A 56,511-nucleotide genomic window follows, 5' to 3' on the forward strand; every position below is an offset into this window, starting at 1 on the left:
GTACGTCTCCTTCGAACTGTTCGTGCGCCCCGCGATCCGCACGCTCATGGGCCTCCAGGACGTCCACCGGCCCCGCACCACCGCGACGCTCACCGCGGACAAGGCGCTGACCTCGCCCAAGGGCCGCAGACAGTTCCTGCGCGGGACGTACGCCGGCGGCGAGGTGCGGCCGGTCGGCGGCGCCGGATCCCATCTGATCGCCGCCCTCGCGCACGCCGACGCGCTGATCGTGGTCCCCGAGGACGTCGAGAGCGTCGAGCCCGGCACCGAGGTCGAGGTGGTCCTGCTCGGCTGAGCACCGCTGCTTGGGGGTACCGTGTCGCGCACAGCAGGCCCGTGCGCCGCACCGCGACGGGCCAGGACCGGGAGCGCCACACCAGCATGACTGAGCCTTCCCGGGGGGAGACCCCCGGAGCCCCTGAGCAGGACCGACCCATCCAGGACCGACTCACGCACATCGACGAGGCGGGCGCGGCCCGCATGGTCGACGTGTCGGAGAAGGACGTGACCGCGCGCACCGCCCGCGCCAGCGGACGCGTCCTCGTCTCACCCCGCGTGATCGAGCTGCTGCGCGGCGAGGGGGTACCGAAGGGCGACGCCCTCGCCACCGCGCGCATCGCCGGCATCATGGGCGCCAAGCGCACCCCCGATCTCATCCCGCTGTGCCACCCGCTCGCGGTGTCCGGTGTGAAACTGGACCTGTCGGTCGCGGACGACGCGGTGGAGATCCACGCCACCGTGAAGACGACGGACCGCACGGGCGTCGAGATGGAGGCCCTCACCGCGGTCTCCGTCGCCGCGCTCACCGTGATCGACATGGTGAAGGCGGTCGACAAGGGAGCGGTCATCACGGACGTACGGGTCGAGGAGAAGACGGGCGGCAAGTCGGGCGACTGGAGCCGGGCATGACGTATCGCGCTCTTGTGGTCACCGCCTCCAACCGGGCCGCCGCCGGGGTCTACGAGGACAAGGGCGGTCCGCTGATCGCCGACGGCCTCAAGCGCTTCGGCTTCGACGTCGAGGGACCGCAGGTCGTGCCCGACGGAGACCCCGTGGAGGCCGCCCTGCGCGCCGGTGCCGACGCCGGGTACGACGTCATCGTGACCACGGGCGGCACCGGCATCTCGCCGACCGACCGCACACCCGAGGCGACCCGTGCGGTGATCGACCACGAGGTGCCGGGCATCGCGGAGGCGATCAGGGCGTTCGGACGGGACAAGGTGCCGACGGCGGCGCTGTCCCGGGGGCTCGCCGGAGTCGCCGGGCGCACGCTGATCATCAACCTGCCCGGCTCCAGCGGCGGGGTGAAGGACGGCCTGGCCGTCCTGGAACCGCTCCTGACGCACGCCGTCGACCAGATCCGCGGCGGTGACCACCCCAGACCGAGCAGCGGGGGTGCGAGCTGAACAGCCCATCCTGGCCCGTCGTGCTGCGGGACGGCGACGTCGTCCTGAGGCCGATAAAGATGCGCGACCAACGGGCCTGGCGCGAGGTCAACCGGCGCAACCGCGACTGGCTGCGCCCCTGGGAGGCGACGATTCCGCCGCCGACGCCCAGCGGGCCGATCGCACACCGGCCGACCTACCGCCAGATGGTCCGGCATCTGCGGTCCGAGGCGAACGCGGGCCGGATGCTGCCGTTCGTCATCGAGTACCAGGGGCGGCTGGTCGGGCAGTTGACGGTCGCCGGGATCACCTGGGGCTCGATGTGCTCGGGGCACGTCGGTTACTGGGTGGACGAGGCGGTGGCGGGTCGCGGGGTGATGCCGACCGCCGTGGCGCTCGTCGTGGACCACTGTTTCCGGACCGTCGGTCTGCACCGCATCGAGGTCTGCATTCGCCCCGAGAACGCGCCCAGCCGCCGGGTCGTGGAGAAACTCGGATTCCGCGAGGAGGGGCTGCGTCCGCGTTATCTCCACATCGACGGAGCCTGGCGGGACCATCTCGTCTTCGCGCTCACGGCGGAAGAGGTGCCGGAAGGGTTGCTCGGCCGCTGGCACCGGGCACGCCCTCAGCAGACGCCGCGCACGAACCCGCAGAACACCCAGGGGAATCCCGCGTAGCGCGGAAGTCGTCCCGGCAGCCGCTCCGGAAATTGAATAAGTGTTCGAAATTGATGCCGGATGACCGGCTCGGGGCATTAAATTCGCTCCCTCGGTGGGCTGCTGATCGCATCGGTCACAAAAAAAGTTCGAAATATCAGCCAGATCGTGCGACACACCGGCTCAATTGGCAGATGGCCTCACGCAAACCCCTCTACCGTGTGAGGCGTGAGCAGCAGCGGCCTCATCTACGCAGTCATTGTCGGGGCCTGGGCCGCCTACCTGGTGCCGATGTGGCTCCGTAGGCAGGACGAGCTGAACGAGGCCCGTCCGACGGAACGCTTCAGCACAGCCATCCGGTTGCTGTCCGGACGGGCGGGGATGGAGCGCCGGTACGCCAAGGACCTGCGCGCGCGTTCCACCGACGAGGGGGAGCCCAGCGCCGTGGACCCGGGCGACGTCACCGAGTCGGTGGACGTCCGGGCCTTCGCCGTGCCTCCGACCCGTCCGCAGACCCAGGTGACGGTCCAGGCACAGGCGCCGGGACGCCCGGATTCGGTGCCGGAACAGGCGTCCAGACCGGCACCCGAACGCGGCACCGCATCCGCGCCCGAACCGGGCCCCGGCTCGGCACGCAAGGCACGGGCGCGCGTGCCCGCCGCCCGGCGCTCGCCCTCGGAGGAGGCGGCCGCGGCACGCGCCCGGCGCTCCAAGGTGCTCGCGCGGCGCAGGCGCACCACCGTCGTCCTCTTCCTCGCCTTCACCCTCGGCGCGGTCGTCGCCGCGGTCGGCGGGCTCGCGTTCCTGTGGGCGCCCGGCATCCCGGCGGTGCTGCTCAGCGGGTACATCGCGTACCTGCGTTCCCAGGAGCGCCGCCGCTTCGCCTACCAGATGGACCGGCGGCAGGCCGAGGCCGCCGCGCAGCGGCTGCGCGAGCACGCCCGCCAGTCCCGCAGGCGGGGCGCCGCCGACGCCGGTGACGGCATCGACGAGCCCGACGAGAGGCCTGAATCAGGCACCGACACCGGGCTGTCCGCTCTCGCCGCGGACCGGCGTGCCCTCGTCGAGCAGACCGACCACGCCGAGTGGGTCGACCAGCAGCGCGAGCGGCAGCGGCGGCCCGGGCACGGGGACAGCTGGGACCCGGTCCCGGTGCCGTTGCCGACGTACGTGACCGCGCCGGTCGCTCCGCGAGCCACCTCCGACGTGGATCTCGGGGCGCCGGACGCCTGGAGCTCCGCCCGGTCGAGCTCCGTCGCGCGGGACCGCGACGCGGGCGCCGACGCCGGGGACGGTGCCCCACGGGGCGCGGAGCCGGCGGACGCGGCGCGCGACGAGGAGAAGCCCGACGGGGACGGCCGCAGCGACGCCCGCCGGGCCGCTTCCGCCCGCCGGGCCCGCGAGCGGGGCCGTACGCCACTGTTCGATCAGTACGAGGACGGCGACCGGCCGCGAGCGGCGAACGAGTAGCCGGCCGGCCCCGTGGCGGGCCGGGCGGCCCTCACGGCCACCTCGGCCGACCAGGGAACGGATTTCCAAGCAGGCCGATCGGGGTGCTAAAGTTTCACTCGTTGCAAGGGCCTGTGGCGCAGTCCGGTAGCGCACCTCGTTCGCATCGAGGGGGCCAGGGGTTCAAATCCCCTCAGGTCCACAGCAACGACTTTCCAAGGGAACTTGGGGAGTTGGCGAGATCCCGTCCGATCGGTTGATCGGGCGGGATCTTTCGTTGTGCCCAAGGGGCGGCGGCATGAGGGGGAGTGTGGAGAAGGTCACCGCGGAGTTACCCTCCCGGCGTGCGGCGCCCCTGCGGACAGCGGCCTTCCGGAGGTACGTGACCGCCAGTCTGATCTCCGCCACCGGATCGGCGATGGCGCCCCTCGCACTCGCGTACTCCGTGATCGACCAGGGCGGAGGAGCCCGGGCCCTCGGTGTGGTGCTCGCCACGAACACCGTTCCGATCGTCGTCTTCCTCCTCGTCGGCGGAGTGCTCGCGGACCGTGTGTCCCGGAGCCGGCTGCTCTTCCTCGGCAATCTGCTGGCGGCCGCCGCCCAAGGGGCGCTCGCGGTCACCGTCGCCACCGGCCACGCCACGACCGCCTCCATCGCGGTCTGCGGTTTCGTCTCGGGAACGGCGGTCGCCTTCACCGTGCCCGCCGCTCACGGAGCCGTCGCCCAGATCGTGCCCGCGGAGCAGTTGCAGCAGGCCAACGCCCTGCTCAGGCTGCCGGACAACGCGGTCAAGGTGCTCGGACCGGCCGTCGGCGGAGTCGTCGTCGCGGTCAGCGGCCCGGCCTGGGCGCTGGCCTGGGACGCGCTCACCTTCGCCGTCGCCGCCGTGCTGCTGCTCGGGCTGCGCCTGGACGCGCCCGTCGCCGTCACCAGTGCGCTGAGCGATCTGCGCGAGGGATGGTCCGGCTTGTGGTCGCGGACCTGGCTGTGGACCTATACGGCGGCCGGAACCGTCCTCGTCGCCGCCTGGCTGGCCGGGTTCCAGCTGCTCGGGCCCGTCGTCGCGGCGGAGCGGTACGCGGGGGCGCGTGACTGGGGGCTGGTGCAGGGCGCGTTCGCGGCGGGGCTGCTGGCCGGGACGGTGGTGTGCCTGCGCTGGCGGCCGTACCGGCTGCTCACGGTGGCCGTCGTGGCCTGCCTGCCGCTCGCCGGGCCGCTGCTCGCCCTGGGATACGGACTGCCGCTGCCCTGGGTGCTGTTGGCCGCGCTGCTCGCGGGCATCGCGCTGGACGTCTCGGTCGTCGCGTGGACCTCCGCCTTCCAACAGCACGTGCCGAAGGACGAGTTGGGGCGCATGAGCGCGTTCAACGGCGTGGGGGAGCGGCTGGCGATCCCCCTCGGCTATCTGCTGACCGCGCTCGCGGCCGGCACGTGGGACAACCGGACGGTGCTGGTGGCCTGCGCCGGTCTGGTCGTCGTCGCCGCCGTCCTCAACCTCTGTGTGCGGGACGTGTATCGCATCAACGCTGTGCGGAACTGACCGCTCACAGCGCCTTGGCGTAACACAGGCTCAGCTCGTGGAAGCGGTAGTAGCCGAACTTCTCGCACGGCTCGTACCCACTGGACGTGTACAGCGCCACCGCCTCCGGCTGCTTGGACCCGGTCTCCAGCACCATGCGCCTGCGGCCCGCCGCCCGCGCGTCCTCCTCCAGCGCGGCCAGAACGCGTCGGGCCAGGCCCCGCCCGCGCATCTGCTCGATCACGTACATGCGCTTGATCTCGGCGTCCCCGTCCCGGTTGCCCTCGCCGTTCTCGTCCTGTGTGCGCCAGCCGCCGGAGGCGACGGGGGTGCCGAGCTCGTCGTACGCGATCAGGTACAGGCCGTTCGGCGGCTCGAAGTCCGCCGGGTCCATGGGTGTGGCATCGCCGCCGTCGCCGTAGCGGACGCCGTACTCGGCCTGGACCTGGTCGTTGAGCTTGACGGCGTCGGGGTGGTCGAAGGAGATGCGACGTATATGCATGCTGGATACCGTATATCAATTCAAGATCAAGAGCTTCCAGAATCGGACAACGTCCAGTGTGCCGGTATCGTGCCCGGGTGCTCACTGTGACCTCTGTGAATGTGAACGGGCTGCGCGCCGCCGCGAAGAAGGGCTTCGTTGAGTGGCTCGCCGGTACGGAAGCCGATGTGCTGTGCCTGCAGGAGGTGCGCGCGGAGCCGCAGCAGCTGCCCGAGCACGTCCGCACGCCCCACGGCTGGCACGTCGTGCACGCGCCCGCCGCCGCCAAGGGCCGGGCCGGCGTCTCCCTCTACAGCCGCCGTGAGCCCGACCGCATCCAGGTCGGCTTCGGGTCGAGTGAGTTCGACGACAGCGGGCGTTACGTCGAGGCCGACCTGCCCGGTGTGACGGTCGCCTCCCTCTACCTCCCCTCCGGCGAGGTCGGCACCGAGCGGCAGGACGAGAAGGTCCGCTTCATGGGCGAGTTCCTCGCCTACCTCAAGGACCTGCGCGAACGCGCCGCCGCCGACGGCCGCGAGGTCCTCGTCTGCGGCGACTGGAACATCGCCCACCAGCAGGCGGACCTGAAGAACTGGCGTGGCAACACCAAGAACTCGGGCTTCCTCCCGGAGGAGCGGGAGTGGCTCACGCAGGTGTTCGAGCCGACCGCCGGTGGTTACGTCGATGTCCTACGAGCGCTGCATCCGGACGTCGAGGGGCCGTACTCGTGGTGGTCGTACCGCGGGCGGGCGTTCGACAACGACACGGGATGGCGCATCGACTACCACGTGGCGACGCCCGGGCTCGCCACCAAGGCCCTCAAGGGGTACGTCGAGCGCGCGGCGACGCATGCGGAGCGGTGGTCGGATCATGCGCCGGTGACGGTGGTGTACGGCCACTGAGCGGTCCACGACTGCGAGAGTGTCGCAGTGTGTCGCCGGTCGGCTGCCGCGTCGTCGTGGCTGGTCGCGCCCGCGCGGCGGTAGCCGCACATCAAACAGAGCCCCGCGCCCCTGGGGCGTCACTGCTTGCGTAGGCGGCGGTCCAAAGCCAGTGACAGTTCCGCCTCCACCACGCTCCGGGCCAGCGGGCGCAAGCGGTGGAGGTCGTCCTCGCCGGCGTGGCGCAGCACCAGCTCGGCGAACATCTCTGCCAGGTCGTCCACGTGTTGGCGGACGCGTTTGCCGGCCGCCAGGACGTCCGCGAGCGGGATGCCTTCGCGGACCAGGGCCGAGGAGACGTCCAGCAGGCGGCGGCTGATGTGGACGATCTCGTCGCCGTCGGTGCCGAGGTAGCCGAGTTCCAGGGCGGCGGCGAGGTTCTCCGGGGTGACCTGGCCCTCGAAGCGGGCGGCGAGTTCCTCGGGGGTGAGGCGGACGGGCTCTTCCTCCGAGGGGGGCTCCACGCCCAGCAGGTCGGCGACGTCGCGGCCGTGGTCGAGGGCCTCGGCCAGTTCCGCGATGCCGGTGAGGGTGTGGCCGCGCTCCAGCAGGGCCGCGATGGTGCGCAGGCGGGCCAGGTGATGGTCGTCGTACCAGGCGATACGGCCCTCGCGGCGGGGCGGCGGGATCAGCTTGCGTTCCCGGTAGAAGCGCAGGGTGCGCACCGTGATGCCGGCCAGACGGGCCAGCTCTTCCATGCGGTACTCACGCTTCTCGGTCACTCCGGAACCTTAATTCGTACCGGCGGTAACTTTCCTCGCTCGACCCCTACCGGTCGGTACGGACCTCCTCTACTCTCCCCATTACGCCAGTGTTCACTGGCACGGTTCCAGGTTCCGGGTGAAGCATGGAGGCACAGGCATGGCCGAACGCGAACATGTGCGGGTCGCGGTGGTCGGGTCCGGGTTCGGTGGGCTGGGGGCCGCCGTACGGCTGCGACGCGAGGGCGTCACCGACTTCGTCGTCCTGGAGCGGGCCGGCAGCGTCGGCGGCACCTGGCGGGACAACAGCTATCCCGGATGCGCCTGCGATGTGCCGTCCCATCTGTACTCGTTCTCCTTCGCGCCCAATCCCGACTGGCCGCGCACCTTCTCCGGGCAGGAGCACATCCGCGCCTACCTGGAACACGTCGCGGACGTCTTCCGGCTGCGTCCCCACATCCGCTTCGACTCGGAGGTGAAGCGGATGACCTGGAACGGCGAGCGGGTGTGCTGGGACATCGAGACGGCGAGCGGGGAGCTCTCGGCCGACATCGTCGTCTCGGCCACCGGGCCGCTGTCCGACCCGAAGATCCCCGGCATCCCGGGGCTGGACTCCTTCCCCGGCAAGGTCTTCCACTCCGCCCGCTGGGACCACGACTACGACCTGCGCGGCAAGCGCGTCGCCATGGTCGGCACCGGCGCCTCCGCCATCCAGATCGTGCCGGCCGTCCAGCCCGAGGTGGAGCGGCTCACGCTCTTCCAGCGCACGCCAGCGTGGGTCATGCCCCGCATGGACCGGGCGATCAGCGGCGCCGAGCGCGCCCTGCACCGGGCCCTGCCCTTCACCGCACAGCTGCGCCGCGGACTGCTCTGGGGCATCCGGGAGTTGCAGGTCCAGGCGTTCACCAAGCATCCCAACGAGCTGGGGCTCGTAGAGCAGCTGGCCAAGCGGAACATGGGCCGGTCCATCAAGGACCCCGCCCTGCGCGCCAAGCTCACTCCCGACTACCGCATCGGCTGCAAGCGGATCCTGCTGAGCAGCGAGTACTACCCGGCGCTCGCCCAGCCCAATGTGGACCTCGTCGCCAGCGGTCTGAGCGAGGTCCACGGCTCCACGCTGGTCGCGGCCGACGGCAGTGAGGCCGAGGTCGACGCGATCATCTTCGGCACCGGGTTCCATGTCACCGACATGCCCATCGCCGAGCGGGTCGTGGGCGCGGAGGGGAAGACTCTCGCCGAGGTGTGGAAGGGCGGGATGGAGGCCCTGAGGGGTGCCTCGGCGGCCGGGTTCCCGAACTGGATGTCCATCATCGGGCCCAACACGGGGCTCGGGAACTCGTCCATGATCCTCATGATCGAGTCCCAGCTGAACTACATGGCCGACTTCGTACGGCAGTTGACCGTCCTGGGCGGTCGCGTGGCCCTCGACGCACGGCCGAGCGCCGTGGCCGCCTGGAACCGGCGGGTGCAGGAGCGCATGAAGCGGACGGTGTGGAACACCGGCGGCTGCACGAGTTGGTACCTCGACGCGAACGGCCGTAACACCACCATCTGGCCCGGTACGACATCCGAGTTCCGGCGGGCCACGCGGCGGGTGGATCTCGGCGAGTACGCCGTCGTCCGGTCGTCCGTCGAGAAAACCAAGCAAGCCAAGGAAGCCAAGGAAGCCAAGAAGGACAAGAAAGACAAGGGAGACATGGAAAGTGTCGAGGTGACCGCGTGAGCCGTCTGATGCACGTGACGTCCGGGCCGTACGCCCCGCCCACCCCCACCCGCGAGCTCACCGCCGTCTCCGCCGACGGCGCCCGGCTGCACATAGAGGTGCACGGCCCCGAGGACGCGCCGGCCGTCGTCCTCGCACACGGCTGGACCTGCTCGACCGCCTTCTGGGCGGCGCAGATACGGGACCTCGCCGCCGACCACCGGGTCATCGCCTACGACCAGCGCGGCCACGGACGCAGCCCGGCGAGCCCGGCCTGCAGCGCCGACGCGCTCGCCGACGACCTCGAAGCCGTACTGAAGGAGACCCTCGCGTCCGGCGAGAAGGCCGTGATCGTCGGGCACTCCATGGGCGGCATGACGGTGATGGCCGCCGCCGCGCGCCCGGGGTTCCGGGAGCACGCGGCCGCCGTCCTGCTGTGCAGCACGGGCGCCGCGCGGCTGGTCGCCGAGTCCACGGTCGTACCCCTGCGTCCCGGGCGGCTGCGGACCTGGCTGACCAAGCACATCCTCGGGTCGCGCGCGCCGCTCGGGCCGGTCACGCCGGTCGCCCGGGCGATCCTCAAGTACGCGACCATGGGCCCCGGTTCGGCCCCGCACATGGTCGAGGCGTGCGCGCGGATCGTGCACGCGTGTCCGCGCAAGGTGCGGTACGCCTGGTCGCAGGTGCTCGACCTGCTCGATCTCGACCACGGCGTACGGGAGTTGGCGGCGCCGACCGCGGTCATCGTCGGCACGGCCGACCGGCTGACCCCGCCCGTGCACGCCCGCTCGCTGGCCGCCGCGCTGCCGAACTGCCTCGGCGTCACCGAACTGCCCGGCCTCGGGCACATGACGCCGGTCGAGGCGCCCGAGCTGGTGACCGGGCGGATACGGGAACTCGTCACGACGTACGCGCAGAACGATCGGGCGTACCCGCAGGCCGACACGTACACGCAGGTCAAGGAGGGCGCATGAGCAGGGTGAGCCTCGAAGGACAGGTCGCCGTCGTCACGGGGGCGGCGCGGGGCGTCGGTGAGCTGCTCGCCCGCAAGCTCTCCGCGCGGGGGGCGAGCGTGGCGCTCGTCGGGCTGGAGCCGGACGAGCTCAAGCAGGTCTCCGAACGGCTGCACGGCGACAGCGACCACTGGTACGCCGACGTGACGGACCACGAGGCGATGGCCCGGGTGGCGCGCGAGGTGAAGGAGCGGTTCGGGAAGGTCGACATCGTGGTGGCGAATGCCGGTGTCGCCACCGGTGGGCCCTTCGTCGACTCCGATCCGGAGGCGTGGCGGCGGGTCATCGAGGTCAACCTCATCGGATCGGCCGTGACGGCGCGGGCGTTTCTGCCGGTGCTGATGGAGAGCCGGGGGTATCTGCTGCAGATCGCCTCGCTGGCCGCCATCACTCCGGCGCCGATGATGACGGCGTACTGCGCGTCCAAGTCGGGTGTGGAGGCGTACGCGCACAGTCTGCGGGCCGAGGTCGGCTACAAGGGCGTACGGGTGGGCGTCGGGTATCTGTCGTGGACCGACACCGACATGGTGCGCGGGGCCGATCAGGACGACGTGATGCGGGAGTTGAGGAAGCGGCTGCCCTGGCCGTCCAACAAGACGTATCCGCTGGGGCCGGCGGTCGACCGGATCGTGGCCGGGATCGAGCGGCGGTCGAGCCATGTGTACGGGCAGTGGTGGCTGCGCGGGATGCAGGGCGTGCGCGGGTATCTGCCGGGGATCATCGGGACCGTCGGGCAGCGGGAGATGCGGCGGTTCGCGGACCGGCTGGAGGGGATGCGGACGGGGCTGGTCGGGGCGGGGGGCGCCGCCGACGAGCAGGAGCGAACTGGGCGGACTACGGGGAGTAACTGATCGACATGCGTGGTGTAATCGCCCGTGTGAATCTGGTCGAGGCCCCAACGAGGGGCCAATCCCCCACCCAGTACGGGAGTGAACCCACATGGGCATGAAGGACCAGTTCCAGGAGAAGTCCGAGCGACTGCAGGAGCAGGCGCGACAGAAGGCTCAGCAGGCGCGGGAGCGGGGCCGTCAGCGCGACCGTGACGAGGACCCTGAGCGGTCGCCGCTGCGTGAGGACGAGGAGCGCTTCGACCAGGACTACGACCGGTAGTCGTTCGCTCGACAGTAGCTGAGAACGCGGGGTGCCCCCTGTTCGGTGGGTGCCCCGCGTTCAGCGTTTTCGGGTGCCGGCCGGTGGGGGCTGGTCGCGCAGTTCCCCGCGCCCCTCAGGGCGTTGGCGTTGCCCCTTCTTGGTTCCTCGGTGGCAATTGCGGCCTCGAGCGGTCCGGGACGTGTGCGTAGTCCGGGGGCGTTGCCGGGGGGTTTGTCTCCAGTAGCTCCAGGGCCAGTTCCACCGCGTCCGTCAGTTGGGCGTGGCGGCCCTCCGCCCAGTCCAAGGGGGTGCGCAGGACCTCCACGTCCGGAGTCACGCCTTTGTTCTCGATGCTCCAGCCGTACGCGTCGAACCAGGCCGCGTTCATCGGGACCGTGATCACCGTGCCGTCGCCGAGGCGGTGGCGGCCGGTCATGCCGACGACTCCGCCCCAGGTGCGCTGGCCGACGACCGGCCCCAGTTTGAGGAGTTTGAAGGCCGCCGTGATCATGTCGCCGTCGGAGGACGTCGCCTCGTCGGCCAGGGCGACCACCGGTCCCCGCGGGGCATTGGAGGCGTACGACACCGGCTGGGCGTTTCTCGTCAGGTCCCAGCCGAGGATCGTGCGGGTCAGCTTCTCCACGACCAGCTCGCTGATGTGGCCGCCCGCGTTGCCGCGTACGTCGACGATCAGTGCGGGGCGTGACATCTCCATGCGCAGGTCCCGGTTGAACTGGGCCCAGCCCGAGCCGCCCATGTCCGGGATGTGCAGGTAGCCGCAGCGGCCGCCGCTCAACTCCCGTACGACGGCCCGGCGTTTGGCGACCCAGTCCTGGTAGCGCAGGGGGCGTTCGTCGATCAGGGGGACCACCGCGACCCGGCGTGACCTGCCTGCCTCGCCCTCCGCCGGGGTGAAGGTGAGCTCCACCGTCGTACCGCCGGAGCCGGCGAGGAGGGGATAGGGGCCCGCGACCGGGTCCACCGGGCGGCCGTCGACGTGGGTGAGCACCGCGCCTTCCCGGATGCCGGTGCCTGCCAGCGGGGAGCGGGCCTTGGAGTCGGAGGACTCGCCGGGGAGGATGCGTCTGACCATCCAGCCCTCGTCCCTGCGGACGAAGTTGGCGCCGAGCAGGCCCTGCCAGCGCTGGTAGTGGGGCGGGCCCTCGTTGCGGCGGGCGGCGGCGACGTAGGCGTGGGAGGTGCCGAGTTCGCCCAGCACCTCGCGCAGCAGGTCGGCGAACTCGTCGGGGGAGGCCACGCGGTCGACCAGGGGACGGTACTGGGCCAGGACCGCGTCCCAGTCGATGCCGCACATGTCCGGCTCCCAGAAGTACGCCCTGATCAGCCGGCCCGCCTCCTCGTATGCCTGCCGCCACTCCGCGGTCGGATCCACCTCGTGCAGGATGCGGCGCGCGTCGATCCACACGGTGGTGTCGCTGTCGCCGGACTCGGTGGCGGGCACCGCCCGCAGGTCGCCCTCGTCGAGCAGGACGAGGCGGGTGCCGTCGCCGCTGACCGCGAACCAGTCCAGGTGGTCGACGAGTTCGGACTTCTTGGCCTTGCTGATGTTGAAGTGTTCGAGGGTCGGCCGCCCGGTCATGTCGTCCGGGTTGGCGAACGTCTCGCCCAGCGCGCCCGAGATCGGCCAGCGCAGCCAGACCAGTCCGCCGCCCGCGACCGGGTGCAGCGCGGAGTACTTGGAGGCGGCGACCGGGAAGGGGGTGACCCGGTTCTCCAGTCCCTCGATCTCCACGGTCGTCGCACCCCCCTCGCCGCCCTCCTCGTCCTCCACCGGGTCCAGGCCACCGGCGGCCGGGCGGCCCTCCGGGTTCAGGGCGAAGGGGGAGGGGGTCGCGGAGGACAGGGGGACCAGGTAGGGCCGGCAGCCGAGGGGGAAGGAGAGGTCGCCGGTGTGGACGTCGTAGACCGGGTCGAAGCCGCGCCAGGAGAGGAAGGCCAGATAGCGGCCGTCCCGGGTGAACACCGGGTTCTCGTCCTCGAAGCGGCCGTTGGTGACGTCGACGATCAGCCGGTCCTTTATGCGGGCCAGCTTGATCTGGCGCAGGGAGCGGCCGATGCCGGGATGGGACCAGGTCAGCCAAGTGCCGTCCGGCGAGAAGGCCAGGTCCCGCACCGGGCCGTTGATCGACCGGATCAGCTCCGTGACCTCGCCGTTGGAGTCTTCCGTTGCGTCGATGAGGAGCAGCCGTCCGTCGTGCGAGGCGATCGCCAGGCGCTCGCCCTCCGGGTCGGCGACCATCTCCAGGGCACGGCCCAGTTCGCCCGAGGCGAGGCGGCGGGGTTCCCGGTCGCCGGTCGCCCTCGGCAGGTAGGCGATCTCGATCGCGTCCTCGCCCTCCGCGTCCGTCACGTAGGCGACCTGGCCGGACGAGCCGAGCATCTCCGGGAGCCGGATCCGTACGCCGGGCGTGTCGGTGATCGTGCGTGCTGGACCGTCCCGGTGGGTCAGCCAGTAGAGGCTGCCCCGCACGACCACGGCGCTCGCGCGGCCCGTCTCGTCGACGGAGACGCCGTCGACGTGCTGGGCGGCCGGCACCTGGTACGTCCGGCGGCCGGCGCGCGGCCCGCTCAGCCGCACCTCCAGCTTGCGCGGCTTGCTGTCCGCGGCGAGGTCGTCCACGATCCACAGGTCGCCCGCGCACTGGTACACCACCCGGGTGCCGTCACTGGAGGCGTGCCGGGCGTAGAAGGCGTCGTGGTCGGTGTGACGGCGCAGGTCGGAGCCGTCGTAGGCGCACGAGTAGAGGTTGCCGACGCCCTCGTGGTCGGAGAGGAAGGCGATACGGCCGCCGACGAACATGGGGGAGTGCAGGTGGCCGCCGATGTCCGCGAGCAGGCGCTCGCCGTGCAGCCAGAGGCGGCCGGTGGCGCCGCCCCGGTAGCGCTTCCAGGCGGCCGGTTCGTGCGGTGGGGTGCCGGTCAGCAGGAGCGTCTTGCGCTCGCCGTCGAGGTCGGCGACCTGGATGTCGGAGCACGGTCCCCAGGGCAGCTTGCGGCCGGGGTCGCCGCCGAGGCTGACCTTGTAGGCCCAGGTGAAGTGGGAGAAGGGCTCGCCGTGGGAGGCGACGGCGAGGATGATGCCGTCCGGTGTCCAGCCGCACACCTGGGTGTCCGGTGACCCCCAGTGGGTGAGCTGTCTGCCCGGGCCGCCGTCCACCGGGACCAGGTGGATCTCGGGGGTCAGGCTGCGCCAGCTCGTGTACGCGATGTGGCGGCCGTCGGGGGAGAAGCGGGGGTGGCCGATCTTGGTGCGGTCCACGGTGAGCCGCCAGGCACGGCCCGGCCGGTCCAGCGGGGCCAGCCACAGGTCGTCCTCGGCCACGAAGCACAGCAGTTCGCCGCTCAGATGCGGTAGGCGCAGGTAGCTCACGTCCCCATGCTTTGCCCGGGGGCGGATGGGGGCAAGTCGTGCCATAACAGGTCGGCCATCGGAGTGCGGGGCGGTGCGTGACCGCGACCGGGCGACGCGTGACCCACGATCGGGCGGCGCGTGACCCACGATCGGGCGGCGCGTGACCCACGACACGAACGAAACCGTTTCGTTTCGCTAGGGGGTGGGGTACATTCGTCGTGTACGAAACCGTGTCGTTCGGAGCGGGAAGGTGGAGAGGGTCATGACTGAGGTCGCAGCGCCGCGTCGCAGTCGTATCACTCCCGAGCGCGAGGCCGAGTTGTACGAGGCCGTGCTCGACCTGCTCCGAGAGGTCGGCTACGACGCCCTCACCATGGACGCCGTGGCCGCGCGCACCCGGTCCAGCAAGGCGACGCTCTACCGCCAGTGGGGCGGCAAGGCCGAGCTGGTGGTAAAGGCCATCCGGCACACAAAGCCCGGCAAGGACGTCGACGCCGTCGACACCGGGTCGCTCCGCGGCGACTTCCATGCGCTGATGGCGCATGTGGACGACGCCGAGATGGCGCAGAACAGCGCGTTGATGCGTGGGCTCGCCATGGCGATGCACGCGAACCCGGACCTCCACCGGGAGTTCCGGAGCCAGATCGTCGAACCGGAGATCGTGGCGTTCCGCCGTGTGCTGCAGCGCGCCGTCGACCGGGGCGAGGTCCGGCCGGACTGCCCGGCGCTGGACTTCGTGGTGCACATGATGCTCGGCGCGTTCGTCACCTGCACGATCCTCGACGAGCGGCCGCCGACGCGGGCCTTCCTCACCTCGTACATCGACGCCGTGGTCCTCCCCGCCCTCGGCGCACCCGTCAGCTGACGAGTCCCCTCGGCTGACGGTCTCCCCAAGCAAGCCCTCCACCTGACGTATCCGCTCACGTCGTCGGGCTGATCACCCCTGCCCTGGGGCCTGTGTGGCCCCGACCCCACGACTGACCGGGAGACGCCTTCGTGGCCACATTCCTGTACAAACTCGGCAGGCTCGCCTTCAGGCGACGCCATTTCGTCGCCCTGATATGGGTCGCGCTGCTCACCCTCGCCGGTGTGGGCGCGGCGAGCGCGCCCGCCGCGGGGTCCACGTCCTTCTCGATCCCCGGCACCGAGGCGCAGAAGGCCTTCGACCTGCTGGAGCAGCGCTTCCCCGGCATGAGCGCCGACGGCGCCACCGCCCGGGTCGTCTTCAAGGCGCCTCAGGGCGAGAAGATGACGGACGCCGCCAACAAGGCGACCGTCGAGAAGACCGTCGACGAGCTGTCCGACGGCTCCGAGGTGACCTCCGTCGCCGACCCGTACAAGGCGAACGCCGTCAGCAAGGACGGCACGATCGCGTACGCGTCGGTGAGGTACGAGGTCTCCGGCATGGAGCTGAAGGACGCCTCCCGCGAGGCCCTGGAGGATGCCGCGCAGGACGCGCGGGACACCGGGCTGACCGTGGAGGTCGGCGGTGACGCCCTCCAGACGACACCCGAGACCGGCGCCACCGAGATCATCGGCATCGCGGTCGCCGCGGTCGTCCTCGTCATCACCTTCGGCTCCCTGATCGCGGCAGGGCTCCCGCTGCTCACCGCCCTGATCGGCGTGGGCATCGGCATCTCCACGATCACCGCCCTGGCGAACGCGCTGGAGCTGGGCTCCACGACCTCGACGCTGGCCATGATGATCGGCCTCGCGGTCGGCATCGACTACGCCCTGTTCATCGTCTCCCGCTACCGCGCCGAGCTGGCCGAGGGCCGCGACCGCGAGGAGGCGGCCGGCCGGGCCGTCGGCACCGCGGGCTCGGCGGTGGTCTTCGCGGGCCTGACGGTCGTGATCGCGCTGGTCGGCCTGTCGGTCGTCAACATCCCGATGCTGACGAAGATGGGCATCGCGGCGGCCGGCACGGTCGTGATCGCGGTGCTGATCGCCCTGACGATGATCCCGGCCCTGCTCGGGTACGCCGGCAAGAAGGTGCGCCCCGCCGGGAAGAAGAGCCGGTGGATGGGCGGCAACCGGGCCGAGAAGAAGGCGGCCTCCGGCAAGGCCAAGCCGAACATGGGCACGCGCTGGGCGAGCTTCGTCGTACGCCGTCCGATCGCCGTGCTGATGCTGGGCGTCGTGGGCCTGGGCGCGGCCGCCGTCCCCGCGGCCTCCCTGGAACTGGGCCTGCCCGACGACGGCTCGCAGCCGACGTCCACGACCCAGCGCCGTGCGTACGACCTGCTCTCCGACGGCTTCGGGCCGGGCTTCAACGGCCCGCTGATGGTCGTGGTCGACGCGAAGGGCAGCAACGACCCGAACGCCGTGTTCAGCCAGGTCGGCGACGACATCAAGGGCCTGAAGAACGTCGTGACCGTGACCCCGGCGACGCCCAACAAGGCGGGTGACACGGCGACGATCACGGTGATCCCGGACGCCAAGCCGTCGTCGGTGACGACGGAGGACCTCGTGCACGCCATCCGCGACAAGGGCACGGAGGTGAAGGCCGACACGGACGCGAACGTGCTGGTCACCGGCACGACGGCGATGAACATCGACGTGTCCGAGAAACTCAACGACGCGCTGATCCCGTACCTCGCCCTGGTGGTCGGCCTGGCCTTCCTCCTCCTGATCGTCGTCTTCCGCTCGATCCTCGTCCCGCTCAAGGCGGCGCTCGGCTTCCTGCTGAGCGTGATGGCGGCGCTGGGCGCGGTGGTCGCGGTCTTCCAGTGGGGCTGGCTCGCGGGGCTCATGGGCGTGGAGGAGACCGGCCCGGTGATGTCCATGATGCCGATCTTCATGGTGGGCGTGGTCTTCGGTCTGGCGATGGACTACGAGGTGTTCCTCGTGACGCGGATGCGCGAGGCGTACGTCCACGGCGAGAAGCCGAGCCAGGCGGTGGTGACCGGCTTCAAGCACGGCGCGCGGGTCGTCACGGCCGCGGCCGTGATCATGATGGCGGTCTTCGCGGGCTTCATCGGCTCGTCCGAGTCCATGGTCAAGATGATCGGCTTCGGCCTGGCGACCGCGGTCTTCTTCGACGCCTTCATCGTGCGGATGGCCATCGTCCCGGCGGTCCTGGCGCTGCTGGGGAAGCGGGCCTGGTGGCTGCCGAAGTGGCTGGACCGCGCCCTGCCGAACGTGGACGTGGAGGGCGAGGGCCTGCGCACGGCCGCCGAATCCAGGAAGAACGCGGACCCCGACGAGGACCGCGCGCTGGTACGCGTCTGACCGGTCACCATTGAAGAAAGCCGGCCGGTGAGGGCTCCGTGGGGACGGGGTGCCCTCACCGGCTGTCTTCACGGGCGCTCTTCGACGTACGAGAGCGACGTACGAGGGCGACACCGTCTCTCTCCCACCCCGCGACCCGGAGGACCCCGAGTCGCTGCGCCGGGCTGTCGGACGGGCCATGGCACCGTACGACTACAACCGCGAGGACATCCCCCATCCGGACCGGGTGGGGGAGTGGGACTACTGGTTCATCTCCGGCGCCGGGTGCGGGTTCGCCGTCCTTCCGGGACACGAGGACGACCCCCGGCTCGTCCGCCACCACGAGTGGACCGAACCGTCCGAGGACCTGCCCCGGTCGCGGTGCCACGGAGGGCCGCGCGGGCTGCTCGACCTCGACGTCGACCGGGCGGAGGCGGCCCTGGAGGCCGCAGAGCGGTGGGCCGACTGGCGGCGGTTCGCCGACCGCCACGACGGTCCGGACCTGCCGGCCGACACGATGATCGTGCGAGTGCCGGCGCCTCCACCAGGAGCAGGCCCCGACCGGACTCGGCGTCCGGGGCCGTCGGCGTGCGCCGGGGCGGGAGGTCGCCGCGGGGTGCGGGGGACAGCAGCACGCTGAAGTTTCGGATGGGGGAGGTGAGTTCGTTTCCGACTTTGTCTCGTGCTGTCTCGGCTGTCTCGGGGGTTGTACGGGTACGAGTGCGCGTCGGAGGTGGGGCATGAACGAGGTTGCGGACGAGGCGGGTTGGGATGTCGAACCGGGGGACGAGATCGAGCCGGTGGTCCAGGCGGTGGGGCGGCTGCTGAAGGTCTGCCGGGAGGCGGCGGGGATGCGGGCGGCCGAGTTCGGGGAGGTCATGGGCTACGGCGAGGACATGATCCGCAAGATGGAGCGGGGGCAGCGGATTCCCCGGCCGGAGTTCCTGGACAGGGCGGACGATGTCCTGAGGGCGCAGGGGCATCTCAAGGCGTTCATGCGGGACATGGAGCAGGCCCGGTATCCCAAGAAGGTGCGCGAACTGGCGGACCTGGAGGGGCGTGCGGTCGAGCTGTTGATGTACGGCAACCACAATCTCCACGGCCTGTTGCAGACCCAGGAGTACATGCGGGCACTGCTTGCGACGTGGCGTCCGGCCTACTCGTCCGACCAGTTGGAGCGAATGGTGGCAGGACGCATGGCTCGTAAGTCCATCTTCGACCGGTCCCCCGCACCAGAGCTCAGCTTTGTCCAGGAAGAGGTAACGCTGCGGCGCCCCATCGGGGACACAATGGTGTTGCGCCGACAGCTCGAACACCTACTGGAGGTGGCCCAGTTGCCTTTCGTGGAGCTTCAGGTGATGCCGACCTCCCGCGCGAACCACCCCGGGACAGGGGGCCGGATTCAGGTGTTGAAGTTCGCCGACGGCACCGGAGTTGGGCGCACCGACGGCGACTTCGGGGGTCGCCCAGTCTCCAACCCGAGGCAGCTCCGGCTTCTTGACCTGCGGTATGGCATTATCCGGGCTCAGGCGCTCACGCCAGGGGAGTCTCTGGCCTTCATCGAGCAAGCGCTGGGAGAACTATGAGCACCCCGGAACTCCACTGGTTCAAGAGCAGCTACAGCGACAGCAGTAACGGCAACGACTGCGTCGAGGTCGCCACCACCCCCGCCACCATCCACATCCGCGACTCCAAGACCCCCGAGCCCCCCCACCTCACCGTCGCCCCGACCGCTTGGACCCGCTTCGTGGCTCACGTTTCGCTACCCTGAGGTCGTGACGGAGCAACCGGCAATTGCCTTACCGCCCGTACGAGTTGAGACCGTCGAGCTCAACGGGAACGGTGCCCGCCAGATCGGCAGCAGGACGCGCCGGTCCGCGCCCCTGGCCGACCGGCAGGACGAGCTGCGGGACGCCATCCGGCAGGCGTCGACGATCGCGCAGGACTCGCTGGCCCAGGTTCCCGAGCGGCATGGCTGGTCGGTCACCAGCATGGAGGTGACCTTCGGGATCACCCTGGCCGCCGAAGCCGGTGTCATCCTCTCGAAGGCGTCGGCCGAGGCATCCTTCGAGGTGACGCTCACCGTGGAACGGACCTCGGGCGCGCCATGACCGGTGGCCCCTACTGGGTGCGGATCAGTGAGGGTGGCAGCCCTCTGGGCGCAGGCCTCCTCCTGACCCGTGTCTACGTACTCACGGCCATGCACTGTCTCCGGGCGGCGCGCGTGCAGTACGGCCGCCTCGATCTCGAACTGGCGGACGGGCGCGCGCTGACGGGTCGCCTGTGCGACTCGGTGAAAGACAGGGACCTCGCCCTCATACACATCGAGGATGCGCACCAGCACGATCTGCCCCTCGCCCCACCTACGGACTGGCCGCGGCCGGATGTGCGATGGCGCGGCACCTACTGCCCGCCGGACGAGCAGACACAGCTCAGCGGACTCGTGTCCCACGCGCCCATCACCTACCGCAGCGTCGAAGGCGGCGAGTTCACGGGAATTCAGCTGACGGTGGAGCAGGGCCTGGGTGACTATTCGGGGTACTCGGGCAGCCCTGTGGACACCGCCCCCGCCGTGGTGGGCATCCTCATGGAGCAGCAGTACCGCCGTGCGGACCCCGACCAGGGCAGCGAGGTGCTCATCGCCGCGTCCGTACGCCACGCCATGGAACTGTTCCCGCACTTCAGCACGGACTCCCTGCGCAACGGAGGCCGGGATCCCGCGGAGGCCTGCGAGCCGGCCGAGCAGGCGACCGAGCGGAACGTGGTTCGGGACGCCGAAGTCGTCCTGAGGGCGCTGCGCCAGTGGGAGGAAGCCGGGTACATCACGCCGGAGGAGGCGCAGGAGCAGCGCGGGCGCACACTGCGGACGTTCGGCGACCGGGCCCTGGGAGGCGACCCTGATGCCTGAGACCGCCGTACAGCCCTGGCGGCGCAGGATCGCTCTCGCCGAGCGGGCGGTCGAGGGGGACAAGGACGCCCTTGACTCCCTGCGGCGCGAGGTCGGCCGGCTCCCCGAGGACGACCAGTTGCTGAACACCCCGGCCGCCGCGGCGGAGACGTCGTATTTCCTCGCCCTGCTGCGTGAACTGGGCGAAGCGGCCGAGCGGGAGTACGGCGTCACGGTGGACACGATCACGCGATGGGTGAATGACGGACTCGTTCCCATGGAGCACCGGTGCGCGGTGCACAACCGGATCGCCACCGTCCTCGCCGAGAGCGGATACGACTGGGAGGCCCGCTGGGCTCTGCGCGGGGCGTTGAAGGCCGCCCGGACGCCGCTCGAGGAGGCGTACACCCTTGCCCAGCTCAGCGCGGTGTTCGTCCGGCTGCAGGGGCGGTTTGCCGCCCGGGAGTACGCCGAACGGGCCGCCGGACTTGTCTCCGAGGCCGATGACTCGGCGGCGTGGCTCGACGTACGGATGCGGTCGGCCCACACGTTGTTCCTGATCGAGTACGGCGGACCACTGCGGTACCAGGGGAGGCTGCCCGGCCTGGTGCGGGAACTGGTGGACGTCTGCGACCGGCAGATCGACCGCTGGGGGAACGACCATCCCCGGGCGCTGGAAGCCCTCGTGATCATGACGGTGGCGCAGCACGCGGAGGCCGCGGCGCAGCGTGACATCGCCGCCCTGGAGCGGTTGACCGATGTCCTCGCCGTGACAGTCCAGCGGTCCGCGAGTCTGCTCGGGGCACGGCATCCACAGGCCAGGGCCGCACGCGAGGCGCTTCTGAAGGCCCACGAGATCACGATAGGCGCCCGAGCGGATCAGGAGGAGCGGGAGCGGATCGAGCGGGAACGAACCCGGCGGGAGGAGCGGGAACGAGCGAGGGCACGGGCGCGGTCGGCTGAGAACGGCCCGACGACGCAGCCACAGCAACCGAGGCCGGGGGGCGAGGGCGAGGGGACCGCGATGTCCGCCAGCCCGCTGCTCACCGCCGTCTCGGATGTCCGTACTCCGCACGACCCAGCCGGGGATCCAACGGGGGATCTACGCGAGGCCATCACCCGTGCCCAAGTGGTGCTCTGGGACTTCGACGGGCCGATCTGCCGCCTGTTCGCCGGGCGTTCGGCGGACTGGGCGGCGAGCACGCTGGTGCAATGGCTGGAAGCCCGGGGCCTGCACGGCCTGCTGACGGACGCCGAACAGGAGTACCTCGACCCTCAGGTCGTACTGCGCGCGGTGGACCGCCGGCATCCTGGCAGCGATCTCGTCACCGAGCTGGAGGAGTACGTCACGCAGGAAGAACTGAAGGCCGTCTCCTCGGCATATCCCACGCCGTATGCCGACCCGCTCATCCACACGTGGCGTGCCATGGGCGCACGGCTGGCCATCACCACCGACAACTCCCGGCGTGCGGTCCGCGCATATCTGGAGTCTCGGAGCCTGATGTCCTGTTTCACCCCATACATCTACGGCCGCACCCTGGACCTCCATCTCCTCAAGCCCGACCCGCACGTGCTCAACCGCGCGCTGAACGGCATGGGCGCGGCACCGCGGCACGCGTTGGTGATCGGCGGCGAGCCGACGGACTACCAGGCCGCCCGTCGGGCCCGGGTGCCGTTCCTCGGCTACGCGCGCAACGACCGCAAGGCGAAGCTGCTGAGGGATGCCGGAGCCGAGCTGGTCGTCGGGTCGCTGGAACCAGTGCTCCGGATCGTGCGCTCGCAGTCCCGATAACCCTGTCGCGTGCCCCGTACATCCACCGCTACCGTGCCCTGCATGACGACAGCCGCCCACCCCCGTTTCGCCGCCGCCCTCGAAGAGCTGGGCCTGGGTGAACTGCACGCGCGGATCCGCCGCTTCCCGGACGCCACCCGTACCGCCGCCGAGGCCGCCGCCGCGATCGGGTGCGAGCTCAGCCAGATCTGCAAGTCGCTCATCTTCGCCGCCGACGGGGTGCCGGTGCTGGTGCTCATGGACGGGGCGTCCCGGGTGGACGTGGAGCGGGTGCGGCAGGAGCTCGGGGCGGAGAAGGTCACGCGGGCCAAGGCGGACGTCGTACGGGACACGACGGGGTATGCCATCGGGGGCGTACCGCCCTTCGGGCACCGTACGAAGACACGTGTGCTCGCCGATCGGTCGCTGCTGGAGCACGACGTCGTATGGGCCGCCGCGGGCACGCCGTACACCGTCTTCCCCATGGAACCCAAGGAACTTGTCGCGCACGCCGGTGCCGCCCTCGTGGACGTGCGCGAGCAGACTTCGTGACCCCGCTGGTCGCGGCCGCCGTCCTGCTGGCGGCCGTCACGCACGCCAGTTGGAACGCCATCGCCCACAAGATCACCGACAAGCTGGTCGCCTTCACGCTCATCGCGGGCGGCGGAGTGCTGATCGGCGCGGTTATCGCGCCCTTCGCCGCGTTCCCGGCGGCGGGGGCGTGGCCGTATCTCGCCGCCTCGGCCCTCGTCCATGTCGTCTACTTCGTGCTGCTGATGAAGTCGTTCCGGCTGGGCGACTTCGGGCAGGCCTACCCCATCGCGCGCGGCACCGCGCCCCTCGTCGTCGCCGTACTCGCCGCCTTCGTGGCGCACGAGGTGCCGGACGGATGGGCGGCCGCAGGCATCGCCCTGTCCTGCGCGGGGCTCACCGGCGTCGCCCTGTGGGGGCTGCGCGGGCACCGGCCCAACCGGGCGGCGATCGGCGCGGCGTTGGCGACCGGGCTGAGCATCGCGGCGTACACCGTCCTCGACGGGCTGGGCGTACGGGCCTCGGGGTCGTCCGTCGGCTATATCGCCTGGCTGATGATGGCCGAGGGCCTCGCGATCCCGGCGTACGCCGTCTGGCGCTGGCGCCGGGAGACGGTCGCCGTGCTGCGGCCGTTCGCCGGGGTGGGGCTGCTGGGTGCGGCGCTGTCCGTCGCCGCGTACGGGCTCGTCCTGTGGGCGCAGACCAAGGCGGAGCTGGCGCCGATCGCCGCCCTGCGGGAGTCCTCGATCATCGTCGGGGCCGCGATCGGGGCCGTCTTCTTCAAGGAGAGCTTCGGGGCGCCCCGGATCGCCGCCGCGGCGCTGCTGGTCGTCGGGATCGGGATGATGCTGCACGCGAGTTAGGGAGCCCCGGCCGTGGGCCGGGGCTCCCTCGCCGGTCAGGCGGTCATGCGCTCAGTCGGTCACTTGTCGAAGGCGGCGTTGTTGCAGCCCATCGTCGAACCGAGGTGGTTGGCCTGGCCGCCCGAGTTGCCCTCGCCGTTGAGGCCGTTGCCCAGGACGCCGTTGAGGACCCCGACGATGCCGAGGATGTCGATGTTCAGGTCGTGGGACTTGCAGCTGGTGCTCTGCCCGACCTTGACGTCGTTGCCCCGGCCGTCGGCGTGGGCCGTGCCCGCGCCCACGAGCGCGACGCTGCTGAGGGCGGCGACCAGGACAGCGGCCTTGCGAAGCTTGTGCATGTCATCTCCGGTGGAGTGAGGTGGATGCAATGCGTGAGGGGTGAGCCCTTACGATTAAGGGGGATTATGTAAGAAATGCCCCAAATCATCCTGCGGCGCGCCGAGTTTTGCGATCTTTGCCGACCCGGAAGGCGAACTGACCGCAGTACGTGAGCTTCCGCAGGTTCACCAAGGCCGTTCTGCGCCGCTCCTGTTTCCCCCACCCGTCGATCTCGGTGTTGAGCGGGGACTGCTCGTCCCAGTAACGGCTGTACTCGGCCGGCCGGCCGAGGTAACTCCGCATGATCAGGGCCACTCCGTCGAGCGAGGGCCGGATCTCCTCCAGCGTGAGCCCCGCCTCCTCGACCAGTACGCGGAAGCCGTACGGCGTGTAGTTCCACAGGCTGAAGGAGTGGTACGGCTCCAACTGGGATGTTGATCCGATGAAAAGCCCACCGGGCTCCAGTACTCGGGCGATCTCCGCCAGCAGTTCGCGTGGGCGGGCGACGTGTTCGAAGACCTGGTGCGAGTAGACCAGCGGGAGCGAGTCCGAGCCGAGGGGGAGGTGGACGCCGTCGTAGTGCACCACCGGGTCACCGCCGGGCGTGCGCTGTCCGGCCTCCGGTGAGTCGCGGATGTCCACGCCGACCCACCGCACATCCGGGTCGTGCTTGCGGAAGAGCTCGGCGGAGGTGCCGCGTCCGCACCCCAGATCGACGACCAGCCCGGGTGCGCCCGGGGCGCCCATCACCTCGTCGAGGTAGTAGCGCGAGGTGACCTGGCGCGCGTGGTCGTCGGGGATGCAGTCCCGCATGAGCTCCCAGAGGGTCGCCATGCTCCGATGCTACGGACACTCACCGTCGCCCGCTCGTCACGCCCTGTTGTGCCCGCTGTGCGACGCCGGACAGGTCGTGCGCCGTCACGCTGTTGCGGTCGGTGACCGAGCGGCCCAGGGCGTGGTGCGGCCACAGGCCCGCGGCGACCCGGCGACTGCGCTCGTTCCACTGGCGGGCCGCCGGGTCGTCGGCCTTGTAGTGGTTGAGGGCGTAACCGCCGGAGTGGATGCGCAGGAGGGTGAAGCCGCCGGGGTACTCCTTGGCGGCGGCGACCTCCTGCTGGGTGACGTGCGGGGCCCGCGGCAGCACGGTGCGCTTGTTGCGGTGCGTGTGGCCTGCGTGGTGGAGGAAGACGCCGGGGGCTTGCGCATAGGCGTCGAGCAGCGCGCGGGCCTGGCGGCGCTCCAGGCACTGGCCGCGGGTCACCGGGAACACCGAGTCCCGCACGGTCAGCGGATGGTGGCCGAACACCAGCGTCGGCTGGTCCGGGGCCTCCTTCAGACGCGCCTGGAACCAGGCCAGTTGCTCGGGTCCGAGCCCGCCCGCGTCGGCGCCGTTGCCGGTCTTGACGTAGGTGTCGAGGCCGATGATCCGCAGCCCGCCGAGGTCGCGGGCGAAGTACCCGGGGCCGTCGACGCCCGGAAAGCCCGGGAAGGCGGCGTGGAAGGCGTTGTCCCCGTCCAGGGCGGTCCCGGCGCGGTCATGGTTGCCGCTTACGACGAAGTAGTCCCGCCCGTGCGTGCCGAAGCCGTCCAGGATCCGCCGGGCCTCGCCGAGGTCGTGGGCCGCCCCGCCGGCCGAGATGTCGCCCCCGGCCAGCAGCACGTCCGCCCCGCGCCGCCGGGCCTCCTCGACCAGGGCCCGGCTCATGAGCTCCGGATACGGGGCACGCCCCGGCTGCTGGGACACACCGCGCGGCAGGGGCAGGCCGCCTACGAGGCCCGCGGTGGTCTCGCCGAGGTGCAGGTCGTTGCAGAGCGCGATCGACAGCAGGTGCCGGCCGGGCGGCGGCTGCGGGGTGGTGAAGGAGTACGGCCCGCCACGCGTGCCGAACCCGAACGTCGACGTGCCCACCGCGTTGCCGCGCACCAGGTGCAGCGGGGTGGGCGTGGCGGCGACGCCGCGTGAGCGGGCCTGGTAGTAGTACGTCTGCCCCGGTTCCAGGTCCGTGAGCTCGACCTGGTGGTGGGCGGTCGGCCGGCCCTCGGAGGCGGTGCGGTTGAGCCGGGAGGGGTGGGTGCCGTAGACGACCTCGCCCTCGGTGATCGCGGGGAGGGGGTGGCCCAGGCCGTCGTTGGTGCCCGGGATGCCGGTGTACCAGGTGACGACGGCGCGGTCCTCGGTGAGCGTGACCAGTTCCAGGTTGACCGCGGCCAGGTCGTCGGGGTGATGGGAGCGCGCCCGCTGCACGGCGGCGGAGGCGGTGCGCAGCAGGGCGGGGGCGAGGCGGGCACCGGAGCGCAGCACCTCGCAGGGGCCCGGGAAGGCAGACAGGGCCGCGAGAGCGGGGAGGTGGGCGGAGAAGCAGCAGCGCATGTCCTCGATGTGGCCCAGGGCGGTGAACGGGAGAGGTGGCGGTGGCGGCGGGGCCAGGTCCGGCGCGCGACATCTCCGCGGAACGCGACATCTCCATGGAAGCAGGGCGAAGGCGGTCACCGAAGCGAGTGTGCCGAGTCTCACTGATCCCGAGTTGCGGTCTTTGCGCCCGCACTATGATCGTCGCGGCGACAGTGCACCGAGGGGGCAGGTCTGTGACGGCGCTGAGCGAGGGGTCGGACGCGGAGGCCGGCGGCAGGGTGCCGCTGGACGCGGACCGGATCAAGCAGCTGGAGTTCATCCAGGCGACGATCACGCGCCTCGGCACCAACTCGTTTCTCGTCAAGGGCTGGACGCTGACCCTGGCCGCGGGTCTGCTCGCGCTCTCCGCCAGCCGGTTCAGCTGGCAGCTCGCGACCGTCGGCGCGGTGCCGCTGCTCTGCTTCTGGTACCTGGACTGCTTCTTTCTGCGCCAGGAAAGGGCCTACCGCAGGCTCTACGACGACGCCCGGCGCCCCGGCAGCACGGTCGAGGTGCTGTCCATGGACGTGGGGCCGTATCTCGCGCGGATGCCCTGGCCGGAGGTCTGGCTGACGCCGACGCTGCTGCTGTTCTACACGCCTCTGCTGCTCGCCGACCTCGCGCTGGTCGTTCTCGCCCTGTGAGCCTGTGAGCCTGTGAGCCTGTGAGCCTGTGACCTCACCGTCGCGCGCGGCGGACTCACCGCGCCCGGCGAACTCACCGCGTCGTGCGGCCGATCGCCGCGGAGAGGCGGGCGGCGAGCGCGTCGGCGGCGGCGTCGTCCTCGTCCCGGGAACCCGCACGGAAACCGGCGCCCTTCGGCGGCCAGATGGGACCCATCGCGTCCCCGGGCCTGCGCGGCACGAGATGCACATGGGTGTGGAACACCGTCTGTGTGGCCGTCGCGCCCGCGGAGTTGATGACGTTCATGCCGTCGGGGCTCAGCAGCGCGCGCAGCGCCCTGCCCACCACCATCACGGTGTCGAACAGGCGTTGGGCATCCGCCTCGCCCATCGCCCACAGGTCCGCCGAGTGCACCCTCGGCACGACCAGCGTGTGCCCCCGGGTGGCCGGCGCCAGCGGGAAGAAGGCGAGGGTGTGCGCATCCTCGTAGACCATGCGCGCCTTGCCGGTGCCGGAGGCGATCTCACAGAAGGGGCAAGCCTGTTCACGGGCGTTCATGGAGCCTCCCGGTCGCTCTAGGGTGTGCGGCGTGGGCGGCATCTTCATCAACTACCGCAGGGGCGATCACGAAGACGTCGTGCGGGAACTGTACGACCGACTCGAACATCATTTCGGCGAGGACCAGGTTTTCCGTGATGTCGTCTCGATCGTGCCGGGACAGCGGTACCCCGACACGCTGCGGGAGCGGGTGGCGGACTGCGAGGTGCTGCTCGTCGTGGTGCACCGGGGGTGGGCGGACGCGCGGGGCGAGTCCGGCGAGCGGCGGCTGGACGACCCCACGGACTGGGTCCGCCGGGAGATCGACCAGGCGCTGCACACCGGCAAGACCGTCATCCCCCTGCTGCTGGACGGCGCCACCCCGCCGAGACCCGGCCAACTCCCCGAACCCGTCCGGGACCTGGCCCACCGCAACGCCCAGTTCCTGCGCACCGCCCGCTTCGACGCCGACCTCGCGGAACTGATCGCCGTCCTGGAGACCGAGGTGGCCCGGAGCTGGCGGCCGATCCCGCCACCGGAGCCGGGGTACCGGCCGGGCCGCCTGCTGGGTGCCGTCACAGCACTGCTGTGCGGCGCCCTGCTGCTCACGGTCCCGGCACTGCCCCGCGACGAGGGCTGGTACCGCCGGGGCGACCTGCCCTGGACCCTGTACGCCGCGCTGGCGTCCTGCCTGCTGCTGTGCGCGCCGCTCGTCGCGGTGGCCGTCGTCCGCTTTCCGCTGCGGCGCCCCGTCGACCGGTGGGAGCGCGAGTTGCATACGGTCAAGCACCGGACGTACATCCGGCAGACCTGGCCGGTGATCGCCGGACTCGTGGTCTTCGTGCTGTTCAGCGCCGTGTCCGCGTGGGACGAAGGGGGCGAGTTCGCGGCCCTGGTGCTGCTGCTGGCGCTCGGGCTGGTCGGCGGGCGCACGGCCGCCGCCCACGTCCGGATCACGCGGCAGGAGGCCGACCTGTGGGCGCGCTGGCCGCAGACCCTGCCCACACCGGTGACCCGGGTCGTGCTGCGCCGGGCGATCGCGCGGCTGGACCTGCGGCTCGCCGGGGCGCGGGCGCCGCTCTCGCGCGAGCAGCGGGAGAAGGCGCGGTGGGAACTGGACGACCTGCGCGCGGCGGTGCGCCGGGTGGCGGACGAGGCCGGGCGCTCCCGGGCGGCGTGGCTGCGCGAGGACCACCCCTGGCTCCTCGGCGGCCATGCCGTGGGCCTGACGCTGATCGCGGCCCTGGCCCTGGCGTCCGGGGTGGCCTTCGAGGCGGTCGGGGAGGGCGGGCCCCGCGTCCATCTGGCGCTGGTGGCCGTCGTGCTGATCGGCGTGGGTCTGGCGCTGGCAACCCTGGAGCTCGGCCACCGCCACCAGCGCAGGCTGCGCACCGACCTGGTGACGGAGGCGACCGAGCGGATCGCCGCACTGGCCGACCGGGTGACCGCCCTCAGCGCCCCGGCCCGCACCAAACGTCCCACTCCGGCCCCGCGTCCCGAGGAGTTCGCCGAGCCCGACTAGTCGGCGGCCCACTCCGAGGCGCACCCTGGAAGCAGATGTTCCGGAGGTGATCGTCATGATGCGAACCACAGTGGGATGGCACGTCGAGCTGGAGTTCCAGGAGGACGAGACACACACCAGGGCGGTGGCGCTGGTACGGCTCCCCGACGGCACCGAGGTACGGGCCCACGGGCACGCCACACGGCACCACACCGACGCGAATCAGCCACGCGTCGGTGAGGAGATCGCCGGCGCACGCGCACTGAACGAACTGGCGATGCAGATGCTCACCAAGGCGCACGGGGAGATCGACCAGGCATCCGGGCGCACCTCGCACCCGATCCACATCTGACAGCCCGACAGCCGCACGCGCCGACGGACGCGTGCGGCTGTCACCAAGCGGGCCGATACACCGAGCAAGCGGGCCGATACCCCGAGCGGGCCGACGCGGCGGCTACGCCAGGACCGACCGCACCGCCCGTACCAGCCCCTGCGCCCTCGGATCCGCCGTCACCGTCTTGCGGAAGCCGTTCGTCACATAACCGAACGCGATGCCCGTCTCCGGGTCGGCGAAGCCGAGGGCGCCGCCGCGCCCCGGGTGGCCGAAGGAGCCCGGGCCCAGCAAGGGGGACGCGGTGCCGTGCAGCATGTAGCCGAGGCCGAAGCGGGTGTTGACCACCAGGACGCGGTCCGGCCCCGCCGACTCCTCCGCCCGGGCGAGCTCGACCGTCGCCGGTTCGAAGAGCCGTACGCCGTCGACCTCGCCGATCAGCGCCGCGTAGAAGCGGGCCAAGGCGTCGGCGGTGGCGATGCCGTTCGTCGCGGGGAGGGCGGCGGCGCGGTAGGCGGGGTCGTTCTGGTCGGGGAACGGGGTGATCGCGGCGAAGGCCCTGCGGGTGAGGGAGTCCGGGTCGTCGTAGGCCGCGGTGACCGAGCGCTTCGGGCGCGAACGCAGTCCGCCGACCGGCTCGGGCCCCTCCACCCGGCCGACCCGGCCCACCCGGCCCGCCTCCGACTCCGGCAGCCCCAGCCACAGATCCAGGCCCAGCGGACCGGCGATCTCCGCCGCGAGCCACTCGCCGGCCCATTGACCCGTCACCCGGCGCACGAGCTCGTCCAGCAGCCAGCCGTACGTCAGCGCGTGATAGCCGTGGTCGGTGCCAGGCTCCCACACGGGCGCCTGCGCGGTCACCGCCTCGGGGCCGCGATGCGGGTCCAGCGCCTCCTCGGGCGTGAGCGGGCGGTCGAGGACCGGCAGCCCGGCGCGATGGTTCAGCACGTGCCGCACCAGCAGCCGCTCCTTGCCGTGCGCCTTGAACTCCGGCCAGTACTCGCCCACCGGCGCGTCCAGGTCCAGCTCCCCACGCTGGTGCAGGAGCAGGGGTACGGCGGCGGCGACGCCCTTGGTCGCCGAGCGCACGACCTGCGCGGTGCCGTGCTGCCACGGCTCCCCGCCGTCGACATCCTTCGTACCCGCCCACAGGTCGACGACCTTGCGCCCGTCCCGGTACACGGTGACGGCGGCGCCCCGCTCCCCGAGCGTGGCGAAGTTCCGTACGAACGCCTCCCTGACCGGCTCGAAGCCCTCGGCCACTGTGCCGTTCACGTCCACGCCCGTGCTCCTCACCCACTGTCGTGCCTGCGACAGTCAGTCCAACATGGGTCCGCGGCCTTCGATTCCGTTGTGTGGCCGACGTCTCGCTAGCCGAGCAGGATCGTGACGTCGATGTTGCCGCGGGTCGCGTTGGAGTACGGGCAGACGTCGTGCGCCGCGTCGACCAGCTTGGCCGCGAGGTCCGCGTCCAGCACCGGCAGGGAGACGCTGAGGGCGACCGCGAGGCCGTAGCCGCGGTGCTTGTTGGGGCCGATGCCGACCTTGGCGGCGACCGTGGATCCGGTGAGGTCGTAGCCCTCGCGGTTGCCGACCAGGATCAGCGCGTTGTGGAAGCAGGAGCTGTAGCCGGCGGCGAAGAGCTGCTCGGGGTTGGTGCCGTTGCCGTCGCCGCCCAGCTCCGGGGGCATCGCGACCTTGAGGTCGATCTGGCCGTCCTGACTGGTGACATAGCCGTCCCGGCCGCCATGCGCGGTGGCCTCGGCGACGTACATGATCTTCGTCGGACGGGTGTCCACGGCGATGCTCTCTTCGGTCATGGTTGGCCCTCCCCCATAAAGGCGCGCACAAATGCATCGTGCACAAGGTACTGGCCGGTAAGGTGACTTCTGTTACCAGGGGGTGGCAACCGGGGGTAACGCGAGATCAGCGAGGGTGGTCCGCAGTCGAGTGCGCTGTTGTCGCGAGCGCCCACAACTCCTTGCGCAACCGTGCGACCCCCGCTGCGTCGAGCCCCGTCGCCGTGAGCAGTGCGCCGGGTACGCACTTCGCCCGCTCCCGCAGTTCTTCCCCGCGCCCGGTGACGGCCACCAGCACGGACCGCTCGTCCCGCGCCGACCGCTCACGGCGTACCAGGCCCGCAGCCTCCAGCCGCTTCAGCAGCGGGGAGACGGTGCCGTAGTCGAGCCGCAGGGCGGCGGCGAGTTCCTTGACCGTCGCCTCGCCGCGCTCCCACAGGACCAGCAGCACGAGGTACTGCGGGTAGGTCAGGCCGAGTTCGTCGAGGAGCGGGCGGTAGGCAGCCGTCATCGCCCGCTGGGCGGCGTACAGCGCGAAGCAGAGCTGGTCGTCCAGGGACAGCGACCCGGCGGCCTCTTCGTCGTGTTGACCCGTCACGCGCCCATTGTCACGGACCGCGGGTCGAAGCCGAACGGCAGCTCCAGGCGGTGCGCGCGCATCAGCTCCTCGTCGGCCAGGAGCTCACCCGTCTTGCCGTCCGCCGCGATCACGCCGTCGCTGAGGATCAAGGAGCGGGGGCACAGCTCCAGCGCGTACGGCAGGTCGTGCGTGACCATGAGCACGGTCACGTCCAACGAGCGCAGGATGTCGGCCAGTTCGCGGCGCGAGGCGGGGTCGAGGTTGGAGGACGGCTCGTCGAGGACCAGGATTTCCGGCTCCATCGCCAGCACGGTCGCCACCGCGACCCGGCGCCGCTGCCCGAAGGAGAGGTGGTGCGGCGGGCGGTCCTTGAACTCCGCCATGCCGACCCGCGCGAGCGCCCGGTCGACCCGTTCCTCCAGCTCGGCGCCCTTCAGCCCGGCGGCCGCGGGACCGAAGGCGACGTCCTCGCGCACCGTCGGCATGAACAACTGGTCGTCCGGGTCCTGGAAGACGATCCCGACCCGGCGCCGGATCTCGGCCATGTGCTGCTTGCCGACGGGCAGTCCGGCGACCTTCACCGTGCCGGTGCCGCCGGAGAGGATGCCGTTGAGGTGGAGGACGAGGGTCGTCTTGCCGGCGCCGTTCGGGCCGAGCAGCGCGACCCGCTCGCCGCGCGCGATCGAGAAGTCCACCCCGAACAGGGCCTGGTGGCCGTCGGGGTACGCGAAGGCCAGTCCGGCCACTTCCAGTGAAGGTGTCACAGGGCCCATCCCAGCAGACAGACGACGAGGGCGGCGCAGGGGAGTGCGAGGGCGTACGACCACTGCGCCCGGGACGCGGTCACCTCGTCGATGACCGGCATCGAACCGGCGTACCCGCGGCTGACCATGGCGAGGTGCACCCGCTCGCCGCGTTCGTAGGAGCGGATGAACAGCGCGCCCGCCGACTTGGCGAGCACGCCCCAGTGGCGCACACCCCGCGCCTCGAAGCCGCGCGACTCACGGGCGATCCGCATCCGCCGCATCTCGTCGGTGATGACATCGCCGTACCGGATCATGAAGGACGCGATCTGCACGAGCAGCGGCGGGAGCTTCAACCGCTGGAGGCCGAGGAGCAGTTCGCGCAGTTCGGTCGTGGCGGCGAGGAGGACGGAGGCGGCGACGCCCAGCGTGCCCTTGGCGAGCACGTTCCACGCGCCCCACAGCCCGCTCACGCTCAGCGACATCCCCAGCACCTCGACCCGCTCGCCCTCCGCCACGAACGGCATCAGCACGGCGAACGCGACGAACGGCACCTCGATCAGCAGCCGTTTGAGCAGGAACCCGGCGGGCACGCGGGCGACGTACGCGACGAGCGCGAGCAGGACGGCGTACAGGCCGAACGCCCACATCGCCTCCCGCGGCGTCGACACCACGACCAGCACGAACGCGAACGTCGCGGCCAGCTTGGTGTGCGGCGGCAGGACGTGCACGGGGGAGTGCCCGTGCCGGTAGAGCCGGTGCGCGTGCCCTGCGCCCATGTCAGACGCTCGAACTCGCGGACGAGGCCGTGCTCGACGGGGAGACGTCGTCCGTACGGCGCCTGCGCACCGTCCAGAACACCGCGCTGCCCGCGACCACCGTGACACCGACGCCGATCACGCCCGCCAGACCGCCGGACAGGCGGGCGTCGGTGATGTCCTTGACGCCGTAGTCGGCGAGCGGGGAGTCGGCGCTCGCGTGGTCCTCGGCCTTCTTGTCGATGCCGTGGTCGGCGGCGACCTTCTCCAGACCGTCCGGGCTCGCGGAGGCGTAGAAGCTGACGAACCCGGCGAGGACCAGGGAGATGACGAGGCCGACGGCCCACACCTTGCGCGGGGAGCGGGCGGCGACCGGGACCGGCTCGGCGGCGGGGGCGTCGACCAGCTCGCCGTTGACCCGCAGCTGCAGACGCTGACGCAGGTCGCGTGCGCCGTACACGAGGTCGGGGCGTACGGCGACGACGGCGCCGACGGTCAGCGCGGTGATCGCGGCCTCCCCGATGCCGATCAGGATGTGCACGCCGACCATGGCGGCGGCGACCTTGCCGATGGCGACGTCGGTGGTGCCGCCGATCGCGTACATGAGCGTGAAGGCGAGTGCGGCCGCCGGCACGGACAGCAGGGCGGCGACGAAGGAGGCGGCGGTGATCGAGCGGCGGCTCCTGGGCAGCACCTTCACCAGGCCGCGGAAGACGGCGTAGGCGACGACCGTCGTGACCACGGCCATGTTGGTGATGTTCACGCCGAGCGCGGTCAGCCCGCCGTCCGCGAAGAGGATGCCCTGCATGAGCAGGACGACGGAGATGCACAACACGCCCGTGTACGGGCCGACGAGGATCGCCGCGAGCGCGCCGCCCAGCAGATGGCCGCTGGTGCCCGCCGCGACGGGGAAGTTCAGCATCTGCACCGCGAAGATGAACGCGGCCACCAGACCGGCCAGCGGCGCGGTCCGCTCGTCGAGCTCACGGCGCGCGCCGCGCAGGCTCACGGCAACGGCGGCAGCGGCGGCCACTCCGGTCGCGACCGAGGTGGGGGCGTCTATGAATCCGTCAGGTACGTGCACCGTTCGATGATAGTGGCTTAATGCGAATGAGTTGCAAGAGCGAGGGGCTTGTGTATCGCACAGCTGATATACGCCCGCTTCCGCGGGCGCATTCGGGAAGATATGCGACATTGGAGGGGGAGCGGAGGTACAGCTTTCGCATAGGTCACGCAGCGTAAGGGGCCGTCCGATGTCTGTAGTCGAGCAGTACGCGCGAGCCCATATCGTCACGGACGCGGACATCCTGGCGGAGGAGCAGGACGCCGTCCCGGTGGTCCTGCGCTACGACCCCGAGACGGACCCGCGCTCGGTGCGGATCCGGCTGCCCGGGCGTGAGGCCCATGAGTGGACGTTCTCGCGGTCCCTGCTGGAACAGGGGCTGCGGGCGCCGGCCGAGAGCGGCGAGATACGGGTGTGGCCGTGTGGGCGGGTACAGGCCGTGGTGGAGTTCCACTCGGCCGACGGTGTTTCCGTGGTGCAGTTCGAGTCGAAGGCGTTGATGAGGTTCCTGCGGCGGACATATCTGGCCGCCGCCGCACCCGTGAGCCGCTGAGAGCCTGTGCCACAGGCTCTCGGGCTCAGCCGCCCGTCTTCAGCAGTGCCGCCACGATCGGGCCCGCCGTCTCTCCGCCGTGGCCGCCCGACTGGACCACGCCCGCCGCGGCCAGGTCGCCCCGGTAGGCGGTGAACCAGCCGTTCGGCTTCTTCTGGCCGTCGACCTCCGCCGAGCCGGTCTTCGCGCCGACGTCGCCGGTGACCCCGGCCATCGCCTCGGCCGCGGTGCCGTAGGCCGCCGTGTAGGACATCAGCTCGCGCAGCTGGGCGAGGGTGGCCGCCGACATGCTGCGGGAGGCCGTGGCGAGGGTGCGGTTGTCGACCGTCGGAGCCACCAGGTAGGGCTGCTTGAAGGTGCCCGTCTTGACCGTTGCCGAGACCGACGCCATGTTCAGCGGGTTCATCCGCACCCCGCCCTGGCCGATGAGCGAGGCCGCCATCTGCGCCTGGGACTGGACCGGGACGGAGCCGTCGAAGGTCGGGACGCCGACGGACCAGTTGTTGAGGGAGAGCCCGAAGACCTGCTGGGCCTGCTTGGTCAGGCTGTCGTTGTCCAGCTTGCCGGCCTGGCTGATGAAGGCCGTGTTGCAGGAGCGGGCGAAGCTCGCCTTGAACGTGCCGCCCTTGATCTCGAACTTGTCGTCGTTCTGGAACTTCCAGCCGCCGTACGTGAAGTACTTCGGGCAGGGGTGCTGCTTGTCCGGCGAGGCGAGCCCCTTCTCGATCAGCAGCGAGGAGGTGATGACCTTCATCGTGGAGCCGGGGGCGAGGGAGCCCTGGAACGCCGTGTTGAAGCCGTGCGAGGAGTTCGCGACCGCCAGGATCTCGCCGGTCGACGGGCGCAGCACGACCACCGACGCCTTCGACTTCGCCGCCACCTGCTGCTCCGCCGCGGCCTGCAGCGTCGGGCTCAGCGTCGTCTTCACCGTGCCCGGCGTGCCCTTGCTCAGCTCCAGCAGGGTCTTGTCGGACAGCTCGGCCTTCTTGGACTCCTTGCCCCGGATCACCTGGAGCTCGACGCCCGCCTTGCCGCCGGCCTTGTCGCCGTACTTCTCGCGCAGCCCGTCCAGGACCGAGCCCAGCGACGGGTACTTGTCCTCGGTGATCTCGCCGCCGTCCCGGTCCAGCGCCTTGACGGGCGGGGTGCCGGACGCGCCGGTGACGAGGGTGTCGCCGTCCTTCAGGTCGGGGTGGACGACCGCGGAGTGCCAGTCGACGAGCGGCTTGCCGTCCTCGGCGCGCCGGACGACGGTCAGCGAACTGTCGTACGTGAGCGGCTTGCTGGTGCCCTGGTACGACACCGTGCCCTTCACGGAGAAGGGGACCTTGTCGCCGGTGCGGGCGCCGGCGGTGAGGGTGACGTCCTTGATGTGGGCGTCCTTGGTGTAGCCGGTCAGCAGGGCCTGCGCGGCCGCGCTGTCGTCCGTGGCGGCGGCCGCCCGGTCCACCTTGCCCTGCTGCCAGGCGGTGAGGAACGTCTCGGCCGCGGTCGTGACCTCCTTGGCCGACAGCGGGCCGGTCTTGACCTTCTTCGCCTTCTGGTCGGCAGCGGAGGATGTCGTCTCCGTACGGCTGTCGGCCGCGGCTCCGCCGCCGTACAGGGCGTAGACGCCGAACCCCGCGCCGCCGACGACCACGGCGATCATCCCGCCGAGCACGGCGGGACTGGTCTTCCGTCGCTCGGCGACGCGTCTTCTGTTACCCACTGCTGTCCGTTTCCCTCGCGTATCCCAGGGGCCCCCGCCGCCCCGCCGACCTCACGCATACCAACGACGAGGAACACCCTAGAGTCCCGTCCTGTGGGGGTTAACTTCACGCGGACGCTCGTAGCACGGCTGCGACAATCGGGCCCGCCGCGTCGCTGCCGTGGCCGCCCTGCTGGGACATGGCGGCGGCCGCCACATCATTGCGGAAACCGGTGAACCAGCTGTCGGAGGTGGCGTTCCCGTCGACCTCCGCGGAGCCGGTCTTGGCGCCGATGTCACCGCTGAGCCCGGACATGGCCTGCACGGCGGTGCCCCGGGGAGCGGTCGCGGCCAGCCGCATCATCTGCTTCAGCTGGGCGGCGGTGCTCGCCCGCAGCCCCTCGGCGGTGGCGATCGGCCGGTCGTCGAGCTCGGGCGAGACCAGGTACGGCTGCCGGAACTGGCCGGTGATCGCGGTGGCCGTCACCGAGGCCATGTTGAGCGGGTTCATCTGGACGCCGCCCTGGCCGATGGCGTTGGCGGCGCGGTCCGGTCCGGCGGAGGCGGGGACGCTGCCGTCGAAGGACGTGATGCCGGTCTTCCAGTCACCGCGGCCGAGCCCGAACCTTTCCTCGGCCTCCGCCGTCAGCGAGGCGTCGGTGAGCGGATCCTCGTCGACGAGCTTGATGAAGGCCGTGTTGCAGGAGCGCAGGAAGCCGTCGGCGAGCGTGGCGCTCGCGGTCTCGTTGGGCTCCAGGCCCTTGAGGTTGGTGAAGGTCTGGCTCTGCCACGTGGCGCTGGAGGGGCAGGGGGCCGGGCCGTTCATCGAGGTCACGCCGTTGTCGATGAGCATCGCCGCGGTGATGATCTTCATCGTGGAGCCGGGGGCGACCTTGCCCTCGAAGGCCGCGTTGAAGGCGTCGTCGCGATGGTTCGCCACGGCCAGCACCTCGCCGGTGCTCGGCTTGAGGGCCACCACGGAGGACTGGGCGTGACTCTTCACGGCCTTCTCGGCGGCCGCCTGCACGCTCGCGCTGAGCGTCGTCTCCAGCTTGCCCGGTCTGCCCTTGGCGAGGGTCAGCAGCGAGGTGTCCGCGGACTCGTCGGCGTGCTGTATCGCCAGCTCGATGCCGGGGGCGCCGCCGGCCTTATCGCCGTACCGCTCGCGCAGCGTGTCCAGGATCGGGCCGAGGGAGGGGTACTTCTCCTTCGTCAGCACGGTGCCGTCGCGGTCCACGGCCTCGATGGGCGGGCTCGCGGCCTCGCCCGTGACGAGGGTGTCGCCCTTCTTCAACTGCGGGTGGACCAGGGCCGGTCGCCAGTCGACGAGGGCCTTTCCGGTGGTGAGCCCGCGCACGACCGTGAGTTCGCTCTTGTAGGAGAGTGCCTTGGACTTCCCGTCGTAGGACACCTTCGCGCTCACCGTGTAGGGGACGGTGGCACCCTTCGTCTTGCCGGGCGTGATCTTCACGCCGGTGATGTGGGCCTTCTCGCCGTAGGACGTCAGCACCGTCTCGGCGACCGCGTCGTTGTTCGTGAGTGCCGCCGCCTGCGCCGCCTGTCCCTTTTCCCAGGCCGCGAAGAACTTCGCCGTGGTCTCCTCGACCTCGTCGCTGCTGGGCGGGCCGCTCTTCGGTGATGCCGCCCCCGTCGCCCCGCCGCCGTTCAGCGCGGACATGACGTTGTACGCGCCGTACCCGGCACCGCCCACCATCACGGCGAACACCCCGCCTATGACGGCGGCCTTGACCCCCTTGGACATGGTCCCCTCCCCGTTCCCCATTTCGGTCCAACGCACTGTAAGTGGCGGGAGGGGCGCCAGTGGGAGGGTTTTCTCTTGTTGGCCATTTCAGCGGTGCCCGGCAGATGTGTCCGCCAGAGGTGTCCGAGCGCTGGGGCCGACCGGTCGGGCGGGCCGCAGCGCTCGGCGGGAGGCGACCCTCAGACGATGCTGAAGGGATTGACGCCGAGGAGGGCGGCCGTGGGAACAGCCGCCGCGAAGGGCAGGATGCCCGGCGGGTAGGTGCCCTGGTACGGATACACCAGGTACGAGACCGACTTCTGCGGGCGCGGGTCGAGGGTGTCGGCGTGGGCCACGGCGGAGGTCGACATGGCCGCGGCCCCCGCGAGGGCGATGACAGCAAGTGTCCGTTTAGTTACGTTCATGCCTGTATGAACGATCACCGACTCCCCCTGTTACGCCCCTCTGTCACGCACCTCAGACCCAGGTGTCCAGCCACATCCGCGACCGCCACTGGTCGACGGGGATCGCCGTGCCCGTGTGGATCGGCCAGAAGTAGATGAAGTTCCAGACGATCAGCAGCACCAGCACACCCGCGCCCGTGGCGCCCGCCACCCGGCGGGTGTCGCTCGAACGCGGTGGGCCGATGATCGCGCCGAGGAGCATCGCCACGGCCAGACAGAGGAAGGGCAGGAAGACGACGGCGTAGAAGAAGAAGATCGTGCGTTCCTGGTAGAGGAACCAGGGGAGGTAACCGGCCGCCACACCACAGGCGATCGCCCCGGCCCGCCAGTCGCGGCGGAAGAGCCAGCGCCACAGGACGTACAGCACCGCGAAGGCGGCCACCCACCACAGCAGTGGCGTGCCGATCGCCAGGACCTCGCGGGCGCACTTCTCGCCCGCGTCGACGGGGCAGCCGTCCTTGCCGGGCAGCGGGGACTCGTAGAAGTACGACACCGGGCGGCCGTCGACGATCCAGCTCCACGGGTTGGACTGGTAGGTGTGCGGGGACGACAGGCCGACGTGGAACTCGTACACCTGGTGCTCGTAGTGCCACAGGCTCAGCCACCAGTCGGGGAACAGCCACGACCAGCTGCTGGTGCGGCCGTTCGCGGACGCCCAGTCGCGGTAGTAACCGCCGGTGCCGTCCGTGGGGGAGAGGATCCAGCCGGTCCAGGACGCGATGTACGTGACGATCGCCACCGGTACCGTCGCCAGGAAGGCGAGGCCCAGGTCGTGCTTGAAGACGGCCGTGTACGGGTGCCGGGCGCCGGCGACCCGGCGGGAGGCTACGTCCCAGAACACCGTCAGCAGGCCGAACGCGACCAGGAAGTACAGGCCGTTCCACTTGGTGCCGATGGCCAGGCCCAGCATCAGACCGGCCAGCCAGCGCCAGGGGCGCAGGCCGAGGCGCAGGGTCTCGGCGGTGCGGGCGTCGGGGCGGACCCGGCCGTCGGGGTCGGCCGGGAGTGCGGCCGCGAGTTTCGCGCGCGCCCGGTCCCGGTCGACGACCAGGCAGCCGAACGCCGCCAGCACGAAGAACATCAGCACCCCGTCGAGCAGCGAGGTGCGCGCCATCACGAAGGCCAGCCCGTCCACCGCCATCAGCGCGCCCGCGAGGCAGCCGAGGAACGTCGAGCGGAAGATACGGCGGCCGATGCGGCACAGCATCAGCACCGCGAGCGTGCCGAGCAGCGCCGTCATGAACCGCCAGCCGAACGGGTTGAACCCGAACATCAGCTCGCCGAGCCCGATGACGTACTTCCCGACCGGCGGATGCACGACGTACGCCGCGTCCGTCGGGATCGGGATCTGATCGCCGATCTTCAGGATGACGTCGTTGGCGTTCTTGTCCCAGCTGACCTCGTAGCCGCGGTGGACGATCGCCCAGGCGTCCTTGGCGTAGTACGTCTCGTCGAATATCACGTCCTTGGGGCTGCCGAGGTTCCAGAACCGAAGCACCCCAGCCAGCAGCGTGACCAGCAGCGGACCGCCCCAGCCCGACCAGCGCACCATCCGCTCGGCGAGCGCCCGCGGGACGCCGAGGAACTGCCACATCCGCGGGCTGGGCCGAACGTACGGCGGCACCAGGCGGTCCCGCACATCGCTTCTCGGCGTCGCCGTGTAGCCGAAGCGGCGCAGCCGCTGCTGCCACGACGGCCGCTGCTCGTGCGGTGCCTGGTCCTGCCGGGTGTCCATGGAGGACGCGGTACTGGTCACCGCGCCATCGTAGGGAACACGTCTGTGGGAGTCCCGTGGATGCGCCCTGCGAGGATGGAAACGTGACAGGAACCCTTGTTTTGGCAGGCACCCCCATCGGCGACATCAAGGACGCCCCGCCCCGGCTCGCCGAGGAGCTGGCCGGCGCGGACGTGGTCGCCGCCGAGGACACCCGGCGGCTGCGGCGGCTCACCCAGGCGCTGGGCGTACAGCCGGCCGGACGGGTCGTGTCGTACTTCGAGGGCAACGAGTCGGCCCGTACGCCCGAGCTGGTGGAGGCCCTCCTGGAGGGCTCGCGGGTGCTGCTGGTGACCGACGCGGGGATGCCGTCGGTGTCCGACCCCGGCTACCGGCTGGTCGCGGCGGCCGTGGAGAAGGACATCCGCGTCACCGCCGTGCCCGGGCCGTCCGCCGTGCTCACCGCGCTCGCGCTGTCCGGGCTGCCGGTCGACCGGTTCTGCTTCGAGGGGTTCCTGCCGCGCAAGGCGGGGGAGCGGCTGTCGCGGCTGCGGGAGGTCGCCGAGGAGCGGCGCACACTCGTCTACTTCGAGGCGCCGCACCGGCTCGACGACACGCTCGCCGCGATGGCCGAGGTGTTCGGCGGCGAGCGGCGGGCCGCGGTGTGCCGGGAGCTGACCAAGACGTACGAGGAGGTCAGGCGGGGCGGGCTGGCGGAGCTCGCGGCGTGGGCCGCTCAGGGCGTGCGCGGGGAGATCACCGTCGTGGTCGAGGGGGCGCCCGAGAAGGGGGCCGAGGAGCTCGACGCCGGGGAACTCGTGCGGCGCGTTCGCGTGCGTGAAGAGGCGGGGGAGCGGCGCAAGGAGGCCATCGCGGCGGTGGCGGCGGAGGCCGGGGTGCCCAAGAGAGAGGTCTTCGACGCGGTCGTGGCGGCGAAGAACGCGGGGGCGTGAAATGCCGTGTGAGCAGGGCGTATCTCGAATGGGCGCGCGCCCCATGCCGGGGTAAAGGGACCCGGGCCTTTCGGCAAGGAACGCCCAAGTCGCCCCCAATACTGGGCAGATGACGTGCGTTCGCTCCTGTGGAGGAGTCCACTGGACGAAGGGACGCAACCCGTTCCACCAGCGGACCACAGGAGCTGGCATGAGCGAGATCGCACAGCAGACCACGGGCCTTCGCAGCGCCGCGACCGCCGTCGTCCACGAGTCCTACTCCTTCGCCTGCATGCGATGCGGGCACGGCTGGGAGCAGTCGTACGAGATAGAGCACCACATCGACGGTGACGGCCACGAGTTCGTGATGTACATCGCGAACGGCCAGGTCGTCCCGTCGCCGCTGAGCCGGCCCACGTGCGAGAACTGCGACAACCACGTCGTACGGATCATGCGGCCCGGGCAGGTGTCCTCCGTGCAGAACTCACTGCACCGCCCGCGCGCCGTCCCGCGGCAGGGGGAGCCGGAGCCCGAGTCGGCGGCCGGCGAGGCGGACCACCACTGGCATCTGTCCGATCTCCTGCACGTCTTCCACCGCAAGGCGAGCTGAGCCGGACGCCGGACCGGCCGCCGAGCAGCCGAGCGCCGTCGGGGCGGGCATGCCCCTTTCGTAGGATCGGGGCATGCCTTCGAACGCCTCCGACAAGCACGCGGCCCCGCCCCTCCCGGAACCGCTCCGGGTGCCGGTCGCCGACTCCCACACCCACCTCGACATGCAGTCCGGCACGGTGGAGGAGGGCCTGGCGAAGGCGGCGTCGGTGGGCGTGACGACGGTCGTGCAGGTGGGCTGCGACGTACGCGGCTCGCAATGGGCGGCCGAGACGGCGGCACAGTACGACGCCGTGCACGCGACCGTCGCCCTGCACCCGAACGAGGCTCCGCGCATCGTGCACGGGGACCCCGACGGCTGGTCCCGCCAGGGGGCGCGCGAGCCCGGGGGCGCGCGGGCGCTCGACGAGGCGCTCGCGGAGATCGACCGCCTGGCCGCGCTCCCCCAGGTGAAGGGCGTCGGCGAGACGGGCCTCGACTACTTCCGCACCGGGCCCGAGGGCAAGGAGGCGCAGGAGGCCTCCTTCCGCGCCCACATCGAGATCGCCAAGCGGCACGGCAAGGCCCTGGTCATCCACGACCGCGAGGCTCACGCCGATGTGCTGCGGGTGCTGAAGGAGGAGGGCGCCCCCGAGCGGACGGTGTTCCACTGCTACTCGGGGGACGCCGACATGGCCCAGGTGTGCGCCCGCGCCGGCTACTACATGTCCTTCGCCGGCAACGTCACCTTCAAGAACGCCCAGAACCTGCGGGACGCGGTCGCCGTGGCCCCGCTGGAGCTGCTCCTCGTGGAGACCGACGCGCCCTTCCTCACGCCGGCGCCGTACCGCGGACGGCCCAACGCGCCGTATCTCATTCCGATCACGGTGCGCGCCATGGCGGCCGTACGGGGGATCGAGGAGGACGTGCTGGCGGCGGCCCTCGGCTCGAACACGGCACATGCCTTCGGCTACTGACCGATAACCGCCGGATAACGCTCGCACGGCTACTCGGCGTGCCCGGCTGCGACTGTGTGTAGTCGCGTCGCTTTGGAGAGTCACCACCCCTCCGCTAGGTTCTGGGGCTCCGATCCGGACTCCTCCGCTGGAGCGTGTCGTCGTGAGCAACGCGCAGTTCGAGACGTATGGCCCGAGCCCGGCCCACGAGCCACCGGCGTACGGCGGCTTCGACCCGTACAGCGCTCAGACGCTGGGGTATGGGGTGCAGGGGGTATATGGGGCAGTGGGGGTGCACGGGGTACACGGGGCGCAGGGGGCGTACGGAATGCGTACGAGTACGGACACGTACGTACCCGCTTACCAGGCGCACGGGCCTTACGCCATGCACGAGCCCCAAGGGTCTCACTGGTCCCACGGGGCTTATGGCTCTTACGGGTCCTCCGGAGCATTCGGAGCCTCCGGGTCCTCCGGGGCGTCTGGGTCTTCCGGAGCCTATGGAGTCGATGAGGCAAGCGGAGGCCGTGAGGACACGTACCGGCCCGCGTACGAGGAGGTGTCCGACGCGGCGGCGCACACGCCCGTCGTGCGCCCGAGGAGCGGTCGGCGGGCCGCGCACCGGCGCAGGGCGCGCGCCGCCGAGCGGGGGGACGGGACGATGCGCCGGCTGGTGCCGCAGGCGCTGGTCGTCGCGTTCCTCGCGGGCGGGACGACCGCCTTCGTCGCCAAGGACAAGGCGGTCGAGCTGAGCGTCGACGGCAAGCAGCGCACTCTGCACACCTTCGCGGACGACGTCACCGAACTGCTGGCCGAGGAGGGCGTGGAGGTGGGGGCGCACGACGTGGTCGCGCCCGCGCGGGACGCGGCCCTCTCCAGCGGTGACGAGGTCGCGGTGCGCTACGGGCGGCCCGTGCGGCTCACGATCGACGGCCAGCATCGGGAGGTGTGGACGACGGCGCACACCGTGGAGGCGGCGCTCCGGCAGCTGGGGGTGCGCGCGGAGGGGGCGTATGTGTCGACCTCGCGCTCCCGGCGCATCGGGCGCGAGGGGCTTGCGCTGAACGTGCGCACCGAGCGCACGGTCACGATCATGGCGGACGGCCTCGCTCGCACCATCCGCACGAACGCGGCGACCGTGCGCGAGGTCGTGGAGCAGGCCGGCATCATCCTGCGCGGGCAGGACACCACGTCCGTCCCGCTCGAGACCTTTCCACGCGACGGGCAGACGGTCACGGTCCTGCGGATCACCGGCCGGAAGGAGATCCGCGACGAGGCGATCGCGTTCGCCGTGGAGCGCATCGAGGATCCGTCGGTCTTCCGGGGCACGGAGATCGTCGAGCGGGCCGGGGTGCCGGGCCTGCGACGCGTGACGTATTCCCTCCGCACGGTCAACGGGGTCAAGCAGAGGCCGCGCCGGGTCAGGTCCGAGGTGGTGCGGGAGCCCCGGACGCAGATCGTGAAGGTCGGGACGAAGCCACTGCCGACGTCCGTGCGCGGCGCGGACCGGCTGAACTGGCAGGGGCTCGCGGCGTGCGAGTCCGGCGGGCGGCCGGACGCGGTGGACTCGTCGGGGACGTACGGCGGCCTGTACCAGTTCGACACCCAGACCTGGCGAAGCCTCGGCGGCAAGGGACGGCCACAGGACGCACCGGCGGCGGAACAGACGCAGCGGGCGAAGAAGCTGTATGTGCGGCAGGGGGCGAGTCCTTGGCCGCATTGCGGGGGGCGGTTGCATCGGTGATTCCAGCTCGTCCCGCTGCCCGGTGTCGGTGCTGGGGGCGGGTGGGGGCAGGCTGCGCCTGCACGACGGCGCCCTACCGCCCCGTACCCTTGTCGGGTGAGCAGCCCCACCTCCGACGCCCTTCTGGGCCCCGCCGACGTCCGTGAACTGGCGGCAGCCCTCGGCGTGCGCCCCACCAAACAGCGCGGCCAGAACTTCGTGATCGACGCGAACACGGTCCGCCGTATCGTCCGCACCGCGGAGGTCCGCCCCGACGACGTGGTCGTCGAGGTCGGACCGGGGCTGGGCTCCCTCACCCTCGCCCTGCTGGAGGTCGCCGACCGCGTCACCGCCGTCGAGATCGACGACGTACTGGCCGCCGCGCTCCCCACCACCATCGCCGCCCGCATGCCGGAGCGCGCCGACCGTTTCGCGCTGGTGCACTCCGACGCGATGCACGTCACGGAGCTGCCGGGCCCGCCCACCGCCCTGGTCGCCAACCTCCCCTACAACGTGGCCGTCCCGGTCCTCCTCCACATGCTGGAGACCTTCCCGAGCATCGAACGCACCCTCGTCATGGTGCAGTCGGAGGTCGCCGACCGCCTCGCCGCCGGACCCGGCTCCAAGGTGTACGGCGTGCCGTCCGTGAAGGCCAACTGGTACGCCGAGGTCAAGCGGGCCGGTGCCATCGGCCGCAACGTCTTCTGGCCCGCGCCGAACGTCGACAGCGGCCTGGTCTCCCTGACCCGGCGCGCCGAACCGCTCAAGACCACCGCCTCGAGGCGCGAGGTCTTCGCCGTCGTCGACGCGGCCTTCGCCCAGCGCCGCAAGACGCTGCGGGCCGCGCTCGCCGGCTGGGCGGGCTCCGCGGCCTCCGCCGAGGCGGCGCTCGTCGCGGCCGGGGTCTCGCCGCAGGCGCGCGGAGAGGCCCTGACGGTCGAGGAGTTCGCGCGCATCGCGGAGCACAAGGAAGCCGCCGCCCAGCACAAGGAGTCCGAGTAAGTGAGCGCGAGCGTCGCCGTCCGCGTCCCCGCCAAGGTCAATGTCCAGCTCGCGGTGGGCGCCGCCCGTCCCGACGGCTTCCACGACCTGGCCAACGTCTTCCTGGCCGTCGGCCTGTACGACGAGGTCACCGTGACGCCCTTGCCCGACGGCCTGCGTGTCACCTGCGAGGGTCCCGACGCCGACCAGGTCCCCCTGGACCGTACGAACCTCGCCGCCCGCGCGGCCGAGGCGCTCGCCGCGCGATACGGCCGTACGCCCGACGTGCACATCCACATCGCCAAGGACATCCCCGTCGCCGGCGGTATGGCGGGAGGCAGCGCGGACGGCGCGGGCGCGCTGCTCGCCTGCGACGCGCTGTGGGGCACGAACGCCTCCCGCGAGGAACTCCTCGACATCTGCGCGGAGTTGGGCAGCGACGTGCCGTTCAGCCTGGTCGGTGGGGCGGCCCTCGGCACCGGGCGCGGCGAGAAGCTGCGGACGCTCGACGTGGGCGGCACCTTCCACTGGGTGTTCGCGATGGCCGACCGCGGACTGTCGACGCCCGCCGTCTTCCGTGAGTTCGACCGGCTCGGCGAGGGAAGGGACATCCCCGATCCCGTCGCCTCCCAGCCGCTCCTCGACGCCCTCGCCAAGGGCGACCCCGACGCACTCGCCACCGCCGTCTCCAACGACCTGCAGCCCGCCGCCCTCTCCCTCTTCCCACAGCTCGCCGACACCCTTGCCGCAGGCCGGGCCGCCGGCGCACTCGCGGCGCTCGTCTCCGGTTCGGGCCCGACCACGGCCTTCCTCGCCCGCGACCCCGAGACGGCGGAGAAGGTGGCCGAGACTCTGCGGACCTCCGGCACCTGCCGAGCGGTGCGCACGGCGTCCGGGCCCGCGCCGGGGGCCACGGTCCTGAACGGCGCCCGCGCGTGACGCCGTACTCATAAGCAAGCGCTACTCATAGGTAAGCGTTCTTCGCGCGATCTCCACACCGATGTACTGCGATCGCAGTACACGTGGGACGGGTGGGGCGGTTAGGGTCGCTTGACGTTTCAAGCGCCGTGTCTCGGTCTTCCGGCGCGCCGTCAAGTGCCCTTCTGGAAGGGGACACCCCCGTGTCCGAATCCCCCACCCCCGCCCAGCCGTCCCACCGCAGAAAGCGCTCCCTGTCCCGGCGCGGCACGATCGCCGCCGGTGGGGCGGTCGCCGCCGGAGCCGCGCTCACGCCGATGGTGTTCGCGTCCACCGACTCCGGCGAGGCGGACAGCTCCGCCTCCGGTTCAGGCTCCGCCTCCGGCTCCGGCGACTCCGGTACGACGCCCGAGAAGTTCCCCGCCACCCGCACCGAGGCCGCCACCGGCACCGGCGAGGCCACCACCGCCTTCGCCGCCTCCTACGTCGGGGTGCGCTGGTCCGGAGCGCAGGAGGGCGCCGCCATCCGGCTCGCGGACGGCGACTGGCAGACGCTGAAGAGCGGCTGCGCGACCGCCGAGGACGGCGGCACGGCCCTGGTCGCCGCCCGGAACGCCACCGCGTACGAGGTGAAGGCGTCGAGCGACATCGACGGCGTGGTCTCGCTGGCCATCGACACCACCGACGGCCCCGACCGCACCTTCCGTGTGCCGAGCGAGCCCACGCGCGTGCGTGGCGTGCGCTACCTCTCGCGGCCGGCGTGGGGCGCCGACGAGTCCAAGCGGTACAAGGACGGCAAGGTCAACTCGCCCGAGACGTACTACCCGCTCCAGATCATCACGGTCCACCACACCGCGACGCCGAACGACGATCCCGACCCGGCCGCGACGGTGCGCGCGATCTACGAGCTGCACGCGATCACCAACGACTGGGGGGACATCGGCTACCACTTCCTCATCGACGAGGCCGGCACCATCTACGAGGGCCGCTACTCCGGTGACGACGGCATCCCGGCCTTCAACCCGGACGGCGACCTCGTCACCGGCTTCCACTCCGTGGGCTACAACTCCGGCGCCCTCGGCATCGCCCTGCTCGGCACCCTCGACCAGCAGCCCCCCACGGACGCGGCCAAGGCTTCCCTGATCCGGCTGATCAGGGTGATATCCCGGTTCAAGGGCCTGGACCCGCAGGCGAGGGTGACGTACACCAACCCCGTCAACGGCACGAAGAAGGACACGAACACGGTCGGCGGTCACCGCGACTACTTCGCCACCGAGTGTCCGGGCCAGGTCATGTACGACCTGCTCACCGAGGTCCGCGCGGCCGCTGCCCGCTGATGCGCCGCTGACCTGTGCGGGGATCGGCCACCGAGCGGCGCACATTAGGCTGGGAGGCTGACCCCCGCGGCCGAGCCGCACGTCGACACAGCCCCCTGGGCAGGAGAAACATGGCCGTCAACCTGGTCAATGTCGAGAACGTCAGCAAGGTGTACGGCACCCGTGCCCTGCTCGACGGAGTCTCGCTCGGCGTCTCCGAGGGCGATCGCATCGGCGTCGTGGGGCGCAACGGCGACGGCAAGACGACCCTGATCCGGATGCTGGCCAAGCTGGAGGACGCCGACACCGGCCGGGTCACCCACTCCGGCGGACTGCGCCTCGGCGTGCTGACGCAGCACGACTCGCTCGACCCCGAGGCCACCGTCCGGCACGAGGTCATCCGGGACATGGCCGACCACGAGTGGGCCGGGAACGCCAAGATCAGGGACGTGCTCACCGGGCTGTTCGGCGGGCTCGACCTGCCCGGGTTCCCGCAGGGCCTCGACACCGTCATCGGCCCGCTCTCCGGTGGCGAGCGCCGCCGTATCGCGCTCGCCAAGCTCCTCATCGACGAGCAGGATCTGATCGTCCTCGACGAGCCCACCAACCACCTCGACGTCGAGGGCATCGCCTGGCTCGCCCAGCACCTGCGGGAGCGGCGCTCGGCGCTCGTGTGCGTCACGCACGACCGCTGGTTCCTCGACCAGGTCTGCACCCGCATGTGGGACGTGCAGCGCGGCACGGTCTACGAGTACGAGGGCGGCTACTCCGACTACGTCTTCGCGCGTGCCGAGCGCGAGCGCATCGCGGCCACGGAGGAGGTCAAGCGGCAGAACCTCGTCCGCAAGGAGCTCGCCTGGCTGCGGCGCGGCGCGCCCGCGCGTACCTCCAAGCCGCGCTTCCGGGTCGAGGCGGCCAACGAGCTCATCAAGGACGTACCGCCGCCCCGGGACAGCAGCGAGCTGATGAAGTTCGCCTCCTCCCGGCTCGGTAAAACGGTGTTCGACCTGGAGGACGTGACCGTCCAGGCCGGCCCCAAGGTGCTGCTCAAGCATGTGACATGGCAGCTCGGGCCCGGCGACCGCATCGGTCTCGTCGGCGTCAACGGCGCGGGCAAGACATCCCTCCTGCGGGCGATGGCCGAGGCGGCGCGGACGGACGGCGAGGCGCAGCCGGCCGGTGGGCGCGTCGTCGTCGGAAAGACCGTCAAACTCGCCTACCTGTCGCAGGAAGTCGCCGAGCTCGACCCCGACTGGCGGGTGCTGGAAGCCGTTCAGCGGGTGCGTGAGCGCGTGGACCTCGGCAAGGGGCGCGAGATGACCGCCGGGCAGCTGTGCGAGACGTTCGGCTTCAACAAGGAGAAGCAGTGGACGCCGGTGGGCGACCTGTCCGGCGGTGAGCGGCGCCGGCTGCAGCTGCTGCGCCTGCTCATGGACGAGCCCAACGTCCTCTTCCTCGACGAGCCCACCAACGACCTCGACATCGAGACCCTCACCCAGCTCGAGGACGTCCTCGACGGCTGGCCGGGCTCGATGATCGTCATCTCCCACGACCGGTTCTTCGTCGAGCGGACCACGGACCGGGTGTTCGCCCTCCTCGGCGACGCCACCCTGCGGATGCTGCCGCGCGGCATCGACGAGTACCTGGAGCGCCGCCACCGCATGGAGGCGCAGGTCGCCGCCGCGGCCGCCACTCCGGCCGCCGAGAAGGCCGTACCGGAGCGGAGCGCGGCCGATCTGCGGGCCGCGAAGAAGGAGTTGCAGAAGATCGAGCGGCAGCTCGACAAGATCTCCGAGCGGGAGACCAAGCTGCACGCGCAGATCGCCGAGAACGCGACGGACTTTGCGAAGGTTGCCGAACTGGATGCGGAGTTGCGGGACTTGGCGGGGCAGCGAGATGAGTTGGAGATGCGGTGGCTGGAATTGGCCGAGGACGCGTGAGCGCTTCATAGGGGGTGCCACGAGGGGACGTCGTGTGGCTGCGGCGCCGTTGGGGTCGGTCGCGCCCGCGCGGCGGTAGCCGCATGTCGATGCAGCCCCGCGCCCCTTAGGACGCTGCCGAACCGTCCGTCGTGAAAGGGCTGTGAAGACTCATAACGGCGGTATCACGGGCCGGTCCTCCCTTGGGAACAGGGGTGGATGCGGCCCGGTGCGCTGTCGGTGGCGGGTGATAGAAAGGGCCGCCTGAGAACAGTCTGAGAAACGCTGGTGTGGCGGAAACGCGACGGCACAGGACGTGGCACCACACCGGCCACAAGGGGGAACCGCTCATGAGCCAGCCGCCCAACCAGCCGCCGCAGGGCGGTTTCGGGGCACCGCAGGACCCGCGGCAGGGCGGCTTCGGAGCGCCGCAGCCCCCGCAGCCGGGCGCATCGCAGACCCCGCCCCCGCCGCAGGGCCCGCCCCAGGCACCCCCGCCGCCGCAGGGCCCGCCCCAGACGCCGCCGCCCCCGCAGAGCCCGCCGCCCGCCGCCCCGCAGCCCGGCTACGGCTACCCGCAACAGCCGCCGCAGCCCCAGCAGTCGGGGCAGCCGGGGCAGGCCAACCCCTACGGCCAGCCGGACCCGTACGCCTCCGGCCCGTACGCCCAGCCGCAGCAGCAGCCGGGGCCGTACGGCTATCCGCAGCAGCCCGGCCCGTACGGCCAGCAGCCCGCCCAGGGTTACGGCTACCCGCCCCAGCCGCAGTACCCGGGCGCGCCCGGCTCCGGCTCGCGCAACCCCTTCAAGGGCAAGCCCGCCCTCGCCATCGGCGCGGCCGTCGCCGGGCTGGTCGTCATCGGCGGCGCCGTGTTCGCGGTGACCAGCCTCGGCGGCGACGACGACCCGAAGAAGCCGGTCGCACAGGGCAGTGACGACCCGAAGGGCTCCGAGTCCCCGAGCGCGTCCGAGGACAGCGGCGGCGGTGCCGACCCGGAGAACCTCAACGGCGGCCGCCAGCCCGGCGAGGCGAAGGTGCTCTGGTACAAGCAGGCGCCCGACGCGCCCAAGTCCGGCGCCGACGCCCCCGGCCTGTGGATCACCGACAAGGCGGCCGTGAAGGCGGCGTACAAGCAGGTCTTCGCCTACAACATCACCGACGGCGAAGAGACTTGGGCCCCGATCAGCCTCCCGCAGAAGATCTGCGCCGTCACCCCGCAGGCGTCGTCCGACAACAAGATCGTCGTGGCGTACGAGAGCGGCACCAGCGACCGCGCCAAGTGCAACCAGCTCCAGCAGATCGACCTCACCACCGGCGCCAAGGGCTGGAAGGACACCGTCTCCAACGGCGAGCTGTTCGACAACACCATCAAGATCGACCTGTCCATCACCGGCACGACCCTGATGGTGGGCCGCGCACAGTCCGGCACGGCGTACGACGTGAACAGCGGCGACAAGCTGTGGGAGAAGAAGCGGTACGGCGACAAGTGCTTCCCGGACGCCTTCGCGGGCGGCGAGAAGCTGATCGCCGTGGCCTCCTGCGACGCCACCGGCACCAACGAGCACGACGAGATCCAGGAGCTCGACCCGGCGACCGGCAAGGCCAAGTGGACCCAGAAGTACGACAAGGGCTGGCAGATCGCCCGCGTCTTCTCCATCGACCCGCTGGTCGTCTACAGCACCAACGAGGACAAGAAGGCCTGGAACATCTCCACCCTCGGCTCCGGCGGCAAGTTCCGCTCGGAGGTCGGCGTCGACCTGAAGATCGGCGTCGAGTGCGGCTGGGCCATCCTCGAACGCAACCTGCGCGGCTGCGCCGGTGTCGCCGCCGACGCGAACACGCTGTACCTGCCCACCGAGTCGACCACCAGCGCCAACGAGATCGTCGCGATCGACCTCTCCAACGGCAAGGAGAAGTGGCGTGTGAAGTCGCCGGTGGACGAGCCGATGCTGCCGATCAAGGTCGAGGACGGCAAGCTCATCGCCTATGCCAAGCCGTCGTACGACGCGGGCGGCCAGGTGCTGTCGATCCCGGTGACCGGCAGCAGCCACCAGCCGGACAAGCTCCTGCAGAACCCGGCGGGCACCGCGAACATCGAGAACGGCTTCTTCTCCCGGGCGTACGACTGGGTCGACGGGCGCTTCTACCTCGCGAGCACCCGGCTGAGCGGCAACGACGAAGCGAAGGAGAAGCTGATGCTCGCCTTCGGCCAGTGAGGCGTGCGCCCGCCGTCCCCTTCTCCCTTCCCCCACGCCGCCCCACCGCGTCCGCCGCCCCGTCCCCCGAGGTACCCACGCCATGACCCAGCCGCCTCCGCCGCCCCACCAGCCCCCGCCCGGGGGAGGGTTCGGCCCGCCGCAGGACCAGCCGCCCCAGCAGCAACCGGGTGGCTTCGGCGCCCCACAGCCGCAGCAGCAGCCGCCCGCGCAGCCTCCCCAGGCGCCGGCCCAGCCTCCGCAGGCGCCACCGCCCGGCGGGGCACCGGGCTACGGCTACCCGCAGACACCTCAGGGTGCGCCCACGCCGCCGCAGCCCGCGTACGGCTACCCGCAGGCGCCCCAGGGCGCCCCGCAGACCCCTCCGCCCGCCGCCCCGCCCGGGTACGGCCATCCCGGACAGCAGCCCGGTGCGTACGGTCAGCCGCAGAACCCGTACGGCCAGCAGCCGCCGGGCTACGGCTATCCGCAGCCGACCATGCCGATGCACCCCCAGTCCGGCGGGCCGGGCGGCGGCGGCCGGAAGTTCAACACGCAACTCGCTGTCATTGTGGCGGCCGTTGTCGCGATCGCGCTGGTCATCGGCGGTGTCGTGCTGTACAAGCAGTCCGGTGACGAGGGCGGCAAGGACGACACCGCCAACTCCAGCGGCGGCACCGGCGGCGGGGACGACAACGGCGGGGGCGGCGGCAGCACCGCCCCGGGCAAGGAGAAGGTGCCGGCCGACCCCAACTCCCAGGTCCTCTTCCAGACCCCGGCACCCGCTGTCCCCGACGACACCGTCATCACCGTGGCCGGCTCCTGGCTGACCGACAAGGCGTACGTCAAGAGCGGTGTCCACGAGATCGTCGGCTACGACCCCGAAAAGGGCACCGAGCTGTGGACGATCCCCCTGCCGGGCCCCGTGTGCCAGGCCAGCAGGCGCACCAACGAGGACAACCTGACGGCCATCGCCTTCGAGCCCGCGAAGCCGACCAAGGAGAAGCCCTCGCACGGCTGCACCCAGGTCGCGGCGATCGACCTCGACGCCGGCAAGAAGCTGTGGACGAAGACCGCCGAGGTCGACGGCGAACCGATCCGGTTCGACAACATCACCGTCAGCGGTGACACCGTCGCCGCCGGCGGCACCAGCGGCGGCGCCGCCTTCGACATCCGGTCAGGCAAGCAGCTGTGGGTCCCGAAGCCCAACAACAGCTGCTACGACCTCGGGTACGCGGGCGGCGAGAAGCTGGTCGCGGTCGGCAAGTGCGGCGGCTACACCAATCCCCAGCTGCACATCCAGACGATCGACCAGAAGACGGGGAGGGTGATCTCCGAGTACAAGATGGCCGAGGGCGTCGACTACGCCAGCGTGATCTCCACCGAGCCGCTCGTCGTGGCCGCCGAGGTCGGGCAGTCCAAGGACGCCATCGGCATCACGGACGTCTTCTCCCTCGACAACAAGACCGGCAAACTCCGCATCCGCATCTCCGTGCCGGGCGACCAGTTCGCGGCCCGCTGCTCCGGCGCCACCGCCATCGAGGCCTGCACGGGAGTCGTGGTCGGCAACGACCGGCTCTATGTGGAGACCGAGGAGCACCAGGGCGGCGGCGAGTACGGCCGGACCAACGAGATCGTCGCCTTCGACCTGGCCACCGGCAAGCAGACCGGGCAGCGTGCGGACGCGGGCGACCGGTACACGATCACGCCGCTGCGCATGGACGGCGGCAACATCATCGCGTACAAGCGGCCGCCCTACGACAAGGGCGGGCAGATCGTCAGCATCGACGGCGGCAGCTTCAAGGAGACGAAGCTGCTGGAGAACCCGGCCGCGAGGACGGTGCGCGATGTGGAGACCCGCATGCAACCGGAGTCCGCCGAGATCGTCTATGCGCAGGGGCGGCTGTACATGGCGGAGAAGTTCGCGAGTGATCTGGGCAGTTCGTTCCAGAAGAAGTACCACGTGATCGCGTTCGGCCGTACGGAAGGCTGACGAAGCGGTCGAGATGTGACGGCCCCGTTCCTGGTCAGGAGCGGGGCCGTGTGCTTACCGCTCATCGTCCTCGAATGCGGGGAAAGCCAGAAAATCCGCCGTTCCGGGGCACTTCTGCCCGGGAGGGGGAGCGCAATGTCGAACAAGCGTGTAGCTTCCGGGGGCATGAAGGGCGGGGGAGCCGGGAGGGGGCTTCTGTCCGCGCGGACCAGTGGGCATCCATAGTGGGGCATCCGGACCGGCGCGGCCGGTCCTCGGCAGTGATGGGGATCCATTGGGGGGACTGGGGGGTTGCTCGATGGGAGTGCGGCTCATGGTGGTCGACGACCACCGATTGCTCGCCGAGGCGCTGGCCTCGGCACTGAAGCTGCGGGGGCACCGGGTGCTGGCCGCGGCGGCGCCTGCCGCGGGGGCGGCGGAGCTGGTGATCACGCGGGCGCCGGAGGTGTGCCTGCTGGGGACGGCGACGCCGGCGGAGCCGGGGATATTCGACCCGGTGCTGAAGATCAAGAGGGAACGTCCGCAGGTGGCGGTGCTGGTGCTGGGTCCCGTGCCGAGTCCGCGCGGTATCGCGGCGGCGTTCGCGGCGGGGGCCTCCGGCTATGTGCGGCACGACGAGCGGATCGAGGGTGTCGAGCGGGCGATCATGAAGGCGCGGGCGGGGGAGGCGGCGGTGGCGCCGCAACTGCTGCAGGGCGCGTTCAGCGAGCTGCTGAACCCGGCGGCGCAACCGGACGACGAGGGGCAGAGGCTGCTGCAGATGCTCACGCCCCGGGAGGTCGAGGTCCTGGTCCGCGTGGCCGACGGCGAGGACACCCGCCTGATCGCCGCAGGCATGGGCATCGCCCCCTCGACCGCACGCACCCATGTCCAACGGGTCCTGATGAAGCTGGGAGTCGGCTCGAGGCTGGAGGCGGCGGCGCTGGCGGCCCGGACGGGGCTGCTGGACCGGGCGGGCCCGGTGCCGCCGGCGTCGGCGGGGGAGGGCGGGGTGCCGCGTGCCGAGGCGTGATCTCGGGGCATCCAGCCCCTCCGGCGTTTGAGGAGCGGGGGTCCCGGGGGCGGAGCCCCCTGGCGGGGTGAAGGGCGGAGCCCCTTCAGGATGGGACGGGTAGGGGCGGCGGGGGCGAGGAAGGCCCGGCTCGCCCCCACCGGCGTTATTCGCTGGGCTCGTCACCCGGTACGACATCCGGTGGCGGCGGCGCCGTAGGCCTCAGCTTCAGCCACACCAGGAAGAACAGGCCGAGGAGCAGCATGCCCAGCCCTGTCCACAGGTTGATGTTGACGCCCTCCGCCTTGTCGATCGCGGCGTCGGAGTCCGTCAGCCCGGTGATCGTGACGATGACGCCGTAGATCACGAAGAGGCCCCCGATGATGCGCCGGATGTCGAAGAGACGGGCGGCTGTCGCGGATTTCCCCTCCAGTTCCGTGACTTCCCGCAGGACGTCCCTCTCGGAGTACTCGGAGTGCTCGGGGCGGTCGGAGTGCTCGGTCATGGTCGGTCGACCTCCGGTCGTCAGAAGGAGAACGGGACGTAGCAGACGGCCGCCAGCACCACCGCACCCCACCCCAGCAGCGCCGGCTTCCGGTACCAGGCCTCGTCCCCCGGCGCCGGCGGCTCGGCCATACCGGGCGAACGGGTGCCGTAGACCAGGCCCTGGAGTTCCTCCGCCGGCTTGGGCGCAGTGAAGAGGGATACGGCCACCATGACGACCGCGCCGGCCACGAAGCCCGCGATCGCCGACACGAAGTTCGCGCCCTGGTCGGAGGGGATCGAGATGACGTCCTGCTTGTAGAGGACGAAGTAGTTGACCATGGCGGCGGTCGTGCCCGCGAGCAGGCCCCAGAAGCCCGACTTCATCGATGCCCGCTTCCAGAACATGCCGACGATGAAGACCACGAACATCGGCACGTTGAAGAAGGAGAAGAGGGTCTGGAGGTAGCTCATGATGTTCGAGAACGACGAGGCCAGAAAGGCCGTGCCGATCGACGCCAGCACGCCGATCGCCGTGATCAGGCGGCCGAAGCGGACGTAGTAGTCGTCCTCGCGGCCCTTGACCACGTACCGGCCCCAGATGTCGTTCGTGAACACGGTGTTGAAGGACGAGACGTTCGCCGCCATGCCCGCCATGAAGGCGGCGAGCAAGCCGGTCACCGCGATGCCCAGCACGCCGTTCGGCAGGAGCTGTTCCATCAGGTACGGGATCGCGTCGTTGTACTGGAGGTCCGAGCCCGATGTTCCGATCCTGGGGACCAGGACGGCCGCCGCCAGGCCCGGGATCATCACCAGGAACACGATGAAGATCTTCGGGAACGCGGCGATCAGCGGGGTGCGCTGGGCGGCGGAGAGGTTCTTCGCGGACAGCGCGCGCTGCACCTCGGCGAAGTTCGTCGTCCAGTAGCCGAAGGACAGCACGAAGCCGAGGCCGAGCACGATCGTCAGCCAGTTCGCGCCCAGCGGGTTCGCCTCACCGATGCCCGTCCCGCCCCACGCCGTGACGAAGTCGCCGCCGTGGGTCTTCGTCAGGGAGTCGGTCAGACCGTCCCAGCCGCCGACCTTCTTCAGGGAGAGCACGGTGATGGGGATGAGGGCCGCCAGGATCACGAAGAACTG

At 71.0% G+C, this 56,511-nt stretch carries 55 protein-coding genes and 1 tRNA gene (2 of these 56 cut by a window edge); 37 read left to right on the plus strand and 19 right to left on the minus strand.

What is annotated here, in order from left to right; genetic code table 11:
• From glp to ACZ7L6_RS22205, 7 genes are all read left to right on the plus strand, one after another.
• A protein-coding gene (gene glp / locus ACZ7L6_RS22175) for a molybdotransferase-like divisome protein Glp (protein ID WP_471926427.1) crosses the window boundary here: on the plus strand, positions 1-295 show its end. It extends 1,028 nt beyond the left edge of the window; 295 of the gene's 1,323 nt are visible here — the last part of the coding sequence; its start codon lies off the left edge, out of view; it ends in the stop codon at positions 293-295.
• An 86-nt stretch (positions 296-381) separates the two neighbouring features.
• On the plus strand, positions 382-909 hold the full coding sequence (moaC, locus tag ACZ7L6_RS22180) for a cyclic pyranopterin monophosphate synthase MoaC (RefSeq protein ID WP_471926429.1): 528 nt from the start codon (positions 382-384) through the stop codon (positions 907-909).
• On the plus strand, positions 906-1,406 hold the full coding sequence (locus tag ACZ7L6_RS22185; RefSeq protein WP_471926431.1) for a MogA/MoaB family molybdenum cofactor biosynthesis protein: 501 nt from the start codon (positions 906-908) through the stop codon (positions 1,404-1,406). Before moaC ends, ACZ7L6_RS22185 begins: the two co-directional genes overlap by 4 nt.
• A 20-nt stretch (positions 1,407-1,426) precedes the next feature.
• On the plus strand, positions 1,427-2,062 hold the full coding sequence (locus ACZ7L6_RS22190) for a GNAT family N-acetyltransferase (protein ID WP_471926433.1): 636 nt from the start codon (positions 1,427-1,429) through the stop codon (positions 2,060-2,062).
• A 207-nt stretch (positions 2,063-2,269) separates the two neighbouring features.
• On the plus strand, positions 2,270-3,511 hold the full coding sequence (gene sepX, locus ACZ7L6_RS22195; protein WP_471926435.1) for a divisome protein SepX/GlpR: 1,242 nt from the start codon (positions 2,270-2,272) through the stop codon (positions 3,509-3,511).
• Positions 3,512-3,618: 107 nt separating this feature from the next.
• Positions 3,619-3,692, plus strand: a tRNA-Ala gene (locus ACZ7L6_RS22200).
• A 96-nt stretch (positions 3,693-3,788) separates the two neighbouring features.
• Positions 3,789-5,030, plus strand: coding sequence for an MFS transporter (locus ACZ7L6_RS22205; protein WP_471926437.1), 1,242 nt, complete (start codon positions 3,789-3,791; stop codon positions 5,028-5,030).
• A gap of 4 nt (positions 5,031-5,034) precedes the next feature.
• Here ACZ7L6_RS22205 and ACZ7L6_RS22210 read toward each other — a convergent pair whose 3' ends face one another.
• Positions 5,035-5,511, minus strand: a complete 477-nt coding sequence (locus tag ACZ7L6_RS22210; RefSeq protein ID WP_471926439.1) for a GNAT family N-acetyltransferase — start codon at positions 5,509-5,511, stop codon at positions 5,035-5,037.
• Between the two features lie 77 nt (positions 5,512-5,588).
• On the opposite strand from ACZ7L6_RS22210, the gene ACZ7L6_RS22215 reads away from it, so the two are divergent.
• Complete coding sequence (locus tag ACZ7L6_RS22215) at positions 5,589-6,392, plus strand: exodeoxyribonuclease III (RefSeq protein WP_471926441.1); 804 nt, start codon at positions 5,589-5,591, stop codon at positions 6,390-6,392.
• A gap of 119 nt (positions 6,393-6,511) precedes the next feature.
• Here the strand turns inward: ACZ7L6_RS22215 and ACZ7L6_RS22220 are convergent, their stop codons facing one another.
• Complete coding sequence (locus ACZ7L6_RS22220; protein WP_471926443.1) at positions 6,512-7,153, minus strand: MerR family transcriptional regulator; 642 nt, start codon at positions 7,151-7,153, stop codon at positions 6,512-6,514.
• 139 nt (positions 7,154-7,292) lie between these two features.
• Between ACZ7L6_RS22220 and ACZ7L6_RS22225 the strand changes: the two genes are divergently transcribed.
• The 4 genes from ACZ7L6_RS22225 (at position 7,293) to ACZ7L6_RS22240 (ending at position 10,957) form a co-directional block, all read left to right on the plus strand.
• The gene (locus tag ACZ7L6_RS22225) at positions 7,293-8,855 is read left to right on the plus strand and encodes a flavin-containing monooxygenase (RefSeq protein WP_471926445.1); all 1,563 of its coding nucleotides are present in this window, start codon (positions 7,293-7,295) and stop codon (positions 8,853-8,855) included.
• A complete protein-coding gene (locus ACZ7L6_RS22230) occupies positions 8,852-9,808 on the plus strand; it encodes an alpha/beta fold hydrolase (RefSeq protein ID WP_471926447.1) in 957 nt (318 codons plus the stop codon). Before ACZ7L6_RS22225 ends, ACZ7L6_RS22230 begins: the two co-directional genes overlap by 4 nt.
• Entirely contained in the window at positions 9,805-10,698 is an 894-nt protein-coding gene (locus ACZ7L6_RS22235; RefSeq protein WP_471926449.1) for an SDR family oxidoreductase, read from the plus strand. The genes ACZ7L6_RS22230 and ACZ7L6_RS22235 overlap by 4 nt, the downstream gene beginning before the upstream one ends.
• Before the next feature lie 88 nt (positions 10,699-10,786).
• A complete protein-coding gene (locus ACZ7L6_RS22240; RefSeq protein WP_471926451.1) occupies positions 10,787-10,957 on the plus strand; it encodes a hypothetical protein in 171 nt (56 codons plus the stop codon).
• 115 nt (positions 10,958-11,072) lie between these two features.
• On the opposite strand, the gene ACZ7L6_RS22245 is transcribed toward ACZ7L6_RS22240, so the two are convergent.
• Positions 11,073-14,330, minus strand: coding sequence for a S41 family peptidase (locus ACZ7L6_RS22245; protein ID WP_471926453.1), 3,258 nt, complete (start codon positions 14,328-14,330; stop codon positions 11,073-11,075).
• Between the two features lie 244 nt (positions 14,331-14,574).
• Here ACZ7L6_RS22245 and ACZ7L6_RS22250 point away from each other — a divergent pair, with 244 nt between their 5' ends.
• The 10 genes from ACZ7L6_RS22250 to ACZ7L6_RS22295 all read left to right on the plus strand — a co-directional run bounded on the left by ACZ7L6_RS22250 (position 14,575) and on the right by ACZ7L6_RS22295 (position 23,574).
• Positions 14,575-15,177 carry a TetR/AcrR family transcriptional regulator gene (locus ACZ7L6_RS22250; protein WP_471926455.1) on the plus strand — a complete coding sequence of 201 codons (603 nt, stop codon included), beginning with the start codon at positions 14,575-14,577 and terminating at the stop codon, positions 15,175-15,177.
• A 131-nt stretch (positions 15,178-15,308) separates the two neighbouring features.
• Positions 15,309-17,543, plus strand: a complete 2,235-nt coding sequence (locus ACZ7L6_RS22255; protein WP_471926457.1) for an MMPL family transporter — start codon at positions 15,309-15,311, stop codon at positions 17,541-17,543.
• 49 nt (positions 17,544-17,592) lie between these two features.
• Positions 17,593-18,162 carry a hypothetical protein gene (locus ACZ7L6_RS22260; RefSeq protein WP_471926459.1) on the plus strand — a complete coding sequence of 190 codons (570 nt, stop codon included), beginning with the start codon at positions 17,593-17,595 and terminating at the stop codon, positions 18,160-18,162.
• Between the two features lie 100 nt (positions 18,163-18,262).
• Positions 18,263-19,108, plus strand: coding sequence for a helix-turn-helix domain-containing protein (locus ACZ7L6_RS22265; protein WP_471926461.1), 846 nt, complete (start codon positions 18,263-18,265; stop codon positions 19,106-19,108).
• Complete coding sequence (locus tag ACZ7L6_RS22270; protein WP_471926463.1) at positions 19,105-19,293, plus strand: DUF397 domain-containing protein; 189 nt, start codon at positions 19,105-19,107, stop codon at positions 19,291-19,293. Before ACZ7L6_RS22265 ends, ACZ7L6_RS22270 begins: the two co-directional genes overlap by 4 nt.
• Positions 19,294-19,297: 4 nt before the next feature.
• On the plus strand, positions 19,298-19,633 hold the full coding sequence (locus tag ACZ7L6_RS22275) for a CU044_2847 family protein (RefSeq protein WP_471926465.1): 336 nt from the start codon (positions 19,298-19,300) through the stop codon (positions 19,631-19,633).
• Positions 19,630-20,430, plus strand: coding sequence for a trypsin-like serine protease (locus tag ACZ7L6_RS22280; protein ID WP_471926467.1), 801 nt, complete (start codon positions 19,630-19,632; stop codon positions 20,428-20,430). Before ACZ7L6_RS22275 ends, ACZ7L6_RS22280 begins: the two co-directional genes overlap by 4 nt.
• A gap of 1,108 nt (positions 20,431-21,538) precedes the next feature.
• Positions 21,539-22,201, plus strand: a complete 663-nt coding sequence (locus ACZ7L6_RS22285; RefSeq protein ID WP_471926815.1) for an HAD family hydrolase — start codon at positions 21,539-21,541, stop codon at positions 22,199-22,201.
• Positions 22,202-22,243: 42 nt separating this feature from the next.
• Complete coding sequence (locus tag ACZ7L6_RS22290) at positions 22,244-22,732, plus strand: YbaK/EbsC family protein (RefSeq protein WP_471926469.1); 489 nt, start codon at positions 22,244-22,246, stop codon at positions 22,730-22,732.
• Complete coding sequence (locus ACZ7L6_RS22295) at positions 22,729-23,574, plus strand: EamA family transporter (protein WP_471926471.1); 846 nt, start codon at positions 22,729-22,731, stop codon at positions 23,572-23,574. The genes ACZ7L6_RS22290 and ACZ7L6_RS22295 overlap by 4 nt, the downstream gene beginning before the upstream one ends.
• A 59-nt stretch (positions 23,575-23,633) precedes the next feature.
• On the opposite strand, the gene ACZ7L6_RS22300 is transcribed toward ACZ7L6_RS22295, so the two are convergent.
• The 3 genes from ACZ7L6_RS22300 to ACZ7L6_RS22310 all read right to left on the minus strand — a co-directional run bounded on the left by ACZ7L6_RS22300 (position 23,634) and on the right by ACZ7L6_RS22310 (position 26,263).
• On the minus strand, positions 23,634-23,912 hold the full coding sequence (locus ACZ7L6_RS22300; RefSeq protein ID WP_471926473.1) for a hypothetical protein: 279 nt from the start codon (positions 23,910-23,912) through the stop codon (positions 23,634-23,636).
• Positions 23,913-23,997: 85 nt separating this feature from the next.
• Positions 23,998-24,726, minus strand: a complete 729-nt coding sequence (locus ACZ7L6_RS22305; protein ID WP_471926475.1) for a class I SAM-dependent methyltransferase — start codon at positions 24,724-24,726, stop codon at positions 23,998-24,000.
• 19 nt (positions 24,727-24,745) lie between these two features.
• The gene (locus ACZ7L6_RS22310; RefSeq protein ID WP_471926477.1) at positions 24,746-26,263 is read right to left on the minus strand and encodes a purple acid phosphatase family protein; all 1,518 of its coding nucleotides are present in this window, start codon (positions 26,261-26,263) and stop codon (positions 24,746-24,748) included.
• Between the two features lie 215 nt (positions 26,264-26,478).
• On the opposite strand from ACZ7L6_RS22310, the gene ACZ7L6_RS22315 reads away from it, so the two are divergent.
• On the plus strand, positions 26,479-26,928 hold the full coding sequence (locus tag ACZ7L6_RS22315) for a hypothetical protein (protein WP_471926479.1): 450 nt from the start codon (positions 26,479-26,481) through the stop codon (positions 26,926-26,928).
• 73 nt (positions 26,929-27,001) lie between these two features.
• Here ACZ7L6_RS22315 and ACZ7L6_RS22320 read toward each other — a convergent pair whose 3' ends face one another.
• Positions 27,002-27,466: an HIT family protein gene (locus ACZ7L6_RS22320; RefSeq protein WP_471926481.1), complete on the minus strand. Its 465-nt coding sequence runs from the start codon at positions 27,464-27,466 to the stop codon at positions 27,002-27,004.
• A 31-nt stretch (positions 27,467-27,497) separates the two neighbouring features.
• On the opposite strand from ACZ7L6_RS22320, the gene ACZ7L6_RS22325 reads away from it, so the two are divergent.
• Together ACZ7L6_RS22325 and ACZ7L6_RS22330 are read left to right on the plus strand one after the other, a co-directional pair.
• Positions 27,498-28,967 carry a toll/interleukin-1 receptor domain-containing protein gene (locus tag ACZ7L6_RS22325; RefSeq protein WP_471926483.1) on the plus strand — a complete coding sequence of 490 codons (1,470 nt, stop codon included), beginning with the start codon at positions 27,498-27,500 and terminating at the stop codon, positions 28,965-28,967.
• A 55-nt stretch (positions 28,968-29,022) separates the two neighbouring features.
• Positions 29,023-29,298 (plus strand): DUF1876 domain-containing protein, encoded by a 276-nt coding sequence (locus tag ACZ7L6_RS22330; RefSeq protein ID WP_433041903.1) that lies wholly within the window; start codon positions 29,023-29,025, stop codon positions 29,296-29,298.
• A gap of 102 nt (positions 29,299-29,400) precedes the next feature.
• Here ACZ7L6_RS22330 and ACZ7L6_RS22335 read toward each other — a convergent pair whose 3' ends face one another.
• The 6 genes from ACZ7L6_RS22335 to ACZ7L6_RS22360 form a co-directional block, all read right to left on the minus strand.
• Positions 29,401-30,558, minus strand: a complete 1,158-nt coding sequence (locus ACZ7L6_RS22335; RefSeq protein ID WP_471926485.1) for a serine hydrolase domain-containing protein — start codon at positions 30,556-30,558, stop codon at positions 29,401-29,403.
• An 89-nt stretch (positions 30,559-30,647) separates the two neighbouring features.
• Positions 30,648-31,097, minus strand: a complete 450-nt coding sequence (locus tag ACZ7L6_RS22340; RefSeq protein WP_471926487.1) for an organic hydroperoxide resistance protein — start codon at positions 31,095-31,097, stop codon at positions 30,648-30,650.
• A 106-nt stretch (positions 31,098-31,203) separates the two neighbouring features.
• On the minus strand, positions 31,204-31,674 hold the full coding sequence (locus tag ACZ7L6_RS22345) for a MarR family winged helix-turn-helix transcriptional regulator (RefSeq protein WP_471926489.1): 471 nt from the start codon (positions 31,672-31,674) through the stop codon (positions 31,204-31,206).
• Entirely contained in the window at positions 31,671-32,429 is a 759-nt protein-coding gene (locus ACZ7L6_RS22350) for an energy-coupling factor ABC transporter ATP-binding protein (protein ID WP_471926491.1), read from the minus strand. The genes ACZ7L6_RS22345 and ACZ7L6_RS22350 overlap by 4 nt, the downstream gene beginning before the upstream one ends.
• Positions 32,417-33,178: a cobalt ECF transporter T component CbiQ gene (gene cbiQ, locus ACZ7L6_RS22355; protein WP_471926493.1), complete on the minus strand. Its 762-nt coding sequence runs from the start codon at positions 33,176-33,178 to the stop codon at positions 32,417-32,419. Before cbiQ ends, ACZ7L6_RS22350 begins: the two co-directional genes overlap by 13 nt.
• 1 nt (position 33,179) lies before the next feature.
• Complete coding sequence (locus tag ACZ7L6_RS22360) at positions 33,180-34,241, minus strand: energy-coupling factor ABC transporter permease (RefSeq protein ID WP_471926495.1); 1,062 nt, start codon at positions 34,239-34,241, stop codon at positions 33,180-33,182.
• A gap of 169 nt (positions 34,242-34,410) precedes the next feature.
• On the opposite strand from ACZ7L6_RS22360, the gene ACZ7L6_RS22365 reads away from it, so the two are divergent.
• Complete coding sequence (locus ACZ7L6_RS22365) at positions 34,411-34,773, plus strand: SsgA family sporulation/cell division regulator (protein ID WP_471926497.1); 363 nt, start codon at positions 34,411-34,413, stop codon at positions 34,771-34,773.
• Between the two features lie 25 nt (positions 34,774-34,798).
• On the opposite strand, the gene ACZ7L6_RS22370 is transcribed toward ACZ7L6_RS22365, so the two are convergent.
• The 4 genes from ACZ7L6_RS22370 to ACZ7L6_RS22385 form a co-directional block, all read right to left on the minus strand.
• Entirely contained in the window at positions 34,799-36,481 is a 1,683-nt protein-coding gene (locus ACZ7L6_RS22370) for a penicillin-binding transpeptidase domain-containing protein (protein WP_471926499.1), read from the minus strand.
• A 106-nt stretch (positions 36,482-36,587) separates the two neighbouring features.
• Positions 36,588-38,222, minus strand: coding sequence for a penicillin-binding transpeptidase domain-containing protein (locus tag ACZ7L6_RS22375; protein WP_471926501.1), 1,635 nt, complete (start codon positions 38,220-38,222; stop codon positions 36,588-36,590).
• Positions 38,223-38,401: 179 nt separating this feature from the next.
• Positions 38,402-38,626 (minus strand): hypothetical protein, encoded by a 225-nt coding sequence (locus ACZ7L6_RS22380; RefSeq protein ID WP_471926503.1) that lies wholly within the window; start codon positions 38,624-38,626, stop codon positions 38,402-38,404.
• A gap of 52 nt (positions 38,627-38,678) precedes the next feature.
• Positions 38,679-40,421: a dolichyl-phosphate-mannose--protein mannosyltransferase gene (locus tag ACZ7L6_RS22385; RefSeq protein WP_471926505.1), complete on the minus strand. Its 1,743-nt coding sequence runs from the start codon at positions 40,419-40,421 to the stop codon at positions 38,679-38,681.
• 62 nt (positions 40,422-40,483) lie between these two features.
• On the opposite strand from ACZ7L6_RS22385, the gene rsmI reads away from it, so the two are divergent.
• The 11 genes from rsmI to ACZ7L6_RS22440 all read left to right on the plus strand — a co-directional run bounded on the left by rsmI (position 40,484) and on the right by ACZ7L6_RS22440 (position 54,909).
• Complete coding sequence (gene rsmI, locus ACZ7L6_RS22390) at positions 40,484-41,332, plus strand: 16S rRNA (cytidine(1402)-2'-O)-methyltransferase (RefSeq protein ID WP_471926507.1); 849 nt, start codon at positions 40,484-40,486, stop codon at positions 41,330-41,332.
• 190 nt (positions 41,333-41,522) lie between these two features.
• Positions 41,523-41,921 (plus strand): hypothetical protein, encoded by a 399-nt coding sequence (locus ACZ7L6_RS22395; protein ID WP_471926509.1) that lies wholly within the window; start codon positions 41,523-41,525, stop codon positions 41,919-41,921.
• A 73-nt stretch (positions 41,922-41,994) separates the two neighbouring features.
• The gene (locus ACZ7L6_RS22400) at positions 41,995-42,876 is read left to right on the plus strand and encodes a TatD family hydrolase (protein ID WP_471926511.1); all 882 of its coding nucleotides are present in this window, start codon (positions 41,995-41,997) and stop codon (positions 42,874-42,876) included.
• A gap of 142 nt (positions 42,877-43,018) precedes the next feature.
• Positions 43,019-44,596: a ubiquitin-like domain-containing protein gene (locus ACZ7L6_RS22405; protein WP_471926513.1), complete on the plus strand. Its 1,578-nt coding sequence runs from the start codon at positions 43,019-43,021 to the stop codon at positions 44,594-44,596.
• 96 nt (positions 44,597-44,692) lie between these two features.
• Positions 44,693-45,577, plus strand: a complete 885-nt coding sequence (gene rsmA / locus ACZ7L6_RS22410; protein ID WP_471926515.1) for a 16S rRNA (adenine(1518)-N(6)/adenine(1519)-N(6))-dimethyltransferase RsmA — start codon at positions 44,693-44,695, stop codon at positions 45,575-45,577.
• Positions 45,578-46,495: a 4-(cytidine 5'-diphospho)-2-C-methyl-D-erythritol kinase gene (locus ACZ7L6_RS22415; protein WP_471926517.1), complete on the plus strand. Its 918-nt coding sequence runs from the start codon at positions 45,578-45,580 to the stop codon at positions 46,493-46,495.
• A 182-nt stretch (positions 46,496-46,677) separates the two neighbouring features.
• Entirely contained in the window at positions 46,678-47,811 is a 1,134-nt protein-coding gene (locus ACZ7L6_RS22420) for a peptidoglycan recognition protein family protein (protein ID WP_471926519.1), read from the plus strand.
• Positions 47,812-47,921: 110 nt separating this feature from the next.
• Positions 47,922-49,730, plus strand: a complete 1,809-nt coding sequence (locus ACZ7L6_RS22425) for an ABC-F family ATP-binding cassette domain-containing protein (RefSeq protein WP_471926521.1) — start codon at positions 47,922-47,924, stop codon at positions 49,728-49,730.
• 329 nt (positions 49,731-50,059) lie between these two features.
• A complete protein-coding gene (locus ACZ7L6_RS22430; protein WP_471926523.1) occupies positions 50,060-51,925 on the plus strand; it encodes an outer membrane protein assembly factor BamB family protein in 1,866 nt (621 codons plus the stop codon).
• Between the two features lie 82 nt (positions 51,926-52,007).
• Entirely contained in the window at positions 52,008-53,897 is a 1,890-nt protein-coding gene (locus ACZ7L6_RS22435; RefSeq protein WP_471926525.1) for an outer membrane protein assembly factor BamB family protein, read from the plus strand.
• A gap of 298 nt (positions 53,898-54,195) precedes the next feature.
• A complete protein-coding gene (locus tag ACZ7L6_RS22440; RefSeq protein WP_471926527.1) occupies positions 54,196-54,909 on the plus strand; it encodes a helix-turn-helix transcriptional regulator in 714 nt (237 codons plus the stop codon).
• Between the two features lie 145 nt (positions 54,910-55,054).
• On the opposite strand, the gene ACZ7L6_RS22445 is transcribed toward ACZ7L6_RS22440, so the two are convergent.
• Entirely contained in the window at positions 55,055-55,393 is a 339-nt protein-coding gene (locus tag ACZ7L6_RS22445) for a hypothetical protein (protein ID WP_471926529.1), read from the minus strand.
• Between the two features lie 20 nt (positions 55,394-55,413).
• Positions 55,414-56,511 carry the 3' portion of a sodium:solute symporter family protein gene (locus tag ACZ7L6_RS22450; protein ID WP_471926531.1) on the minus strand. The gene runs 594 nt beyond the window's last position, so 1,098 of the gene's 1,692 nt are visible here — the last part of the coding sequence; its start codon lies off the right edge, out of view; its stop codon occupies positions 55,414-55,416.

This window comes from Streptomyces sp. NPDC107522 (assembly GCF_055657525.1).

Excerpts from the sequence above, each read along its gene's own strand:
- moaC (WP_471926429.1), top strand. The coding sequence starts at position 382 with ATGACTGAGCCTTCCCGGGGGGAGACCCCCGGAGCCCCTGAGCAGGAC.
- ACZ7L6_RS22185 (WP_471926431.1), top strand. The coding sequence starts at position 906 with ATGACGTATCGCGCTCTTGTGGTCACCGCCTCCAACCGGGCCGCCGCC.
- ACZ7L6_RS22205 (WP_471926437.1), top strand. The coding sequence starts at position 3,789 with ATGAGGGGGAGTGTGGAGAAGGTCACCGCGGAGTTACCCTCCCGGCGT.
- ACZ7L6_RS22210 (WP_471926439.1), bottom strand. The coding sequence starts at position 5,511 with ATGCATATACGTCGCATCTCCTTCGACCACCCCGACGCCGTCAAGCTC.
- ACZ7L6_RS22225 (WP_471926445.1), top strand. The coding sequence starts at position 7,293 with ATGGCCGAACGCGAACATGTGCGGGTCGCGGTGGTCGGGTCCGGGTTC.
- ACZ7L6_RS22235 (WP_471926449.1), top strand. The coding sequence starts at position 9,805 with ATGAGCAGGGTGAGCCTCGAAGGACAGGTCGCCGTCGTCACGGGGGCG.
- ACZ7L6_RS22240 (WP_471926451.1), top strand. The coding sequence starts at position 10,787 with ATGGGCATGAAGGACCAGTTCCAGGAGAAGTCCGAGCGACTGCAGGAG.
- ACZ7L6_RS22250 (WP_471926455.1), top strand. The coding sequence starts at position 14,575 with ATGACTGAGGTCGCAGCGCCGCGTCGCAGTCGTATCACTCCCGAGCGC.
- ACZ7L6_RS22265 (WP_471926461.1), top strand. The coding sequence starts at position 18,263 with ATGAACGAGGTTGCGGACGAGGCGGGTTGGGATGTCGAACCGGGGGAC.
- ACZ7L6_RS22270 (WP_471926463.1), top strand. The coding sequence starts at position 19,105 with ATGAGCACCCCGGAACTCCACTGGTTCAAGAGCAGCTACAGCGACAGC.
- ACZ7L6_RS22280 (WP_471926467.1), top strand. The coding sequence starts at position 19,630 with ATGACCGGTGGCCCCTACTGGGTGCGGATCAGTGAGGGTGGCAGCCCT.
- ACZ7L6_RS22290 (WP_471926469.1), top strand. The coding sequence starts at position 22,244 with ATGACGACAGCCGCCCACCCCCGTTTCGCCGCCGCCCTCGAAGAGCTG.
- ACZ7L6_RS22300 (WP_471926473.1), bottom strand. The coding sequence starts at position 23,912 with ATGCACAAGCTTCGCAAGGCCGCTGTCCTGGTCGCCGCCCTCAGCAGC.
- ACZ7L6_RS22305 (WP_471926475.1), bottom strand. The coding sequence starts at position 24,726 with ATGGCGACCCTCTGGGAGCTCATGCGGGACTGCATCCCCGACGACCAC.
- ACZ7L6_RS22310 (WP_471926477.1), bottom strand. The coding sequence starts at position 26,263 with ATGCGCTGCTGCTTCTCCGCCCACCTCCCCGCTCTCGCGGCCCTGTCT.
- ACZ7L6_RS22320 (WP_471926481.1), bottom strand. The coding sequence starts at position 27,466 with ATGAACGCCCGTGAACAGGCTTGCCCCTTCTGTGAGATCGCCTCCGGC.
- ACZ7L6_RS22330 (WP_433041903.1), top strand. The coding sequence starts at position 29,023 with ATGATGCGAACCACAGTGGGATGGCACGTCGAGCTGGAGTTCCAGGAG.
- ACZ7L6_RS22340 (WP_471926487.1), bottom strand. The coding sequence starts at position 31,097 with ATGACCGAAGAGAGCATCGCCGTGGACACCCGTCCGACGAAGATCATG.
- ACZ7L6_RS22350 (WP_471926491.1), bottom strand. The coding sequence starts at position 32,429 with ATGGGCCCTGTGACACCTTCACTGGAAGTGGCCGGACTGGCCTTCGCG.
- cbiQ (WP_471926493.1), bottom strand. The coding sequence starts at position 33,178 with ATGGGCGCAGGGCACGCGCACCGGCTCTACCGGCACGGGCACTCCCCC.
- ACZ7L6_RS22365 (WP_471926497.1), top strand. The coding sequence starts at position 34,411 with ATGTCTGTAGTCGAGCAGTACGCGCGAGCCCATATCGTCACGGACGCG.
- ACZ7L6_RS22375 (WP_471926501.1), bottom strand. The coding sequence starts at position 38,222 with ATGTCCAAGGGGGTCAAGGCCGCCGTCATAGGCGGGGTGTTCGCCGTG.
- ACZ7L6_RS22380 (WP_471926503.1), bottom strand. The coding sequence starts at position 38,626 with ATGAACGTAACTAAACGGACACTTGCTGTCATCGCCCTCGCGGGGGCC.
- ACZ7L6_RS22395 (WP_471926509.1), top strand. The coding sequence starts at position 41,523 with ATGAGCGAGATCGCACAGCAGACCACGGGCCTTCGCAGCGCCGCGACC.
- ACZ7L6_RS22400 (WP_471926511.1), top strand. The coding sequence starts at position 41,995 with ATGCCTTCGAACGCCTCCGACAAGCACGCGGCCCCGCCCCTCCCGGAA.
- ACZ7L6_RS22425 (WP_471926521.1), top strand. The coding sequence starts at position 47,922 with ATGGCCGTCAACCTGGTCAATGTCGAGAACGTCAGCAAGGTGTACGGC.
- ACZ7L6_RS22430 (WP_471926523.1), top strand. The coding sequence starts at position 50,060 with ATGAGCCAGCCGCCCAACCAGCCGCCGCAGGGCGGTTTCGGGGCACCG.
- ACZ7L6_RS22435 (WP_471926525.1), top strand. The coding sequence starts at position 52,008 with ATGACCCAGCCGCCTCCGCCGCCCCACCAGCCCCCGCCCGGGGGAGGG.
- ACZ7L6_RS22440 (WP_471926527.1), top strand. The coding sequence starts at position 54,196 with ATGGGAGTGCGGCTCATGGTGGTCGACGACCACCGATTGCTCGCCGAG.
- ACZ7L6_RS22445 (WP_471926529.1), bottom strand. The coding sequence starts at position 55,393 with ATGACCGAGCACTCCGACCGCCCCGAGCACTCCGAGTACTCCGAGAGG.